Annotated in this window: 49 protein-coding genes and 1 riboswitch (1 of these 50 cut by a window edge); of the genes, 22 read left to right on the top strand and 27 right to left on the bottom strand. The window is 63.0% G+C overall.

Going from position 1 to position 56665, the window contains the following annotated elements; genetic code table 11:
* Positions 1–115, top strand: partial view of a metalloprotease secretion chaperone CpaB gene (gene cpaB / locus PRZ01_RS17755; protein WP_273598178.1) — the 3' end only. Its footprint begins 614 nt before the window's first position; only the last 115 of its 729 coding nucleotides appear in the window; the start codon falls outside the window, past its left edge; its stop codon occupies positions 113–115.
* Positions 116–285: 170 nt separating this feature from the next.
* Here the strand turns inward: cpaB and PRZ01_RS17750 are convergent, their stop codons facing one another.
* Together PRZ01_RS17750 and pyrF are read right to left on the bottom strand one after the other, a co-directional pair.
* Complete coding sequence (locus PRZ01_RS17750) at positions 286–3573, bottom strand: PAS domain S-box protein (protein WP_273598177.1); 3288 nt, start codon at positions 3571–3573, stop codon at positions 286–288.
* 266 nt (positions 3574–3839) lie between these two features.
* Positions 3840–4694 (bottom strand): orotidine-5'-phosphate decarboxylase, encoded by an 855-nt coding sequence (gene pyrF, locus PRZ01_RS17745; RefSeq protein WP_273598176.1) that lies wholly within the window; start codon positions 4692–4694, stop codon positions 3840–3842.
* Between the two features lie 74 nt (positions 4695–4768).
* On the opposite strand from pyrF, the gene PRZ01_RS17740 reads away from it, so the two are divergent.
* The 3 genes from PRZ01_RS17740 to PRZ01_RS17730 all read left to right on the top strand — a co-directional run bounded on the left by PRZ01_RS17740 (position 4769) and on the right by PRZ01_RS17730 (position 7905).
* On the top strand, positions 4769–5698 hold the full coding sequence (locus PRZ01_RS17740) for a GNAT family N-acetyltransferase (protein ID WP_273598175.1): 930 nt from the start codon (positions 4769–4771) through the stop codon (positions 5696–5698).
* Positions 5699–5770: 72 nt separating this feature from the next.
* The gene (locus PRZ01_RS17735) at positions 5771–6472 is read left to right on the top strand and encodes a response regulator transcription factor (protein ID WP_273598174.1); all 702 of its coding nucleotides are present in this window, start codon (positions 5771–5773) and stop codon (positions 6470–6472) included.
* 59 nt (positions 6473–6531) lie between these two features.
* Positions 6532–7905, top strand: coding sequence for an ATP-binding protein (locus tag PRZ01_RS17730; RefSeq protein WP_273598192.1), 1374 nt, complete (start codon positions 6532–6534; stop codon positions 7903–7905).
* Positions 7906–7907: 2 nt separating this feature from the next.
* Here the strand turns inward: PRZ01_RS17730 and purB are convergent, their stop codons facing one another.
* Positions 7908–9287 (bottom strand): adenylosuccinate lyase, encoded by a 1380-nt coding sequence (gene purB, locus PRZ01_RS17725; RefSeq protein WP_273598173.1) that lies wholly within the window; start codon positions 9285–9287, stop codon positions 7908–7910.
* Between the two features lie 222 nt (positions 9288–9509).
* Here purB and PRZ01_RS17720 point away from each other — a divergent pair, with 222 nt between their 5' ends.
* The gene (locus PRZ01_RS17720; RefSeq protein WP_273598172.1) at positions 9510–10139 is read left to right on the top strand and encodes a glutathione S-transferase family protein; all 630 of its coding nucleotides are present in this window, start codon (positions 9510–9512) and stop codon (positions 10137–10139) included.
* A gap of 88 nt (positions 10140–10227) precedes the next feature.
* On the opposite strand, the gene PRZ01_RS17715 is transcribed toward PRZ01_RS17720, so the two are convergent.
* Together PRZ01_RS17715 and PRZ01_RS17710 are read right to left on the bottom strand one after the other, a co-directional pair.
* A complete protein-coding gene (locus tag PRZ01_RS17715; protein WP_273598171.1) occupies positions 10228–10869 on the bottom strand; it encodes an ANTAR domain-containing protein in 642 nt (213 codons plus the stop codon).
* Between the two features lie 142 nt (positions 10870–11011).
* Positions 11012–12658 (bottom strand): FMN-binding glutamate synthase family protein, encoded by a 1647-nt coding sequence (locus tag PRZ01_RS17710; RefSeq protein ID WP_273598170.1) that lies wholly within the window; start codon positions 12656–12658, stop codon positions 11012–11014.
* Between the two features lie 163 nt (positions 12659–12821).
* On the opposite strand from PRZ01_RS17710, the gene sppA reads away from it, so the two are divergent.
* From sppA to PRZ01_RS17690, 4 genes are all read left to right on the top strand, one after another.
* The gene (sppA, locus tag PRZ01_RS17705; protein ID WP_273598169.1) at positions 12822–14678 is read left to right on the top strand and encodes a signal peptide peptidase SppA; all 1857 of its coding nucleotides are present in this window, start codon (positions 12822–12824) and stop codon (positions 14676–14678) included.
* Positions 14679–14696: 18 nt separating this feature from the next.
* Positions 14697–14772: riboswitch (SAM riboswitch) on the top strand.
* Positions 14773–14815: 43 nt separating this feature from the next.
* Positions 14816–15964, top strand: a complete 1149-nt coding sequence (gene metX / locus PRZ01_RS17700; protein ID WP_273598168.1) for a homoserine O-succinyltransferase MetX — start codon at positions 14816–14818, stop codon at positions 15962–15964.
* Positions 15961–16548, top strand: a complete 588-nt coding sequence (gene metW, locus PRZ01_RS17695; RefSeq protein ID WP_273598167.1) for a methionine biosynthesis protein MetW — start codon at positions 15961–15963, stop codon at positions 16546–16548. The genes metX and metW overlap by 4 nt, the downstream gene beginning before the upstream one ends.
* Positions 16549–16737: 189 nt before the next feature.
* A complete protein-coding gene (locus PRZ01_RS17690) occupies positions 16738–17553 on the top strand; it encodes a type 2 periplasmic-binding domain-containing protein (RefSeq protein WP_273598166.1) in 816 nt (271 codons plus the stop codon).
* A 36-nt stretch (positions 17554–17589) separates the two neighbouring features.
* Here the strand turns inward: PRZ01_RS17690 and PRZ01_RS17685 are convergent, their stop codons facing one another.
* The 3 genes from PRZ01_RS17685 to PRZ01_RS17675 all read right to left on the bottom strand — a co-directional run bounded on the left by PRZ01_RS17685 (position 17590) and on the right by PRZ01_RS17675 (position 21684).
* Positions 17590–19377, bottom strand: coding sequence for a hypothetical protein (locus tag PRZ01_RS17685; protein WP_273598165.1), 1788 nt, complete (start codon positions 19375–19377; stop codon positions 17590–17592).
* A gap of 81 nt (positions 19378–19458) precedes the next feature.
* On the bottom strand, positions 19459–20796 hold the full coding sequence (locus PRZ01_RS17680; protein WP_273598164.1) for a hypothetical protein: 1338 nt from the start codon (positions 20794–20796) through the stop codon (positions 19459–19461).
* A gap of 54 nt (positions 20797–20850) precedes the next feature.
* Positions 20851–21684, bottom strand: coding sequence for an enoyl-CoA hydratase-related protein (locus PRZ01_RS17675; RefSeq protein WP_273598163.1), 834 nt, complete (start codon positions 21682–21684; stop codon positions 20851–20853).
* 167 nt (positions 21685–21851) lie between these two features.
* On the opposite strand from PRZ01_RS17675, the gene PRZ01_RS17670 reads away from it, so the two are divergent.
* Entirely contained in the window at positions 21852–22715 is an 864-nt protein-coding gene (locus tag PRZ01_RS17670) for an alpha/beta hydrolase (protein WP_273598162.1), read from the top strand.
* A gap of 84 nt (positions 22716–22799) precedes the next feature.
* Positions 22800–24275 (top strand): M20 family metallopeptidase, encoded by a 1476-nt coding sequence (locus tag PRZ01_RS17665; protein ID WP_273598161.1) that lies wholly within the window; start codon positions 22800–22802, stop codon positions 24273–24275.
* Positions 24276–24344: 69 nt separating this feature from the next.
* On the opposite strand, the gene PRZ01_RS17660 is transcribed toward PRZ01_RS17665, so the two are convergent.
* Positions 24345–25409: an aminoglycoside phosphotransferase family protein gene (locus tag PRZ01_RS17660; protein ID WP_273598160.1), complete on the bottom strand. Its 1065-nt coding sequence runs from the start codon at positions 25407–25409 to the stop codon at positions 24345–24347.
* 181 nt (positions 25410–25590) lie between these two features.
* Here PRZ01_RS17660 and PRZ01_RS17655 point away from each other — a divergent pair, with 181 nt between their 5' ends.
* The 3 genes from PRZ01_RS17655 to rsmA are packed head-to-tail and all read left to right on the top strand — an operon-like array spanning position 25591 to position 30269.
* The gene (locus PRZ01_RS17655; protein ID WP_273598159.1) at positions 25591–28137 is read left to right on the top strand and encodes an LPS-assembly protein LptD; all 2547 of its coding nucleotides are present in this window, start codon (positions 25591–25593) and stop codon (positions 28135–28137) included.
* A gap of 1 nt (position 28138) precedes the next feature.
* On the top strand, positions 28139–29464 hold the full coding sequence (locus tag PRZ01_RS17650) for a peptidylprolyl isomerase (protein ID WP_273598158.1): 1326 nt from the start codon (positions 28139–28141) through the stop codon (positions 29462–29464).
* 28 nt (positions 29465–29492) lie between these two features.
* Complete coding sequence (gene rsmA, locus PRZ01_RS17645; RefSeq protein WP_273598157.1) at positions 29493–30269, top strand: 16S rRNA (adenine(1518)-N(6)/adenine(1519)-N(6))-dimethyltransferase RsmA; 777 nt, start codon at positions 29493–29495, stop codon at positions 30267–30269.
* Positions 30270–30592: 323 nt separating this feature from the next.
* Here rsmA and PRZ01_RS17640 read toward each other — a convergent pair whose 3' ends face one another.
* The 3 genes from PRZ01_RS17640 to PRZ01_RS17630 all read right to left on the bottom strand — a co-directional run bounded on the left by PRZ01_RS17640 (position 30593) and on the right by PRZ01_RS17630 (position 34121).
* Entirely contained in the window at positions 30593–30988 is a 396-nt protein-coding gene (locus PRZ01_RS17640; RefSeq protein ID WP_273598156.1) for a barstar family protein, read from the bottom strand.
* Between the two features lie 62 nt (positions 30989–31050).
* Positions 31051–31446, bottom strand: coding sequence for a guanyl-specific ribonuclease (locus PRZ01_RS17635; protein ID WP_409993872.1), 396 nt, complete (start codon positions 31444–31446; stop codon positions 31051–31053).
* 380 nt (positions 31447–31826) lie between these two features.
* On the bottom strand, positions 31827–34121 hold the full coding sequence (locus tag PRZ01_RS17630; protein ID WP_273598155.1) for an NADP-dependent malic enzyme: 2295 nt from the start codon (positions 34119–34121) through the stop codon (positions 31827–31829).
* Positions 34122–34396: 275 nt separating this feature from the next.
* On the opposite strand from PRZ01_RS17630, the gene PRZ01_RS17625 reads away from it, so the two are divergent.
* The 6 genes from PRZ01_RS17625 to PRZ01_RS17600 are packed head-to-tail and all read left to right on the top strand — an operon-like array spanning position 34397 to position 40186.
* Positions 34397–36463: a sensor histidine kinase gene (locus PRZ01_RS17625; RefSeq protein WP_273598154.1), complete on the top strand. Its 2067-nt coding sequence runs from the start codon at positions 34397–34399 to the stop codon at positions 36461–36463.
* A 55-nt stretch (positions 36464–36518) separates the two neighbouring features.
* Positions 36519–37136 (top strand): response regulator transcription factor, encoded by a 618-nt coding sequence (locus PRZ01_RS17620; RefSeq protein WP_273598190.1) that lies wholly within the window; start codon positions 36519–36521, stop codon positions 37134–37136.
* A 28-nt stretch (positions 37137–37164) separates the two neighbouring features.
* Positions 37165–38139 (top strand): thiamine-phosphate kinase, encoded by a 975-nt coding sequence (thiL, locus tag PRZ01_RS17615; RefSeq protein WP_273598153.1) that lies wholly within the window; start codon positions 37165–37167, stop codon positions 38137–38139.
* Positions 38136–38714, top strand: coding sequence for a phosphatidylglycerophosphatase A family protein (locus tag PRZ01_RS17610; RefSeq protein ID WP_273598152.1), 579 nt, complete (start codon positions 38136–38138; stop codon positions 38712–38714). Before thiL ends, PRZ01_RS17610 begins: the two co-directional genes overlap by 4 nt.
* Positions 38715–38747: 33 nt before the next feature.
* Positions 38748–39248, top strand: a complete 501-nt coding sequence (locus PRZ01_RS17605) for a CinA family protein (protein ID WP_273598151.1) — start codon at positions 38748–38750, stop codon at positions 39246–39248.
* A complete protein-coding gene (locus PRZ01_RS17600) occupies positions 39245–40186 on the top strand; it encodes a 2-hydroxyacid dehydrogenase (protein WP_273598150.1) in 942 nt (313 codons plus the stop codon). Before PRZ01_RS17605 ends, PRZ01_RS17600 begins: the two co-directional genes overlap by 4 nt.
* A gap of 50 nt (positions 40187–40236) precedes the next feature.
* Here the strand turns inward: PRZ01_RS17600 and holA are convergent, their stop codons facing one another.
* The 7 genes from holA to PRZ01_RS17565 all read right to left on the bottom strand — a co-directional run bounded on the left by holA (position 40237) and on the right by PRZ01_RS17565 (position 47069).
* Positions 40237–41307: a DNA polymerase III subunit delta gene (holA, locus tag PRZ01_RS17595; protein WP_273598149.1), complete on the bottom strand. Its 1071-nt coding sequence runs from the start codon at positions 41305–41307 to the stop codon at positions 40237–40239.
* A 17-nt stretch (positions 41308–41324) separates the two neighbouring features.
* Positions 41325–41843 carry an LPS-assembly lipoprotein LptE gene (locus PRZ01_RS17590; RefSeq protein ID WP_273598148.1) on the bottom strand — a complete coding sequence of 173 codons (519 nt, stop codon included), beginning with the start codon at positions 41841–41843 and terminating at the stop codon, positions 41325–41327.
* Positions 41844–41852: 9 nt separating this feature from the next.
* On the bottom strand, positions 41853–44489 hold the full coding sequence (gene leuS, locus PRZ01_RS17585; RefSeq protein WP_273598147.1) for a leucine--tRNA ligase: 2637 nt from the start codon (positions 44487–44489) through the stop codon (positions 41853–41855).
* Positions 44490–44577: 88 nt separating this feature from the next.
* Positions 44578–45048, bottom strand: coding sequence for an ExbD/TolR family protein (locus PRZ01_RS17580; RefSeq protein ID WP_273598146.1), 471 nt, complete (start codon positions 45046–45048; stop codon positions 44578–44580).
* 1 nt (position 45049) lies between these two features.
* On the bottom strand, positions 45050–45694 hold the full coding sequence (locus PRZ01_RS17575; protein ID WP_273598145.1) for a MotA/TolQ/ExbB proton channel family protein: 645 nt from the start codon (positions 45692–45694) through the stop codon (positions 45050–45052).
* A complete protein-coding gene (gene dapB / locus PRZ01_RS17570) occupies positions 45691–46503 on the bottom strand; it encodes a 4-hydroxy-tetrahydrodipicolinate reductase (RefSeq protein WP_273598144.1) in 813 nt (270 codons plus the stop codon). The genes PRZ01_RS17575 and dapB overlap by 4 nt, the downstream gene beginning before the upstream one ends.
* Positions 46500–47069, bottom strand: a complete 570-nt coding sequence (locus tag PRZ01_RS17565) for an outer membrane protein assembly factor BamE (RefSeq protein WP_273598143.1) — start codon at positions 47067–47069, stop codon at positions 46500–46502. Before PRZ01_RS17565 ends, dapB begins: the two co-directional genes overlap by 4 nt.
* Before the next feature lie 104 nt (positions 47070–47173).
* Here PRZ01_RS17565 and fur point away from each other — a divergent pair, with 104 nt between their 5' ends.
* The gene (gene fur, locus PRZ01_RS17560; RefSeq protein ID WP_273598142.1) at positions 47174–47602 is read left to right on the top strand and encodes a ferric iron uptake transcriptional regulator; all 429 of its coding nucleotides are present in this window, start codon (positions 47174–47176) and stop codon (positions 47600–47602) included.
* A gap of 27 nt (positions 47603–47629) precedes the next feature.
* Here the strand turns inward: fur and hprK are convergent, their stop codons facing one another.
* The 4 genes from hprK to PRZ01_RS17540 form a co-directional block, all read right to left on the bottom strand.
* Positions 47630–48589 (bottom strand): HPr(Ser) kinase/phosphatase, encoded by a 960-nt coding sequence (gene hprK, locus PRZ01_RS17555; RefSeq protein ID WP_273598141.1) that lies wholly within the window; start codon positions 48587–48589, stop codon positions 47630–47632.
* A 54-nt stretch (positions 48590–48643) separates the two neighbouring features.
* Positions 48644–49114 (bottom strand): PTS IIA-like nitrogen regulatory protein PtsN, encoded by a 471-nt coding sequence (gene ptsN / locus PRZ01_RS17550; protein WP_273598140.1) that lies wholly within the window; start codon positions 49112–49114, stop codon positions 48644–48646.
* 326 nt (positions 49115–49440) lie between these two features.
* A complete protein-coding gene (gene hpf / locus PRZ01_RS17545) occupies positions 49441–49782 on the bottom strand; it encodes a ribosome hibernation-promoting factor, HPF/YfiA family (RefSeq protein WP_273598139.1) in 342 nt (113 codons plus the stop codon).
* A gap of 274 nt (positions 49783–50056) precedes the next feature.
* Positions 50057–51685 carry an ArnT family glycosyltransferase gene (locus PRZ01_RS17540; protein ID WP_273598138.1) on the bottom strand — a complete coding sequence of 543 codons (1629 nt, stop codon included), beginning with the start codon at positions 51683–51685 and terminating at the stop codon, positions 50057–50059.
* Positions 51686–52307: 622 nt separating this feature from the next.
* On the opposite strand from PRZ01_RS17540, the gene PRZ01_RS17535 reads away from it, so the two are divergent.
* Positions 52308–53180 (top strand): ferritin family protein, encoded by an 873-nt coding sequence (locus PRZ01_RS17535; protein ID WP_273598137.1) that lies wholly within the window; start codon positions 52308–52310, stop codon positions 53178–53180.
* Positions 53181–53270: 90 nt separating this feature from the next.
* Here PRZ01_RS17535 and PRZ01_RS17530 read toward each other — a convergent pair whose 3' ends face one another.
* From PRZ01_RS17530 to PRZ01_RS17515, 4 genes are all read right to left on the bottom strand, one after another.
* Entirely contained in the window at positions 53271–54161 is an 891-nt protein-coding gene (locus tag PRZ01_RS17530; protein ID WP_273598136.1) for a hypothetical protein, read from the bottom strand.
* A gap of 48 nt (positions 54162–54209) precedes the next feature.
* A complete protein-coding gene (locus PRZ01_RS17525) occupies positions 54210–55133 on the bottom strand; it encodes an ABC transporter ATP-binding protein (RefSeq protein ID WP_273598135.1) in 924 nt (307 codons plus the stop codon).
* The gene (locus PRZ01_RS17520; RefSeq protein WP_273598134.1) at positions 55133–55483 is read right to left on the bottom strand and encodes a GntR family transcriptional regulator; all 351 of its coding nucleotides are present in this window, start codon (positions 55481–55483) and stop codon (positions 55133–55135) included. The genes PRZ01_RS17525 and PRZ01_RS17520 overlap by 1 nt, the downstream gene beginning before the upstream one ends.
* 623 nt (positions 55484–56106) lie before the next feature.
* Positions 56107–56472, bottom strand: a complete 366-nt coding sequence (locus PRZ01_RS17515; RefSeq protein ID WP_273598133.1) for a hypothetical protein — start codon at positions 56470–56472, stop codon at positions 56107–56109.
* Positions 56473–56665: the final 193 nt, after the last annotated feature.

The following is a 56665-nucleotide window of genomic DNA, read 5'->3' as shown; positions in this document are numbered from 1 at the left end:
CCTGCCGTTGGGGCGATTCAACATGGAGGCCAAAAATGGCTATGGCTGGATGCACAGTGAAGCCGATGGCTTTCAGTTGCCGGCAAACGGGCAAGATGTTTTGCACGATCACTGAACGCACGCGTTTGGCCCTGCTCTCCACCCGGGCGGCGTGCCTGCCCCGGTGCACACCAGCTGTTGTTCGGGTGGCTGCGCGACGGTGGGGTGCAGGCCTTGGGCGGGGTGCTGGCCTTCAAGTCCGCTGAGCCCGCTGCGTCGTCGCCCAACAATGGGCCCGCGCCGGCATCAGCGCGGCGCCGTGTCGCTGCCTCGCTGACCGATCAACCGTACCAGGGTGGCGCGCAGCTTGGGGGCGTCGATGGGCTTGGTGAGAAAGTCGTTCATGCCCGCCGACAAGGCTTCGTCGCGCTCGGACACCAGGGCGGCGGCGGTCAGGGCGATGATGGGCAATTCTTCTGCATTGAAGCGTTTGCGCACTTCCCGCGTGGCTTCGTGGCCGCCCATTACCGGCATTTGCACATCCATCAGCACTGCGTCAAACGGTTTGCCCATGCTGGCTGCGGCATGAATGGCTTCCACGGCCTGGCTGCCATTGCTGGCCTGTGAGACTTCCAAGCCCCATTGCTGCAACTGCGCCACGGCGATCATCATATTGACGGGGTGATCCTCCACCATCAGCACGCGCCGGCCCTGCAGGTCGCGGTTGTCGCCCGCCTCCCGGGGGCGGCTGCTGATCGGGGTGGCCGCCGCGGGCAAGGGCACTTCAGCCCAGAAGGTTGAGCCCTGGCCCTCCTGGCTTTCCAGCCCCACCTCGCCGCCCATCAAGGTCGCCAATTCGCGGCAGATGGACAGGCCCAGGCCGGTGCCGCCAAAGCGTCGGGTGGTGGATTCATCCGCCTGAGTGAAGGGCTGGAACAGGCGCTCGAACAAGGCCGGGGCGATGCCCGGGCCCGTGTCGGCAACTTCAAAGCGGACGTACTCGTTTTCCTTGGCCAGAACCCGCACCGAGACTGAGCCGGTGGGTGTGAACTTCAGCGCATTGCTCAGGTAGTTGCTGAGAATCTGCCGGATGCGGATCTGGTCGCCCACGACCCAGGGCGACACGGCCGCGTCGATCTGGATGTCAAAGCCCAGTCCACGCGCGTGGGCCAGCGTCAGGTAGGCCATGCGCATGGTCGACAGCATTTCACGCAGGGCGAAAGGGGCCGCTTCCAGCGTCAAGCGGCCGGCCTCGATCTTGGAGAGGTCGAGGATGTCCGAGATCAGCCCGGACAGACTTTCTGCACTGTCCAGCATTTGATCGAGGTATTCGCGCCGGGTGCCTGCCTCCAGGTCGGGTTTTTGCAGCATGCGCGCCAAGCCCAACAGGCCGTTCAATGGGGTGCGCAGTTCGTGGCTGGTATTGGCCAGGAAGGCGCTCTTGGCGCGGTTGGCCGCCTGCGCTTCGTCCTTGGCCTGGGCCAGGGCCGCTTCGACACGGCGTTTCTCCGTCACGTCTTCCATGATCCAGATCGTGCCGCCCTGACTCGGGTGGTGAGGGTCCACGGCCTTGGCCAGTAAGCGGCACAGGAAGGTGCTACCGTCGCGCCGCCGCATGGGCCGTTCAACCTCGACCTGCTCGCCCTGGACCAGGCGGGGGCCTAGCTCCTGGCCGATGGCGGCGTATTCGTCATCACTGGGCCAAACGATGCGGCCCGGCTGGCCCACCATGCCGCCCTTGGGCCAGCCAAACATGGTTTCCACCCAGCGATTGGCTTGGATGAAATGCTGATCGCGGGTGAGCGCGATGCCGATGGAGGCGTTTTCCAGGATGGCTTGATGCACCAGGCGTGAGCGCTCGGTTTCGGTGACGTCCCGGGCATTGATGACCAGAAACTGCTCGCCGTCCATCTCGAATGGCGCCGCTGACATCACCATCGAAATCGGTTGGCCCAAATTGTTGCGGAAGGTCACCGGCATGTCGTTGATCCGCCCCTGTTGGCGCACCGTCTCCACCACACGCGTGCGGTCGTTCAGGTCGTACCAGACGTTCAGTTCTTCCGCCGTGTGCCCCAAAACTTCTTCGATGGAGCGCCCAACCAGACGCTCGAAGGTTTTATTGACCATGGCGTATCGGCCAGTGTTTAACTCGGTCAACGTGATCACGTCGGGGCTGGTGGCGACGAGGTGCGACAGCAAGGCCTCGGAGCGTCGCAAGGCATCCTGGGCGCGGGATTGTTCGGTCTGGTCGATGAAAAAGCTCAGCGTGGCCGGACCATTCTCTGCCTCCACCCGTACGCTGGTGGCGTTGACCAACCGGCGCCGGCGGGAGAGCGTGCGCAGCCGATATTCCGTCATGGGCAGGATGGCGCCCACCGTCATCGATTCCATTTTTGTAGCGCTTTGGCGGGCTCGCTCATCGTCGCCTGGTTCGTAGTGCGAGAACAGGTCTTGCCCCACCATGCTGCTGCGCTGGGTGTAGCCGAACATCGCCATGGCGGCCGGGTTGGCATCGATCACCCGGCCCCAGCGGTGCAGCACCAGCGGTGAAGGCGAGCGGCGGAACAACTCCCGGTAGCGCGTCTCGGTGGCGTGAATCGCCTGTTCAGCCTGCACCTCATGGGTGACATCCCGGCCTACACCCCAGTACCCCCGAAAATTGCCGTGGGCATCAAAGCGGGGCTCGCCACTGATGGAGACGTAGCGCATATTGCCGTCCACACCTCGGCGGCGCATGACCAGGCCGTGGAAGGGGCGGTGCGTTTCCAGATCGGCCCGGTGGGCATCGGTGTCCTCGTCGGAGGCACTTTGTTCGCTCATGTCCCAGGGCGTTTTGCCCAAACGGGCCTGCAGGTCCAGGCCCGAGCGGCCGGGTTTGTCCTCGGCCACGTGGGTGAAGCGGAATTCGCGGTCCATTTCCCAGTACCAGTCGGCCGCCATGCTCAGCAGGCCGCGGAAACGGGCATTACGCTCATTGGCCTCGCGCGCGCCGCGCTCAACCACGCGCAGCAGTCCGACGCCGGTGAGCAAGCCCGTTAGCAGATTAACCAGGTGGGCAACTGCCCGAATGCCAACATCCTGGTTGCCCATGGGGCTGGTGGCCCACCCCTGCACCTCCGCCCAACTCATGCCCAGCAAGGCCAACGCGGCCATGCCGGTCAGCAACAAGCCCGCGCGCAGCCCCAACATGCCGGTGGTCAAGGCTGGCACCAGGCAGAGAATGGCCAGCGTGATGGAGTGCGTGCCCAAGCTGCGGGACACCGCAACGCTGATGGCCAGCGTCAACACGCCGATCATCAGCCACACCAGAGCCGGCTGCCCGAGGTGGCGTGGCAAGCGCCGGTAGGCCCCGGCGCAGCAAATCGCCAGGAACGCTGCCAGCGACGGCGGCAACCAGCCCCCCAGGGGCTCTTGTGGCGCGCGGATCAACACCAGAATGATGGCACCCACGCCAAGAAGCAGCGCGCCCATGCCCAGAATCAGTTTGACGGATCGCCAGCGAACACCTTGCTCCAGCCGCGACTGTTGGTCGGCGAGTGTCAGTTCCTGCCCGACCAGGCTGCTCAAATCGTCCTGCGTATCTGCTTTGCTCACTCCGCCCTCATCTCATCGCATGAATCGCTCGGTATTGAGCGGCTGTTGTGCAGTCAGGTCATCAAACGAGCCGCACCATGCGTGCACAAAGGGCGCAGGCTGACGAACCTGGGAGGCTGAAGTTTGTATGAGCCGGGCGATGGCGACCATCCGTACAGCGCCTGAAATCCGGTGTAATTCGGATTCAGGCTTGCGATACCGATGGAATTGCGCATTAGTTCTCGCTCCTCGGTCGCCCTTCATCGCCGCACGGCGACTCACCCGGATCAGGCTGCGCGTGCCCGGTTCAGCAGGGCACGGGTGTCCATGGCCACACGGCGGGCGGCAGCAGCAAAGTCGTCCCCGGCGCTGGCATAAAGCACCGCGCGGGACGAACTGACCATGATCGGCCCGCCTTGCCCACTGTTGGCTTCGGGGGCCGCCCGTCGCCAACCGGCTTTCACCGTGGCTTCGGCGTCACCGCCTTGCGCGCCCACGCCTGGAATCAACAGCGGCAGCGTTGGCGCCAACTCGCGCACCCGGGCGATTTCAGCGGGGAAGGTGGCCCCCACCACCAAGCCCAATTGGCCATTTTTGTTCCAGTCGGTTTGCGCCAGGCGCGCCAGATGCTCATAGAGCCGGGGCGTGCCGGGTACATCGGCCAGGCGCTGGTTCTGCCAATCGCTGCCGCCGGGGTTGGAGGTGCGGCACAGCAGAATGGCGCCCTTGTCCGGGTAGCGCAGATAGGGCTCGATGGAGTCAAAGCCCATGAAGGGCGAAAGCGTTACAGCGTCGGCCTGGTAGCGCTCGAAGGCTTCTTTGGCGTATTGCTCGGCGGTGCTGCCGATGTCGCCCCGTTTGGCGTCGAGAATCACCGGGACGTGCGGCGCCACGCGTTTGATGTGCGCCATCAACTGCTCCAACTGGCTTTCTGCGCGGTGGGCGGCGAAGTAGGCAATTTGCGGCTTGAAGGCGATGGCCAAGTCTTTGGTCGCGTCCACAATGGCGGCGCAAAAATCAAAAATGCGCCCGGCATCGCCCCGCCATGCCCCCGGGAATCTGGCCGGTTCCGGGTCCAGGCCGATGCAAAGCAGGGAGTCGTTGAGGGTTTCTGAGGCTTGCAGCTGCTGGATGAAATTCATGGGCGATGATGGCCATAGAGGCGGGCATGGAGGTGCCATATTGTCCGGGTTTTCTTCAAAGGGAGGTACCAAGCATGTTGGTATTGAAGACTGAACGACTGCGTCTGCGTTGGTTTGTACCGGAGGACGCGCCCCATGTGCTGGCGCAACTGACCGAACCGTCGTGGATCGTGAATATTCGTGACTCTGGCGTGCGGGATCTGCCCGCCGCCCGAGCTTGGATGGAAGAAAAGCTGTTTGCCGGCTACTGGTCGAGCGGCCTGGGCTTGTGGGCCGTTGAGCGGGCCAGCGACGGTGTTTTGCTGGGCATGTGCGGCCTGTTGCAGCGCGACTACCTCCCCGCACCGGACATCGGCTACGCTTTTTTACCCCGCTATTGGGGGCAAGGCTACGCCCGTGAAGCCGCAGCGGCCTGCATGGCCTACGCGCAAAACGTTTTGGGCCAGACGCGGTTGTATGCCACCACGGCGGTGGACAACACGCCCTCTCAAAATGTGCTGTTGAGCATTGGGTTTTTGTACCAAGAAGACCTGCTGCTGGACGGCCATGACGGCGTCACGCGCATGTTCTCCTGGGGCGGTAGAAGTACCGAACGCAGTGATGAGAGCCAGATCAAGGACATGTTGCAGCGCTTTTATCGCGCCTTCGACAACCGCGATGGCCGGGTGCCCAATGTGACGGCGCTGCCGTTTTGGATGCTGGGGCGGGCAGTCATTCATTTTGGGGATGAGCGCGGTGACTTGGCGGGCTTGGATCTGCCCACCTTCATGCGGCAGCGGGCCGAATTGCTAGGTCCACAAGGGGCTTGGCGCGAGTACGAGGAAAGTGTCAGTACCAAGCGGCTGGAGTTGCAGGGCCGGGTGGCGCATGTGTGGCTGCGCTGCCGCAAGTCCTGGCTCGATCAGGGCCATGTTCAGCACCGCGAAGGGGTCAAGTCCATCCAGTTGGTCAAGCAGGGTTCACACTGGAAGATTGCCGCCCTGGCCTGGGAAGATCGGCTTTGAAACAGCGGCCGAACCCGCCCCCCATCTGGGCTGAGAATGGCAGGGTTCGAGTTGAATGAGGAGGCTGAGGCCATGACGACGCAACCCACGGTCCGCATCTTGCTGGTTGAAGATGATGAGCGCCTGGCGCAATTGGTGGTGGAGGCTTTGCGCAAGGCCGGCTACGACGTGACGCATTGCATCAACGGACAGATGGGCGAGAGCCTGATGCTTGCCGAATTCTTTGACGTGATCTTGCTGGACGGGCATTTGCCTGGCAAAGACGGTTTTGACGTGTTGCGCGACACGCGCTCGCATGTCAGAGGACGCATCGTGATGCTGACCGCGCGCGACGATGACATCGATCAGGTACTGGGCCTGGAAGGTGGGGCCGATGACTACATCACCAAGCCGGTGGCTCCGCGCGTTTTGCTGGCACGCATCAAGGCGCTGCTGCGCCGCGATGGTTCGCACGCGCTGTCGGGGGACACCGACGAGATGGTGTTCGGGCCGCTGGTCATCAAGCGCGCCTCGCGCGATGTGCGCGTGAATGGCGAACCTGTGGAGCTGACAACGGCTGAATACGACCTGCTGATCTTCCTGGCCGAGCGGGCGGGCAGCACGGTGTCTCGTGACGACATCATGCAAGGGCTGCGGGGCATTGAATTCGACGGGCTGGACCGTGCCATCGACGCGCGCGTCTCGCGCTTGCGCAAGAAAATTGGCGACCAGCCGCAAGCCGCCGAACGGATCAAGACCGTGCGGGGACAGGGTTATCTGTTCGCGCCCGATTGATGGGGTGCAAGGGCTGGGGCCGCCAACAGCTGCCGATGAAGGAGGACGCATCCGTGCAGATGCAAGGTAAGACGCAAGGCCCCAAGCCCGCACCGTGGCGCAAAGCGGACTCCCCCATGACGCGGGTGGCCTTGGGCCTGGGGCTGGCCGCGCTGGCGCTGGTCTGGCTGATCCAGGGCCTGATGGGCTTGGCCGTGAACGGGGTGACCGACAACTATGTGCGGCGCTTCATGCGCGGCACGGTCGATATCTTGGTGAGTGAGTTGGCGCCTTTGTCGGTGGCTGAGCGGCAGGTCCGCATCCAGCAGCTGGACGAGAAGTTTTCCTACCCCGTCAGGCTGGTGTCCGGGGCTGAGTTGAGCGTTGCAGACCGGCGTGCTTTGGCGCGTGGCGAGTTGGTGGTGTTGGGCTTCAACCGCCGCATCTATGCCGCTCTGCCGCCCGCCGGCCCGGTGAAAGACGGTGCACCGATCTTGCGCCTGGGACCGCTGAATGACGAGGACGGGCAGCCCAATGTCATCAACCTGCCCCGTGAGGTGTGGATGCAATTATTGGCGGGCTTGAGCTTGGCCTTGGCGGTGTTTGCCCTGGCCGCGTGGATTTTGCGGCCGGTGTGGCGCGATATTCGCCGCTTGCAGATGGCGGCGGATGCCATGACGGAAGGCCGCTTCGAGCTCGCCATTGCCGAGCCGGAAAGTCGCTTGTTCGCGCCCATCGCTGCGGGCGCCCGTGCCACGCTGGAGCGCTTGGCCGCCGCGCTGGCGACCCAGCGTGAATTGACCGGCGCGGTCTCGCATGAATTGCGTACCCCGCTGGCGCGTTTGCGCTTCGCCATCGACGCTTTGGTGGAAGAAGACGATATGGCCCGGCGCGAATTGGCGGTGCAAGCCTGCGAGCGGGATCTGGATGAGCTCGATACCCTGATCGACGCCAGTCTCACCATTGCCCGGCTGGACATGGGGGCCTTGCAACTGCACTGTGAGCCGGGTGACCTGCAGGCGCTGCTGGCCCAGGAGGCCGCCAGTCTGGCACCGCTGTTGGAGGGCAAGCAGCTCAGCACCGATTTACGCCTGACGCGTCCGGTTCGCTTCGACGCGCGCCTGCTGCCTTACGCGTTGCGCAACGCCTTGCGCAATGCGGCCCGCCATGCGCAGCATCACATTGCGCTCTCGGCCTGGGTGGAGGGGGATCAGGTCAAACTTGTCGTTGAGGACGATGGCGAAGGCGTCCCCGAGGCGATGCGCGAGGCGGTGTTCGTGCCGTTCAAACGCCTGGACCGCGACAAGGAGCGCGGCAGCCGTGGCTTCGGCCTGGGCCTGGCCATCGTGCGCCGCGTCACCGAGGCCCATGGCGGACGGGCCCGCATGGGCGCCTCCTCGCAATGGGGGGGCGCTCGGTTGGAGATGAGCTGGCCCCTGGCGCCCGTGGATTGAGCTTAGATGCGCTGGGCCAGTTCAGCTGCCTTGCCGGTGTAGCTGCCGGGGGTCATGGCCAGCAGGCGGGTTTTTTCTGTTTCGGGAATTTCAAGCCCGGCGATGAAGGCGTGAATCGACTCGGCGGTGATGCGCTTGCCGCGGGTCAGTTCTTTCAGGCGCTCATAGGGGTTGGGCAGCGCGTAGCGGCGCATCACCGTCTGAATCGGCTCGGCCAGCACTTCCCAGGCGGCGTCAAGGTCTTCCGCCAAGCGGGCTTCATTGATTTCGAGCTTGTCCAGGCCCTTCAGCAAGGACTCATAGCCCAGCACTGCGTAGCCCAGTGCCACGCCCATATTGCGCAGCACGGTGGAGTCGGTGAGGTCGCGCTGCCAGCGGCTGATGGGCAGCTTTTGGCTCAAATGCGTCAACAAGGCGTTGGCCAGGCCGAAATTGCCTTCGGCGTTTTCGAAGTCGATCGGATTGACCTTGTGCGGCATCGTCGAGCTGCCGATTTCGCCGGCCTTGGTCCGCTGCTTGAAAAAGCCCAGCGAGACATAACCCCACACATCCCGTGACCAGTCGATCAGGATGGTGTTGGCGCGAGTCACGGCGTCGAACAGCTCGGCCATGTAGTCATGCGGCTCGATCTGGATGGTGTAGGGGTTGAAGCTCAGGCCCAGCTGGTTTTCGATGACACGCTGGCTGAACGCCTCCCAGTCAAACTCGGGCCAGGCGGACAGGTGGGCGTTGTAGTTGCCCACGGCCCCGTTCATTTTGGCCAGCAGCTTGACATCGGCAATGCGGGCGCGGGCAGTGCGCAGGCGCGCCACCACGTTGGCGATTTCCTTGCCCACGGTGGTGGGGCTGGCCGTTTGGCCATGGGTGCGGCTGAGCATGGGTACCTGGGCCAGCGTGTGTGCCATGTCGGTCAACTTGGCGGTGATGCGATCGATCGTGGGCAGCAGCACATCGGCGCGGGCGGCCTTCAACATCAGGCCGTGGCTGGTGTTGTTGATGTCTTCGCTGGTGCAGGCAAAGTGGACAAACTCGCCGGCCGCCTTCAACTCGGCACTCGCGTCAAAGCGCGCCTTCAACCAATACTCGACCGCCTTGACGTCGTGGTTGGTGGTTTTTTCGATCTCCTTGATGGCCAGTGCATCGGCTTCCGAGAAGCGTGCCACCAGGCCGCGCAGCAAACCGCGCGAAGCCTCGGTCAGCGGCTTGAACTCGGCGAACCCGGCGTCCGACAGGGCGATGAACCATTCCACCTCCACTTGGACACGACGGTGCATCAGCCCGTACTCCGACAGCAAAGGGCGCAGCGGGGCCACACGGGCGGCGTAGCGGCCGTCCAGGGGCGAGAGAGCGCTGATCGAGAAAGAGGCGGCGGCATTGTTCATGGCAGAGAGCGGCGGGAGCCGCTGGACAGTGGTGCGGGCAGGGAAAACCCGTCGATTTTAGCCGGTACGGGCCCGCTGGCGTCTTATCTTGCAGTTGCTGCAATTCGTGGGGCCCGTTCACAGTTGTTGTTGCCTGCCCTACAAACGGGCCCGTGTACAGATCAAAGTGCAACATGTGCCTCGCTAGAATGGCTTCAACAGGGACGATGTCAATAAAGCAATATGAAATTAATGGGTTCACTCACCAGCCCTTTCGTGCGCAAGGTGCGCATCGTGATGGCGGAGAAAAAGCTCGACTACCAGTTTCTGCTGGAAGACGTCTGGGCCAGTGATGCGATCCTCAAGATCAATCCGCTGGGCAAGGTGCCTTGCTTGGTGATGGAAGGGCAAGACACCATCGCCGGCGCGGTGTTTGATTCACGCGTTATCGTCGAGTACGTGGACACTCTGTCCCCGGTGGGCAAGCTGATTCCTGAACGTGGCCGCGAGCGCACCGAGGTGCGCACCTGGGAAGCGCTGGCCGACGGTGTGCTGGACGCTGGCGTGCTGGTTCGCCTGGAGCAAACTTGGCCCGAGCGCACGCAAGCCCAACGCAGCCAGGCCTGGGTCGACCGCCAACTGGGCAAGGTGATGGCCGGCCTGACGGCAATGAATCACGGCTTGGGCGAGAAGGTCTGGTGCTCCGGCAATCACTTTTCCCTGGCTGATATTGCGGTGGGTTGTGCGCTGGGCTGGCTGGACTTCCGCTTTCCGGATATCGACTGGCGCTCCGAGAATCCGCATCTGGCTCGGCATTTTGAGAAGCTGAGCACACGGCAAAGTTTTGTCGACACGGTGCCCCGTCTGGCCTGAAGACTGCGGCGAACGGCGAACGGCGGGCGGCGGGCGGCGTGTGTCCGCGCCAACTGGCCCTTGATGTCACTGAGGCTTTTGCCCTTCTTTATGCCATTCGCAGGCCGTGAAGTTTGCGGTAAACGCCGTGCACCGCGTGCTCGATCAGCTCAACCGCGCATTGCCACAGATGGGCAATTTCGGTGATGAGCAAACCCCGGGCTAGCAGGCTGAGCAAATGGCCTTCCCCGGCGTTCAGCGTGGGTGAGATGTCCGCCGCCTGCAGCGCGTCCGCTTGCGGCGCGGTGGCGTCGGCCCAAGGGCTGCGGTTCAGTCCAAAGGCTGTGAGGCACTCGCGGGCGATGCGGGGTGACATGCCGGCGCGTCCGTCCATCAGTGCCTGCAGGCAAGGCGTTAGATCGCGTTGGCCGGTCAAGCCTTCCACGCAATAGGCGCTGGCCCCCGCTTGCAGGGTGTTGAACAGCAGCAAATCGTCGGCGGAAGGGGTCAGGAGCAGGAGCTGAGGGCGTTTGGCCCAGCCTTGCATCTGCTGGGCCAGATGACAGACATGGCCGTCGATCAGGCGCAGATCGCAGGCCACCACATCGGGATCGAGTTCAGGAATTTGCGCCTCCGCAGTACGCAACTGCTCACTGGTGCCGCACAAATGCCAACCGGTCTTTTCAGACAGATGATCCTGGGCTTTGCGCAGAGACGGTTGACAGCGGCGGAGCAGAAATAGGGAGGGCATGCGACAAGGCCATGAAGACGCGTTTGATTCTGCAGCAAGTGCTAACTGTGACAATCCCTTGACCGGGTGGCCCGCTCCCCTTGAATGCGGGTCTTGCGCCCCGCTCAGCGCGCCAAACTGATTGAGATCGGCAACACGTTTTTTACGCCGCTTCTGGCTGTGGTGCAAAGCTGTGGGCCGACGCCATCGGCCAGTAGAGTTTGAATACATTGCCGGGCAACTCGCCGTTCAGCAGAGCGCCGGCTTGGGTGAAGGGCAGCAAATTGGACAGCAGGCGCACCTCATGCTTGCTGATACGGTGCACGATGTGCGCTGCGCCGATTTCACCCGGGTGCTGAAGTCCGGCGGCCTGTACCAACTCTTGCAAGGCGTGTAAGGTGTTTTGATGGAAGCTGTGCACGCGCTCTGCCTTGTCCGGTACGACCAGCGCTTGCTGGCGCAGCGGGTTTTGCGTGGTGACGCCGGTCGGGCAGTGCCCCGTGTGGCAACTCTGCGCCTGGATGCAGCCCAGCGCAAACATGAAACCGCGAGCCGAGTTGCACCAATCCGCGCCCAGCGCCATCATGCGTGCGATGTCGAAGGCGCTGATCACTTTGCCGGCGCAGCCCAGCTTGATGCGGTCGCGTAGATTCAGTCCAACCAGGGTGTTATGCACCAGTAACAGGCCCTCTTGCAGTGGTGCCCCCACGTGGTCGGTGAACTCCAGCGGTGCGGCGCCTGTGCCGCCCTCGGCACCGTCGATCACAATGAAATCCGGGGTGATGCCGGTTTCCAGCATCGCTTTGCAGACGGCAAACCATTCCCAGGGATGGCCGATGCAGAGCTTGAAGCCCGTGGGTTTGTCGCCAGACAGTTCACGCAGGCGTTGAATGAAATGCAGCATCTCGATGGGGGTCGAGAAAGCGCTGTGCGCTGCGGGCGAAATGCAGGCTTGGCCCACCGGAACTCCGCGGGCTTGTGCAATTTCTGCCGTCACCTTGGGGCCGGGCAACACGCCGCCGTGGCCTGGCTTTGCGCCTTGGCTGAGCTTGAGTTCGATCAGCTTGACCTGCGGGTCGCGGGCGTTGGCCTGAAAGCGTTCGGGGTTGAAGCTGCCGTCTTCATTGCGGCAGCCGAAATAGCCGGAGCCAATCTCCCAGATCAGGTCTCCGCCGTTTTTGCGGTGGTGCACGCTGATCGAGCCTTCTCCGGTGTCATGCGCAAAGCCGCCGAGCTTGGCACCCGCGTTGAGCGCAAGAATGGCGTTTGCGCTCAGGGCGCCGAAGCTCATGGCCGAGATGTTGAACACACTCGCTTCATAGGGCTGCGCGCGTGCCGCGCCAATGGTGATGCGGAAGTCGTGTGAGTTGAGCCGGGTGGGCGCCAGCGAATGGTTGATCCACTCATAACCCTCTGCACCGACGTCAAGCTGTGTGCCGAAGGGGCGGTTGTCGGGGTCGCCCTTGGCGCGTTGGTAGACGATGGAGCGTTGCTGGCGGGAGAACGGCGCCGCCTCGTTGTCGCTTTCCAGAAAGTACTGGCGAATCTCGGGCCGGATGAACTCCAGCATGAACCGCAAATGGCCGATCACCGGGTAGTTGCGCAAAATGGCCCGCTTGGTTTGCTGCACATCCAACCAGCCCAGCAGGCTGAGCCCGCCAAAGGCCAGCAAGGCCAGCAATTCACCGCTGAACAGCTTGCGGTTTACAAGCCATGCGAGCGCGCTGAACAGTGTGGCAACAAGACACAGCAACCAAGTGCTGTAGCGGATGGGGAAGCGGTTGTCCAGACGGGTCAGCCATTGGGGCATGTGTGCACTCCAAGTATTTTGGTCGTTATGGTATGCGCAGTGGTGCGGACTCCGGGTGACCGCAGCTTGGTGCAAACCCCCTGCCATGTCTTTTGGTAGGGGTGGGCGCTTCCTGCACAATCAGCACTCATCGAGCAATCAAATGACGAGGCGGAGACTGTTTATGGGCGTCAAAAGCATCTTTTCAGGCCTTTGGTGGGCGCTTCGCAAGCTGTGGTGGGCGCTGGACGCCGGCCGCCGCGTCATTTTGAACCTGCTGCTATTGCTCATCTTGATGGGCTTGGTGGCCGGCATGGTGAGCCGGGGTCCCAAGCCTTTGCAGGATAAAACCGCCCTGGTGCTGAATTTGCAAGGTCCGCTGGTGGAGCAATTCTCTGGTTCGCCGCGTGACACCGCGGTGGCGCAATTGCGCGGCACCCGGCAGAAGCAGACCCGTTTGCGGGATGTGCTAGCGGTGCTGGACACCGCCGCCAAAGATCCAAAAATCAGCATCCTGGTGCTGGACCTGGATGAATTCGACGGTGGCGGTATGGTCGGCCTGGGTGAAGTCGCAGAGGCCGTGGACCGCTTCAAGGCCAGCGGCAAGTCGGTGCTGGCCTATGGGGACAGCTACAACCAGCGGGGTTACTTCTTGGCCGCTCGGGCCAATGAGATCTACCTGCACCCCATGGGCATGGTGATGATCGAGGGCTTTGGCCGCTATCGCACGTATTACAAAGATGCGCTGGACCGCCTGGGTGTCAGCGCCAATGTGCTGCGCGTGGGGGCCTTCAAGAATGCGGCCGAGCCCTACTTCGCCAACGCGCCGTCACCCGCTGCACTGGAGGCTGAGAGTTATCTCTACGGCGACCTCTGGGCGCGCTATACCGCCACGGTGGAGGCGGCCCGCAAATTGCCCAAGGGCGCCATCGCGCAGGGCATCGAGCATCTGCCGGATGCGCTTGCCGCCGTGAAGGGCGACACCGCCAAGCTGGCGCTGCAGGGCAAGTTGATTGACGGCATCAAAACCCGCGATGAAGTGCGTGAATTGTTGATGGCGCGTGGCGTCAAAGACGACAAGGGCAAGAGCTATCGCCGTATCACTTATGACGAATACCTGGCCTATGTGAAGCCCGCCGCGCCGCATGGCCCGGCCGTGGGTGTGGTGGTTGCTGAAGGCGAGATCATCGATGGCGACGCGGCAGCCGGGCGAATCGGCGGGGACTCAACGGCGCGGCAGATTCGCCAGGCGCGGGAAGACGATCAGATCAAGGCCATTGTCTTGCGCGTTAATTCACCCGGCGGCAGTGCCTTTGCTTCAGAGATCGTGCGCCGCGAGTTGGAGCTCACCCGCAAGGCGGGCAAGCCGGTGGTGATCTCTATGGGCGATGTGGCGGCGTCGGGCGGCTACTGGATCTCCATGGCCTCTGACGCGGTGATTGCCGCACCCAGCACCATCACGGGCTCGATCGGCGTGTTTGGCATGTTGCCCACGGCGGACAAGTTGCTGGACAAACTGTCCATTCACACCGGCGGCTACACCAGCACCTGGTTGGCGGGTGGCTTCGACCCGCGCCGGCCGTTGGACCCCCGCATGGCCACCAGCGTACAACTGGGCATCAACCACATCTACGACGAGTTCACCAGCAAGGCCGCGGCTGCGCGCAAGAAAACCGTGGCTGAAATTGATGCCGTGGCGCAAGGCCGCGTCTGGACCGGTGCGCAAGCCAAAGAGCGGGGCCTGATTGACCGTCTGGGCAGCTATGACGATGCCATTCAGTCCGCTGCGAAGTTGGCCAAACTCGACGGCAAGCCGCGCGTGAGCTATGTCGAACGCGAGATGGGCCGCCTGGAGCGCCTGCTCGCCAGCCTGGACGACGTGATGGCGCCCTCGCTGGCAGCCGCAGTACATGCCGAGTTGGGCTTCACGCCGCCCAAGGCCCTTCGGCAAGTGCAGAGCGACCTGGCTTTTGCGGCCGAACTCAGCGAAGGCCGCAAGCCCTTCTCCGCGGTGGTGCATTGTCTGTGCCTCGCCCCCTGATTTTGGCGGCGATATAATTTGCCTCACAGCGCTGATTTGTTCCGAATTGCGGGCGCTTTAGAAAAACAGCTAAAGAGGGACTCCGAGACCGGCGTCCGCTTTTGCGGAGCCGGTTTTTTGTTTCTGGAGGTTTCACAGTGACGCTTGGACAGATCGGAGTCGTCCGCCCGCAGCGCATGCGTTTCACCACGCCATTGCCCTTGCGCAGCGGCGCGCAGTTGGCGCAGTACGAGTTGGTGTTTGAAACCTACGGGCAGCTCAACGCGCGGCGAGACAACGCCGTGCTGGTGTGCCACGCGCTCAACGCCAGCCACCATCTGGCGGGCACATATGAGGGTGAAGACAAGAGCGAGGGGTGGTGGGACAACCTGATCGGCCCCGGCAAGCCTTTGGACACCGACAAGTTTTTCGTCATTGGCATTAACAACTTGGGTTCGTGCTTTGGCTCGACGGGGCCGATGCATGTGAACCCTGAGACGGGGCGCATTTACGGTGCCGACTTCCCGGTGGTCACCGTGCAGGACTGGGTCGATGCGCAGGCCCGCGTGGTCGAGGCCTTGGGCATCACCCAGCTGGCGGCGGTGCTGGGTGGCTCGCTGGGCGGCATGCAGGCGCTGGATTGGTCTCTGCGTTATCCCGACCGGCTGCGGCATTGCATTGCCATTGCCACGGCGCCGAGCTTGTCCGCGCAGAACATTGCTTTTAATGAGGTGGCACGTCGTGCCATCATCACCGACCCTGACTTCCACGGCGGGCACTTCTATGCCCAGGGCGTGGTGCCTAAGCGCGGCCTGCGGGTGGCGCGCATGATTGGCCACATCACCTATTTGAGCGATGACGTGATGGAGCAGAAGTTCGGCCGCCAGATGCGTGCCGCCGAGCTGGGTTACAGCACGCAAGACATTGAGTTTCAGATCGAAAGCTATCTGCGTCATCAGGGCGACAAGTTCAGCAATTACTTCGATGCCAACACCTATTTGCTGATCACGCGGGCGCTCGACTATTTTGATCCAGCGCGCGAGCACGGCGGTGATTTGAGCCGCACCTTTGCCAGCGCCACCTGCAAGTTTCTCTTGACCAGTTTTTCGACCGATTGGCGCTTCTCGCCCGCGCGCTCGCGGGAGATCGTCAAGGCCTTGCTCGACAACAAGCTGGACGTGTCGTATGCCGAAATCGATGCCCCGCATGGTCACGATGCTTTTTTGCTCGACGACCCGCGCTACCACGGCCTGCTGCGCGCTTACTTTGAGCGCATTGCCCAAGCATTCGAGGAGGCTGCGCCATGAGCAGCAGTGACAGCGTTTTGCGGCAAGTGGCCGCCTTGGTGCCCGAGGGCTCGCGCGTGCTCGACCTGGGTTGTGGCACAGGTGCCTTGCTGGACTATCTTCAAAAGCACCGCGGTTGTACCGGCTACGGCGTTGAGCTGGATGATGCCAATCTGCTGGCCTGTGCGCGCCGCGGGGTGAATGTGATCCAGCTCAATCTGGAGGACGGGCTGAGCATCTTTGAAGACCAGAGCTTTGACGTGGTCCTGCAGTTGGAGACCCTGCAGCATTTGCGCAATACCGAGCAGATGTTGCGCGAGACGGCGCGGGTTGGTCGCATCGGCATTGTCAGTTTCCCCAACTTTGCCCACTGGCCCAACCGCCTGCAGGTGATGCTGGGCCGCATGCCGGTGACGCGGGTGCTGCCTTACGAGTGGTACGACACGCCCAATATCCGCGTCGGCACCTACGCCGACTTCGAGGTCTTGGCGCGCAAGAATCGCCTGCGCGTGCTGGACAGCTTTGGCATCCAGAACGGCCGTGCAGTTCGGTATGCCCCCAACCTGCTCGCAAGCATGGCGGTTTTTAAATTTGACCGTGGGTGAGTGACGGAGTATTTGAACTGGCCTGGCGAGGCAATGCCATCCGCCTAAAACGGGGTAGACCTGCTACGCTGTCGGCGGGCAAGCAGAGCGGCAGTGGCAATGAATGTTTCGCGGTCAACAGCGTCAGCGCATGGCGGGCAAAGCGGGCACAAGCAGGCCAGGCTTTTCAGCTGGAGTCTGGGTCTTTGTATGGCCGCGGTTTTGTGCGGCGGCGCGTCAGCATGGGGGGAGTGCAGCCGCACGATCCGTGTACCCGTGGCGCCCACGGGCTTCAATGTGCTGGTGCAGCACGACAAGGTGGAGGGAGTCTATCCCGAGCTGTTGCGGCGTTTGGGCAGCGCGCAGCATTGTGAGTTCGTGTTCCCCATTGTTCCGCGAGCCCGATTGGCGATGATGTTTTTCGAGACTCAGGAAGCCGATCTGTTTGTGCCGGCTTCACGCAATGCGGAGCGCGACGCCAAAGCCGAATTTGTGCCCATGCTCAAACTCACGCCAGCGTTGATCATGCTGGGCCAACGGCCCGACTTGGTGAGCGATGTACCCGCCCTGCTGGCCAAGAAGACCTGGCGCGGCGCCATGGTGCGCAGTTACAGCTGGGGGGATGAATACGAGGCCTTGCTGCGGCAACTGCAAAGCGAAAAGCGTGTGGACTTTGTGAGCGATTTACGCACCGTCGGGCAGATGCTGCGCACGGGGCGGGTTGATTTCACCATCCTGCCACCCACCCTGCTGTATTCGGCACTGTCGCTGGGGGCGGATGGCAGCCTGGAGAACGGCAACTCGGCGCCGCCTTGGGGATTCGCGCGGGAGTTCCAGTTCATGCCTTTGCAGGGCTTGCCTCGCTCGGTGGTCGGGGCTTACTTGTCGCGGCAAACCTTGAGCCCTGCCGACCAGCAATTCCTGCGTGAGGCCCTCACCCGAGCCGCGCAGGATGGCAGCTTGCTGCACAACCTGCAGCGTTACTACCCGCCAGAGGTGCTGAGGCAGGACGTGCAGATCAATTAGGGGGTCAAAAGGGCAAGGGGCCAGGGTTTGGCGGGCCTACTCTTTGCGGATGGTTTGGCCCGCGTCTTCGTCGCTTTCGTCGTTCTTGAATTCACCTTCCCAGCGGTCGCCGTTGGCCCAGTAGTAAATGCCTTTGCCATGCTTGAGGCCATTCAGCCAGGCGCCAACATAGTGTTCGCCTGACTTCCAAAAATAGCTGCCCTGGCCTTGCGATTTGCCTTGTTCGAAATCGCCTTCATAACGGTCACCGTTGGCGTACAACAAGCTGCCTTTGCCCTGGGGCTGGCCGTTTGCCATACCGCCCTCGTAGCGGTTGCCGTTGGCATAACGCAATACGCCCCGACCCTGGGGATGATCGTTCACCCAGTCGCCCTCGAAGGTCTGGCTATTGGCCCAGCGAAAGGTGCCGCGTCCGTTCGGCAGGCTGTGCAGGACCTGGCCCTTGTAGACATCGCCGTTGGAGAAGTTCATTTGACCCTCGCCTTCGGGCACGCCATCAATCACCTGGCCCTCCCATTGGTTGCCGTTGGCGAAGCGCATCAGTCCCTGGCCGGTCGCGTGGTCTTGCACCCAATCACCCACATAGCGCTGGCCGTTGGCCCAGATGAACTCACCGCGCCCTTGGCGCACGCTGTGGAGCAGCGGGCCGATATATACGTCGCCATTGGCCCATTCGACCCGGCCGGTGCCGCTGACGACCTGGCCGGGTTCGCGCACGAAGCGGCCCAGATAGCGGGTGTCGCCGGTGCGGATGTCCATATCGGTGCTGGGCAGGGTGGGTGCTGCTGTAGCGGGTGTTGTGGAGGCTTCTGGTGCGCCTGCCGGCGTTTGCGGAGCCGCTGGCACGGCGCCTGTGGCGGTGGAGGATGGGACTTCCACCGCTGCGGCGGCTGCGGCAGTGACTGTTTTGAGCAGGGCGTTGGCGGGGGGTGCTGAGGCCGTACCAGCGGGTGGGCGGGCAGACGGGCGGGCCACCGAGGCGGCGGGCATCGGCGCCGTGCTGACCCAGGGCGTGCCGCGCTCGCGGGCCAGGGCTTGTGCATTGTTCGCGGCCAACTCCTGTGCGCTGCCCTTGCACTGGCTGGCGGCCTGGTGCCACAGGGTTTCAGCGATTTGCGATTGCTGTTGGCGGTCCGCCAGCGTCAGCCCTGCGGCGGTATTGCGAAATTTTTGGGTGGTGTCACGGGCGCGGTCAAACAAGGGGGCGCAGTGTTCGGCGTTGTGGGCATCGACCTCGGCTTGTTCCCGGCGTTGCTGGGCCAGCTGCTGTTGGCTACCGGTGCATTGTTCGGCCGCCAATTCCCACATGGTTTCGGCCTTGGCGTACAGCGAGGCGGCTTCGGGCCAGCGCCGATCGCCAAAGGCTTGGCGGGCGAGGTCTTGCAGGGCTGCGGCATCGCGGTGGGAGGTCTCACATTGTGAGCCGGCAGACAGGCGCTCTGCCACGGCGGCGCGTTGTATTTGGAGGTCGGCCAAATTGCGCTGCGCGCGCTCAAGGGCCCGTCCTTCGCACCCCGCTACGCCTTGGGTCCAGAGTTGAATCGCGTCGTCCAGTAACTGTGCCTGGTGCTCTAGGTCTTTGTTGAGCGAGCGCGCCAAGGCGGCGCGGAGATCGGCCGACATGGCCTTGGCGGTCAGCAAGGTGCAACTCAACGGGGGGGCCGCGGAGGCTGCTGCGTCGGGCGTTGCTGATGAGCTGGACGTTGCCGATGCGGCCGTGGCTGCAGGCGTTGGGGGCGCCGCAACAGGCTGGGCCTGAGCGGGCAGGGCCAGTCCCAGCAACGGAACAACAAGCCAGAGCGCGGTGCGGAGTCGGGGCTTCAAGATGGGGGCAATCCTCGTGGGGCAAACGTCCGATTCAAGCGGAGGTGACGGGTGCAATGCTGGCGCGCGAAGGGCGGTCGCTCATGGCCGCTTTCCTGATTCCAGAGGAATGTCCAGCATCGCGTTCACCAGGCCGCGTGCAAAGCGGCTGCTGCCCGGGTCACTGGCGCTTTCATAGGAGAAAGCCTGTGGCGCGCTGGCCAGGGGCATGGTCTCAATGTCTTGTGCAAGATCGTCGGGCCGCACGCCCCTCAAAATGGCCTGCACTTCAGCGCCCAGGCCTTTGGCTTCGGCGATCTTGTTGATGGCGCTGAGGCGCTCGACGTCAAAGACCAGGCCGTTGCTGACCAGATTCCGCTCGATCAACTTCTGGTGCAGGGTGAATCCAGCAAGGGGGTCGGCACCCAGTTGGATGGCGTGCTCAAACGCCCATTGGTCCGCTCGGTCAAACACCGTCGCACCCACCCGCGCCACGCCGAACAGGCTGGAGCGATTGGCGGCCACCGCTTGCAGCGAGTTCATCAGTTGCTGCTTGCTCAGTTGTTGGGCGGCGTCGCTGAGGCCGTCGCGAATTTTTTGTGCGGCCAGGTTTTTCCCCTGCTCGATCAACTGTTGCTTGAGCAGTTCGCTGGCCACCGAGCTGGCGGCGCTCTTGGCTGCGTTGACCGCGGCTTCGGCCGCCAGCGCGGCACCCCGCAGGCCCGTGGCGAGGGTTGCCAGGTTGTACAGCGTGCCCACGATCTGGGTGCCGTAGTGGTAGGCCTTCATACGCAGGCCGCCTTCTTCCGACAGGCCTTGGGTCCAGAGCACGGCCCACAATGCCTCGTCCTGGGTTGGCGCGGCTTGAATGATCTCCAATGGGTGCAGGCTCAGCAGCCAGTGGTAGTCCTGCACCTCGGGCGTGTTGGGCGGGGCCAGGCGGGTGTAGCCGCGGCATACCTCAAACGGCGTGATGGTGAGGGTGCGGCCATTGACCAGGCTGATGCCGAAGGGCTTACCTTGGTCACGGGCTTCCGCTAGATTGGCAAGCAGTTTTTCACTGTTGTCGTCCCTTTGCCCGCGGATGGCGCTGAGCTTGTCGCCCGGCACCATCGGCGCGCCAGCCGCCACGGCCACCACCGTCAGGCGTTCATCCACGCCGAGGCCGCGTACCCAGGCCACGCGATCGTTCTCGGCCCAGCCGTAAGCAGTGGCAACGGCAAAGGGCAGTTCCCATTGTTTGTCGCACCCCGGGTCGTGCAGGGCGGCAGTGCGGGCGATGGCGGGGCGCAGGCTTTGCTCACCGGCCCCGTAGGTGCGAATGTTGGCCAGCAAGGCCTCATCCACTTTGCGGCCGTCGTCCACCGTGTACTTCGGGCCGGCACAGGCGGTCAGCAGCAAGGTGAGGGTCAGCGTTAGCAGCGGCTTCATGCGGGGCATCGGGTGAAACTGAAGAGGCAGTGTAGGGCGCCTGGATGACGCCTTGCTGAATCGTCAGCCTACTCGTTCAATGGGGGCTAGCGGTTTGAATTCACCGGGCTTTTTGAGCTGCCAGGCCATGATGGCGCGTGCCATTTCTTCGGTGTCGAAGATGGCGCTTTGCAGCAGGCACATCTGGGCCAGCGAATCGGCCACGCCGTGGTCGCGGGCATGGTTCAGGGCCATTTTGCTGCCGGTGATGGCCAGCGGTGATTTGCCGGCAATCTGGCGGGCCACCGTCATCACGTGCGCCAGCAGGGCCTCGGCATCGGGCAGAACCGCATTCACCAAGCCGGCGGCGAGTGCGCGCTCGGCGCTCAAACGTTCGCCTGTGTAGGCCATTTCTCGGGCCAGCCCGGCGGGGATGATCTGCTGCAGACGCTGCAGTACGCCGAGATCAGCCGTCATGCCGATCTGGATTTCTTGCACGCAGAAGAACGCTTCGGCCGTGGCATAACGCATATCACAAGCGGCAGCCAGATCGAGCGCACCGCCGATGCATCCACCCTGCACCGCGCACAGGACCGGAAACCGCGCTTCATCCAGCGCCGTGAAGCAATCCATCAACTGACGCAGCGTGGCTTGAAAATTCAGGCGAGCGCGGGCATTGCTGGTGTCCAGTTTGGCGTCTTGCGAGGCGAATGTGTCCAGGGCCATGCCGGCGCTGAAGTGCTTGCCGGTGGATGAGATCACCAGCACGCGGGCGTCGCCACTGTCGTGCAGGCCGCGAACCGCGTCCCGCAGGGCAGGGAAAAAAGCGGGCGACATGGTGTTCAACTGCTCCGGGCGTGTTAGCTGCAAATGGGCAATGGCTTGATCGTCAACGGTCAGTTTGAAAAAATCATTCATGGGGTGAACTTTCTGTTTCTCATGCGGATGAATGGCGATGTACCGCCTCAGCAGCAAGCCTACCCGGCATTGCCCGGCGCAGCCTTCACGTGTGTGACATTTCTGCACAGGCAGGATGCGGGCAAGCCCTCGGGTCTGCAGGTGCTGCGGCTGCCTACACTCGGCGCATGCGTACTCTCAGAACTGATGACGGCCTGCCACTCCATTGGCGGCAATGGAGCAAGCCCGGCTTGGAGCCTGCGCGTGGCACGGTTTTGATCGTCCATGGTTTGGGCGAGCATATTGGGCGTTATGAGGCCGTGGCGGCCCGGCTCAATCAGTGGGGGTGGCATGTGGTGGGCTTTGACCAGCGCGGCCATGGGGCCTCGGGCGGGCCGCGGGGTGACATTCCCGGTGACGCGCGCTATATGCAAGACCTGGCGTTGGTGATTGATGAACTGCGCGCCGACCCGGTTCTGGGCGCGGGGGCGCAGATTCTGCTGGGGCACAGCATGGGCGGCCTGGTGGCCTCCCGCTTTGTCGCGGGTGGGCTGGCGGCCAGCAGCGCGGGAGATTTGCCGGCATGGTTTCGCCCGGTGGATGGACTGGTCCTGAGCAGCCCGGCGCTGGATCCCGGCATGAGTTGGTTTCAGCGCTTGCAGTTGATGCTGGGCGTTACGTTGGCGCCGCACTTGGCCGTGGGCAATGGTTTGAAGACCGCGTGGATTTCACGCGATGCTGCCGTTGTTCGCGCCTATGAGGAAGACCCGCTGGTACATGACCGCATCACGCCCAGCTTGGCGCGCATGATCGTCGACGCCGGTGAGTTGGTCCGACAGCATGCCGAAACCTGGGTGGTGCCGACCTTGTTGTTGTGGGCCGGTAGCGACCAATGCGTTGCCCCCTCCGGCAGTGCTGAATTTGCGGCCAACGCCTCGCCAGCGGTGGTGCGGCACCATTGTTTTGACGGGCTTTTCCACGAAATCTTCAACGAGCCGGAACGGGAGTTGGTCTTTGCTGACTTGCAGGCTTGGTTGGCCGAGAAGTTTTAAACTCAGGGTTCCCGAACGTCGCTGGCCCGCATGAACCCCGTGCGGGCCACACACTGCCAAGCCCGCCATCAGCGAGGAACCCTCATGAATGCACGCCTGCCTCACCCCGCTCTGCCCACCGAACAAACGACGGCGCTGGGCGAATTTGCCGCCCGGGTCTGGGATGAAGAAATTGTCCCCGCACTGACCCAGTACATCGCGATCCCGGCCAAGAGTCCGATGTTTGACGCTGATTGGGCGGCCAATGGGTATATCGAAAAAGTCCTGCGTGACGCTGCGACTTGGGTCGAGAGCAAAAAGGTGCCGGGGCTGAAGCTGGAAGTGGTGCGCCTCGAAGGCCGCACGCCGGTGATCTTTTTCGAGGTGCCCGCAACCAAAGCCGAGTGCAACGACACCATCCTGCTCTACGGCCATCTGGACAAGCAGCCCGAGTTCAGCGGCTGGCGTAACGATCTCGGCCCCTGGACACCTAAATACGAAGACGGCAAGCTGTACGGCCGCGGTGGCGCCGACGACGGTTACGCCGTTTACGCCTCGCTCACCGCAATCATGGCGCTGGACAAACAGGGCATTCCGCGCCCGCGCTGCGTGGGTTTGATCGAGACCTGCGAAGAAAGCGGCTCCTACGACCTGCCGGCTTACATCGACGCATTGAAGGAGCGCCTGGGCCAAGTGTCTCTGGTGGTCTGCCTGGATTCCGGCGCCGGCGATTACGAGCAGTTGTGGCTAACGACCAGCCTGCGCGGCATGGTGAGTGGCGTCTTGAAGGTTGAGGTGCTGACCGAAGGCATTCACTCCGGCGATGGGTCGGGCGTGGTGCCATCGAGCTTTCGCATCCTGCGCCAGGTTTTGGACCGCCTGGAGGACTCCAAGACGGGGCGCCTGCTGCCCGAGAGCTTCCATTGCGACATCCCGGCCAACCGCGTCGAGCAGGCGCGGGCCACGGCGGCCATCTTGAAGGACGAGGTGTACAAGCGCCTGCCCTGGGCCTGCGGAGCCGATGGTGGCCCGGTGCTGCCGATGTCGGATCAACCGGTCGATGTGCTGCTGAACCGCACTTGGCGGCCCACGCTGTCGGTGACGGGGGTGGATGGCTTCCCGGAGATGAAGAGTGCGGGCAATGTGCTGCGCCCCTTCACGGCCTTCAAACTGTCGCTGCGTCTGCCGCCCTTGATCGATGGCAACGAGGCCGCGCTGCGCTTGAAGGCTTTGCTGGAAGACAACGCCCCTTACAACGCCAAAGTGACGTTTGTGCCAGACGGCCGCGCAGGCGCATACGGCGCCACTGGCTGGAACACGCCGGACCTGACGCCCTGGCTCAGCACCGCCTTGAACGAGGCCAGTCAGGCCCATTTTGGCGCGCCAGTGGGCTATATCGGCCAGGGGGGCACGATCCCCTTGATGAGCATGCTGCAAAAAGGCTTTCCGGCCGCGCAGATGGTGGTGTGCGGCGTGTTGGGCCCCAAGAGTAATGCCCACGGCCCGAATGAGTTCTTGCATGTGCCCTACGGCAAGCGGCTCACAGCGGCGGTGGCGCAGATCATGGCGGCGCACCCCTGAGTTGGTGCCGCTGGCGGGCTGTTGCGGCCCGCCTTGCCGGCTACTTGGCTACTTGGCTGCTGAACTTTCTTAACGCAGTGTGAACCCGGTTTCCACCATCGTGCCCTGCAAGTCTTGCAGCAGGTGGGTCAAGGGAGACAACTGCACATAGCGGGTGCTGACCTTGATGGCGTAGGCGAAGTAACGCGGCAGGTCCTCGGCATAGCGGGGCTTGCCGTCGCGGATTTTGAGGCGGCAGAACAGACCCAGAATCTTCAGGTGGCGTTGCAGGCCAGTCCATTCCAGCTGTTGCCAGAAGGTGCCGAAGTCTTCATTCACCGGAACGCCCAATTTGCGCGCCTGCTCCCAGTAGCGGATGGCCCAGTCCAACTCCTGCTCTTCTTCCCAGGAGATGAAGGTGTCGCGCAGCAGCGAGGCTAGGTCGTAGCTGACGGGGCCTTTCACCGCATCCTGAAAATCGAGCACGCCGGGATTGCCGCCAGCCGCTTCGCTGCACACCATGAGATTGCGGGGCATGAAGTCGCGGTGCATGGGGACGAAGGGCTGCGCGGCGATGTTGTCCACCAGCACTTGGCAGCTGTGGTCCCACCACTTGCATTGCAACTCGCTCCATTGCTGGCCGAACTCGCGCTCGACACACCATTCCTTGAAGAGGTGGAGCTCGCGGCGCACAAAGCTTTCGTCAAAAACGGGCAGACGCTCGGCATCGCCCTTGCTTTGCCATTTCAGCAGAGCCTGGGTGGCGTCGCGCATCAGCCGGTTGGCTTCGGCGTGATTGCTGGTGGCCTGGGTCGCCAGCAAGGCTTGCAAATAGGGTTGATCGCCCAGGTCGCTCAGCAGCAGGAAGCCGAGTTGCGCGTCCACTGCCTCGATGGTGGGTACGTGCAGGCCGCACTGCCGCATTTGCTCGGCCACTTGCAGGAAGGGCTGCGGGTTGTTGGTTTCCGGCGGCGCATCCATCACGATGAAGCTGTCGCCCTCCAGGGTTGACACGCGCAGATAGCGCCGGCTGCTGGCATCGGCACTGGCTTCTCGCACCGTGGCGGCGTCCAGTTTGAAGGGGCCAATCAAAGGCGCAAGCCAGGTCTGGAAGTCTTGGGCGCGTTGCGGGGTCGGCCAGGTGATGGGGTTCATGCGGAGTGGGCGTGGTGAAGTCGTCAGGTGGGCGCGGCGTGATGCATGCGGCGTGCAGCGGGTCTCATGGATAATGGATTTTACAAACCGCGAGCCCCGTGCTCGGCGTTGGGCTGCAGGGCATTGCTGCTGTTCGCGCTGCGCTGCCTGCAACACATTTCAAGAAGACGCCTGCCCCGCTGTGCCGCGCCCCATCATTGCTTACTTTTCTGCTCGTTCAACGGGCTCGGCTGGCACCGCCTTGCTGGGTAGCTTGGGCGTGATGCTTGCGCTGGGCGTGGCGGGCCTGTTCGCGCCCGCCGCGGTGTTGGCGCAAATGGTGAAGGTAGATGCCGAAGTGGGTGCAGTTGGGGGCGCCGAAGCAGGGGCCGAGGCGGGCGCCAAAGCCGAGCCGGTTCGGCCACCCGCATCGCCGCGTGCGCATTTGCGCTTGCGGGCTTCCAAGAAAATCAACCGCCCCGGTGCCGCAGACCGGCAGGCCTTGGTGATCAGCGCTGACAAGCTACAAACCCAGGTGGCGCAGGAGTCGCGTGCTGAAGGTCATGTGGAATTGCGCTACGGTGAGTTGCTCTTGCGCTCGCAAAAGCTGAGCTATGAGCAGGTGAACGATCTGGCGCGTGCCACTGGTGACGTTGAGGTCAGCCGAGGGGGTACGTTATTCCGCGGGCCGGCGCTGAGTTTGTATGTCAGCCGGTTTGAGGGTGAATTTCTCAATCCCACGTATTTTTTCTCGCTGACCGGCGGGAGTGGCAAGGCCGACAGCGTCAGCTTCAGCGACGCCAAGCACATGAGTGCGGTGAATGGCAGCTACAGCAGTTGCCCGGTGACCGAGGAGAAGCCTCAGCAGGACTGGCAGATCACGGCCGACAAGCTGGTCATGGATCTGGATGCCAACGAGGGCGTGGCTTCGGGGGCGGTGCTGCGCTTTTACGGCGTGCCCATCTTGGGCGCGCCCACAATGAGCTTTCCGTTGGGGCTGCAACGCAAGTCGGGCTGGTTGCCGCCCAACATCAGCTTCGACAGCCGCAGCGGCCTTGAGTTCGGCCTGCCCTATTACTGGAATATCGCGCCGCAGCGTGATGCCACTTTGACGCCCTTCATCATGACGCAGCGGGGCGTCGGGCTTGACTCTGAATTCCGCTACCTGGAGCCGGAGCATCGCGGGCAAGTCAATTGGTCAATTTTGCCCAATGACCGCGCCACCAAGAGCAGCCGTTGGGCGCTGGATCTGTTGCAAGACGGCGAAGCGCCCCTGGATTCGCGCTATCGCGTGCGTGCTGAACGGGTGTCGGACGACGAGTACTGGAAAGACCTGCCCAAGCGCATGCAAAGCCAGACGCAGCGCCTCTTGCTGACCGATCTGCAACTGAACCGTAACCGTGAAGGCCTCTGGGGTGAAACGAATGTTTACGCCCGTGTGCAGCGTTGGCAGGTTTTGCAGGGCACGGACACCCTGGCCAGTTTTGATGCGCCTTATCAACGCTCGCCCCAGTTGGGCGTGCGCTTCAACACGGCCGCTGACGACGCGGTGCTGGACGGTTTCGTGCCCTGGGTGCGCCGCACGCGTCTCGAAGGCGCGCTGGAGATGGAGTACAACCGCTTCGATCTGCCCAGCAACGCACAGCTGAGCCCGGCGCAGTTGAAGAACCAGGCTGCGGGCTTGCTCTACACCGGCCAGCGGGCCCATGTGCTCGCGCATCTCAGCGCGCCCATGGGCGGCGCGGCGTGGTGGCTGATCCCGCGCGTGGCGCTCAATGCGGTGCAGTATTCGCTGGATCAGCCCATGACGGATGGCCGCAGCGCCGCACACCGCACGATCCCTACCTTCAGCTTGGACCATGGCTGGGTTTTCGAGCGTGACAGCAGTTTGTTCGGCCGCCGCACCCTGCAAACGCTGGAGCCGCGGCTGCTGTATGTCAACACGCCCTACCGCGACCAGAGCGGCATGCCCAACTTTGATTCGGCCCCCAAGGACTTCAACTTTGACTCGATCTACACCGAGAACCAGTTCTCAGGCGTGGACCGGGTGAATGACGCCAATCAACTGACTTTCGGCTTGTCGAGCCGCTGGATCGACGCCGGCCAGGGCGAAGAAGTCTTGCGCCTGGGGGCCGTGCAGCGCTATCTCTTCAACCCGCAGCGCCTCACGTCGGATGGCTCCACGGTGGACCAACGCCTGTCGGACCTGCTGTTGCTGGCCAGCGCGCATGTGATGGACCAATGGTGGGCCGACGGCTCGGTGCAGATCAATCCGGACGCCGGGCGTTCGGTGCGTACCGTCATGCGTGCGCGTTACTCCCCGGGGCCTTTTCGCACCATCAGCACCGCCTATCGGCTTGCGCGCGGCCAGAGCGAGCAGCTGGAGTTGGCCTGGCAATGGCCCTTGTACGGCCATGACGACCGCATCGCCCGCAAAAACGCAGGTGGCGGAGCCTGTTCCGGGGCCTGGTACAGCGCAGGCCGCGTGCAGTACAGCCTGAGTGACCGGCGGCTGACTGATTCGGTGATGGGCGTTGAGTACGACGCCGGTTGCTGGATCTTGCGCATCGGCGCTGAGCGGCAATCCACCGGTTTGAGGGAAGCGAATACACGTTTGATGCTGCAAATGGAGTTTGTGGGCTTGTCCCAGTTGGGCTCCAATGCACTCAATGTCTTGAGGGACAATATCCCCGGTTACCGATCGCTGAGCGGCAATCGCTCGGCAAGCCCAGAAGCCTCTTATGACTGACATGTCCCATCGTTCTCTGTCCCTGACCTTCGCGGGCGCCCTGTTGGCGGTTGGCTGGCTCGCCAGTCTGCCGGCGCAGGCCCAGCACAAGGCTGCCGACCTGCTTCCGGGGGACTACATTGCTGCCGTGGTCAACCAGGACGTGGTGGCCGCCAGCGAGGTGGTGCAGCGCACCGAGCGCTTGCGCCAGGAGGCCCGGCAGAAGGGCGAGTCCATGCCGGACATGCAGCTGCTGCACAAGCAGGCCATCGAGGCCTTGATCGAAGACCGCGTGCTTGTCACCTATGCGCGCGAAAGCGGCACCAAGGTGGACGAGCCCGAGCTGGACCGCGTGGTGGCCAACGTGGCCGCGCAGAACAAGCTGACCATGGATCAGCTCAAAGAGCGCCTCAAGCAAGAGGGCATGGACTACCGCACTTTCCGCGAGACCATGCGCGATCAGCTGATGTCTGAGCGCGTGCGCGAGCGCGAAGTGCAGGGGCGCATCCGTATCACCGATGGCGACATCGACAAATACCTGGACGAAAAGCGCGAGAAGCTGAGCCAGGCCGATCAGATGAATTTGGCGCAGATTCTGGTCAGCGTGCCTGACGGTGCCTCCGACACCGTGGTGGCGGAGCGCCGTGCACGCGCCCAAGCCGCGCTGAGCCGTGTGCAGGCGGGTGAAGACTTTGCCAAAGTGGCCCGTGAGGTTTCCGAAGACGCCAACAAAGACAAGGGCGGCGAAATTGGCATGCGTGCGGCCAGCCGGCTCCCGGATGTGTTTGTGGAGGCGGTTAAAGGACTCACCAGCGGGCAGCTCGCCCCTGAATTGCTGCACTCCGGTGCGGGCTTTCATGTGCTGAAGGTGGTTGAGCGCAAGGGCGGCTCCCTGACCACGGTGGTGCAAACCCATTCCCGCCACGTGCTCCTTCGCCCCTCAGCCCAGCTGACGGCCGAAGTGGCGGCGCGGCGCCTGAGTGAATTCAAGCGGGCGATCGAAGCGGGCTCCACCACCTTCGAGAAGGTGGCGCGTGAAAACTCCGAAGACGGCAGCGCCCAGGAGGGGGGCGACCTGGGCTGGATGTCGCCAGGCGCATTCGTGCCTGAATTCGAGCAGGCGATGGATGCTTTGCCACTGGGCGGCATCTCCGGCCCGGTGCCGTCGCGCTTTGGCATGCACCTGATCCAGGTGCTGGAGCGCCGCAACGCCGAGATTGAAACCAAACAGTTGCGTGAACAGGCGCGCGCCGCCTTGCGCGAGAAGAAATACGACGAGGCCTACCAGGAGTGGGTCAAGGACCTGCGGGCACGTGCATTCATCGAAATGCGCGAGTGGCAGGACTGAAGCCGCAGCACCTGAAAAGATTCCCGACGTGGCTCAACATATTGCACGCAAGCGGTTCGGTCAGCATTTTCTGACTGACGTTCACATCATCGAGTCCATCTGCGATGCCATTGACCCGCAAGCGGGCGAGGCGCTGGTGGAGATCGGCCCTGGCCTGGGTGCCATGACCCTGCCGCTGCAAAAACGCATGCCGGCCTTCAGCGTGATCGAGCTGGATCGCGACTTGGCGGCCCGCCTGCGCAAGCGAGAGGGCCTGGACGTGATCGAAAGCGATGTGCTCAAGGTCGACTTTGCGGCCTTGGCCGCTGCCAAGGGCCAGAAGCTGCGCGTGGTGGGTAACCTGCCGTACAACATCTCCACGCCCATCCTGTTCCATCTGCTGGGGTTTGTGGACCATGTGGTCGACCAACACTTCATGCTGCAAAAAGAAGTGGTGGACCGCATGGCGGCCTCGCCCGGTTGCAAGGACTACGGGCGTCTGACCGTGATGCTGCAGTGGCGCTATGCCATCGAGTCGGTATTTGACGTGCCGCCCGAAGCGTTTGATCCGCCGCCTCGGGTGATGTCAGCCATCGTGCGCATGCAGCCCTACGCCAAGCCGCCGGTGCTAGATGCCAAGCTGCTGGGCGAGATGGTGGCCGCGGCCTTCTCGCAACGCCGCAAGCTCTTGCGGCATAGCCTGGGTGTGTGGCTGACGGCGCGTGGCTTCGCGGGGCACTTCGATCTGCAGCGTCGTGCTGAAGAGGTGCCGGTAGCCGAGTATGTGGCTTTGGCCCAAGCCCTGGGCGCGGCACCGCAGGCCTGAGGGCGCGCAATGTTTCGTGTCCGCGCAGAGTCGTCTTGCCCTAGAGCCCTCAAGCCCTCAAGCCCTCAGGCCCTATGAGCCGGGCATGAAAAAAGGAACCCCTCGGGGTTCCTTTTGCAGGGGCCAATCACAGCGCTCGAGAACGCGGGTTGGGCGTCAGGCGGCGTTCAACCACATGGCGGTGTCAAACGCGCTGCTCATCATCGGCATATTCATTCCGAAGTTGGCATTGGCTGCCGCTTTGGAATTTTTTGCTGCGGGCTTGGCCGGCACCGCTGCGGCTTCTTCGGTAGCCCGCTCCCAAGATCCTTCTTGAGAGCGGGCTACTGAAAAGAATAGAAGCACCTGAACTGGACTTTTCTATCGCCCCAGTAATCAGCGGCTTCGCGGAAAACATCCAGCAACTGCTCGCGTGCTTCGCGGTCGAACTTGACGCTGTCAGGCAGCTGCTCTAGCACGACCACAAAGCCGGGTTGGGCACCGGACTTGTGGACCAGATCGGTCATGCAATCGTGAAGCGCGTCCAGATTCTTGCCAAAATGGGCCGGGAAGAGAAATGCCTGAGCAATCGCTTCCAGCACATCCTGCTTGGACTGTGCCTCGGTCAAATTGGCATATAGAAAATGCTGGCCGGCTTCCTGCGCTGCCTGCATCAAGTCCTCTACGCGGTAGGCCCGTATGGCCTGCACGATATTGGGACGGACGGTCTGCAAAAGCATGGTCACAATCCTCCTATATAGTCACTGAACTTTATGGTCTTCGATGCTGACTGCGTTGTGTTTCACCGTTCGATGCGGCTGAAACTGGCGTAGTGATCATCGGAGTAATAACAAACATCAGGTTGAGTCGGGGCAGACCCACCGCACACCATGCGCTTTGCGCCGCGGTTGCGGGCGCGGGGCGTGGCCACGGTGTACTCGTGGTAATAACCTCGGGTTTTGCGCGGCAAAATGCGTTCGCGGTTTCCGAACACCACGCCATCTTGTTCATGCGGAAATGGCCCGCCGGCAAGAATGAGTCGATAGGTGTTTTGGGCTTCGCGAGGCAACGCCGCCAAGCCGACCGTTGCCGGTGCGGCTGCTGTTTCTGTGCTCTCTTTGGCCTGAACTTGGACGCCCACCGCAGCCATTGCCACACAAACTGCGAGCAAAACTGACGGGCGCCAAGAGGACCACATGGGTGGCCGAGAGAGCAAAGACACGGGTTTACCCTGTTCCTGAAAGCGATATGGTATCGAAAGCGCCGCAAAACCTCAAGCGGCATCCGAGGCCTGCTGCCTTGAAAACATCAATGTAAGTGAGTGCATACAATCTTAAAAATCACCACCAAATGGTGATTGTTTGATGTGTATGACTATTTTGTGAGCCCTCACAAACTTTTGTAAAAACCGTGTTTGCAGGCGGGTTGTGCACTGGCTTGGTGCCAATGGGTGAGGCAGGGTGGGCGGTCCGCCGGTCTGGGGCGACGGCCTCTTGCATGCTTCCAAAATGCAGCCGGCCGCCCGTGAATGCGGGCGGCCGGCTATGGGGCGATGGCTCAGTGATGAGCCCTTAACGTTTAACGCTGCGCGTTGGCGTCGGCCACCGTCAGGGCGGTCATGTTGACAATGCGGCGCACCGTGGCCGATGGCGTCAGCACGTGTACCGGTTTGGCGGCGCCCAGCAGCACGGGGCCGATGGCGATGCCGCCGCCAGCGGCTGTCTTCAGCAGGTTGTAGGAGATGTTGGCGGCGTCGATGTTGGGCAGCACCAGCAGATTGGCTTCGCCAGCGAGCGAGCTGCCGGGCATCAAGCTCTTGCGATAGTCTGCGTCCAAGGCGGTGTCGCCATGCATCTCGCCGTCAACTTCCAGCCAAGGGGCTTGATCTTGCAGCAAAGCCAGGGCTTCGCGCATCTTCACGGCGGAGGGCTGGTTGCTGGAGCCGAAGTTGCTGTGCGAGAGCAAGGCAGCCTTGGGGCGCACGCCAAAGCGCTTGAGTTCTTCGGCGGCCATGATCGTGATTTCAGCCAACTGCTCAGCGGTCGGGTCGTAGTTGACGTGGGTGTCCACCAGAAACACTTGACGGCCCGGCAGGATCAGCCCATTCATGCAGGCGAAGTTCTTCACCCCGGCGCGCTTGCCGATGACCTGGTCGATGTACTGCAAATGCATGGCCGTGTTGCTCCATGTGCCGCAGAGCATCCCGTCGACCTCGCCCTTGTGCAGCATCATCGCGCCGATCAGGGTGAGGCGGCGGCGCATCTCGATCTTGGCCGTCTGCGCTGTGACGCCCTTGCGCTGGGTCATGGCGTGGTAGGTCTGCCAGTAGTCGCGATAGCGATGGTCTTGCTCGACGTTGACGATGTCGTAGTCGCGCCCTTCTTGCAGGCGCAGGCCGAAGCGTTCGCAGCGCTCGGCAATGACCTTGGGGCGGCCCACCAGCGTGGGGCGAGCCAGCTTTTCGTCCACCACGATCTGCACCGCGCGCAGCACCCGCTCTTCTTCACCCTCGGCGTAGGCCACGCGCTTGTTGTTTGCGCTCTTGGCCACGTTGAAGATGGGCTTCATGGTGGTGCCGGAGGCGTACACAAAGCTCTGCAACTTCTCGATGTAGGCCGCCATGTCGACAATCGGGCGCAGGGCCACGCCGCCGTCGGCAGCGGCCTTGGCCACGGCCGGCGCGATCTTCATCATCAAGCGCGGGTCAAAGGGCTTGGGAATCAGGTACTCCGGCCCGAAGCTCAGGTTGGCGCCGGCATAGGCTGCAGCCACCACTTCGCTCTGCTCGGCCTGGGCCAGTTCCGCAATGGCGTGAACGGCGGCAATCTCCATCTCGTCGGTGATGGTGGTGGCGCCACAGTCCAACGCACCCCGGAAGATGTAGGGGAAGCACAGGACGTTGTTGACCTGGTTGGGGTAGTCGGTGCGGCCCGTCGCCATCACCGCGTCATTGCGCACCTTTTGGACTTCTTCAGGCAGGATCTCCGGCGTCGGATTGGCTAGCGCGAAGATCATGGGCTGCGCCGCCATCTTGGCCACCATCGCCGGCTTGAGCACGCCGCCAGCGGACAGGCCCAAGAAGATGTCTGCGCCTTCAATGACTTCACTCAGGCTGCGCTGCTCGGTCTTTTGCGCGAACTGGGCCTTATCGGGGTCCATCAACTCGGTACGGCCTTCATAAACCACGCCAGCCAGGTCGGTCACCCAGATGTTCTCGCGCGGCAAACCGAGTTTGACCAGCAGGCCCAGGCAAGCCAGCGCCGCAGCACCCGCGCCGGAGGTGACCAGCTTGACCTTCTTGATGTCTTTGCCCAGCACTTTGATGCCGTTCAGGAAGGCTGCGCCCACCACGATGGCCGTGCCGTGCTGGTCGTCGTGGAAGACGGGGATCTTCATGCGCTCGCGCAGCTTGCGCTCAACGTAGAAGCAGTCGGGCGCCTTGATGTCTTCGAGGTTGATGCCGCCGAAGGTGGGCTCCAGCGCGGCGATCACGTCAACCAGCTTGTCGAGGTCGCGCTCCTGGATTTCCAGGTCGAATACATCGATGCCGGCGAACTTCTTGAACAGCACACCCTTGCCTTCCATCACCGGCTTGGATGCCAACGGGCCGATGTCACCCAGGCCCAGCACCGCTGTGCCGTTGGTGACCACCGCCACCAGATTGCCGCGTGAGGTGTAGCGGAAGGCGTTGGCCGGATCGGCCACGATTTCTTCGCACGCAAAGGCCACGCCCGGCGAATAAGCCAGCGCAAGATCACGTTGATTGATCAGCTGCTTGGTGGCAGCAATTGCGATCTTGCCAGGCGTCGGAAACTCGTGATATTCCAGGGCGGCCTGGCGCAGCTGCGCAATCTTTTCTTCGGATTTGGACATGGCTTGTTCTCGGGGGCAAGGCAACAGAGAGTCGATGATTGTAGGAGGCGGCGAACGTTGCCGCTTTCAGTACCGCGCCCTGCTCAATGGAGGCTGGCAGGGCGCACAGTGTGCGGGTTTGCCAGTTCAAATGGCGTACGCGGTATTGCGCATCAGGGCGCAAGCCGGGCACAGGATACTTGTACATTCCTTTCGGCCCCCTTTATTCCTCATTCCTGCGTTCCGGCGGCTTGCCTGCCGCGAGTCAGCAACTTGTTGGTCTTTTGCCTGCCCTTATGTCCGCGTCCTCGGCTTTGTCGCCTCAGCTCTCACGCCCGTCCAGCTGGCGCCGTGCCCTGCTGTGGGGGGCTTTGACGGTACTGCTGCTGGTTGCGCAGACCCTGTTGGTGGCGCTGACCTTGCGGTATGAGGCTGCCCGGGGGCAGGAGAAGGTCGATCAAATCGCGCTGGAGGTTGCTGCCCGCATCAAGCAAGTGACCGACGGCGATCTGCAGGCCCTGCAAGGTTTGCTGTGGGACGACACCCAAGGCGGCGGGCAATGGAGGCAAGAGTCGGCCCAGTTGCTGCGCCGCACGCGCCCGATCCTGCGCTTGGAGGTTCGCGACGCGCAGCGCCAAATCATTCGATCCGCCGATTCGCCTTTTGTGTCGCCCGTGTATTTGCAGGCCTCCCGCCAGGAGATGGAGATTGAAACCCAGCTGGCCTGCGCGGCCGCATCACGCCAGGGCTCGCAGCAATTTTCCCGCAGCTACTTCATCGTGTTCGCAGGAGGTGAAGGGCTGGAGGTGGTGGACCTGTGTGTGCCGCAGCTGCGCTCGGGCCAGGCCTCGGGCTTTATGGTGGCCACGTTGGCGTTGCGTTACGTGCTGGAAGAGGCCATCACGCAAGACCTGGCACGCGAGGCTGAATTCAGCTTTGTTGAAAGTGATGGCACGCGCCTCGCCCGTGCTGGCCTGACCCGCGGCGCCGGTTACTACCTGGCCGAGCGCCTGGTGGATCTTGGTGGCTTGACGCTGCCGCTGAAGGTGGACAGCGCGTCGGGCCAGCCCCAGCTGATTCCCAATGTCACGACCGCGCTGGTTTTGGGGCTTTCACTGGCGCTGTTTGTCGTAGTGATTTTGCTGGCCCGGGACGGCCGGCGCCGCGCCTTTGCCGAGCACGCGTTGGCCGAAGCGCTGGCCTTTCGCCATGCCATGGAAAACTCGTTGGTCACCGGCCTGCGCGCCCGGGACATGGCGGGCACCATCACCTATGTCAACCCGGCGTTCTGCGCGATGGTGGGCTTTGAGCCCGAGGCCTTGCTGGGCCAATCCGCCCCGCCGTACTGGCCGCCGGAATTTGCGCCGGCCTACCAGCGCCGCCACGTGGGCCGCAGCGCACGCTGGCGTGCCGGCGAAGATGCGCGTCAGGGCCACGAGACCGTGTTCATGCGGCGCAATGGCGAACGGTTCCCGGTGCTGATCTTCGAAGCCCCGCTGCTGGACGCGCAAGGCCACCAGACCGGTTGGATGAGCGCCGTGCTCGATGTCAGCGACCAACGCCGGGTCGAGGAATTGTCGCGCCAGCAGCAAGACCGTCTGCAGGCCACCGCCCGCCTGGCCACGGTGGGCGAAATGGCGTCCCTCATGAGCCATGAGTTGAACCAGCCGCTGGCCGCCATCGCCAGCTATTCGGCAGCATCGCTCAATCTGCTGACCCTGGAAGCGGACGATCCACAGACCCCCGATCTCGTGCGCCAGGCCCTCAGCCGCATTGCCGAGCAGGCCGAGCGCGCGGGCCGCGTCATCAAGAGCGTGCACGACTTCGTGCGGCGCCGCGACCAAGCCCGTGAATCCATCGGCGTGGACCTGCTGTTCGACGCCGTTCTGCCCCTGGTGCGCCTGCAGGCCCGCAAGAGCGGTACGCGCATCGAGATCGATCTGCCCCAGCCGCCGCCTCGCGTACGGTGCGACCGGACCATGGTGGAGCAGGTGTTGCTGAACCTGACCCGCAACGGCATCCAGGCCATGGAAGGGGACGCCCCCCTGGCGGAGCGCGTGTTGACCCTGCGTGCGCACCCGCTTGACGCCAACTGGGTTGCGTTGGCCGTGCTGGACTGCGGCCCGGGCATTTCAGACGACGTGGCCCGCCAGCTCTACACCCCGTTCTTCACCACCCGCCAAGAAGGCATGGGCCTGGGCCTGAGCCTGTGCCGTACCGTTGTCGAGCAACATGGCGGCGCCATGGACTTCATCCCACGCGGCGGGCAGGCGCGCGGCACCGAATTTCGATTCACGCTCCCGGCGGCACCCCAGGCAGGCACATCGCCCGCCAGGGCACCCGTGAGCGAGCAGGAGCGTTGATTTGAACACCCCCCCTTTCCATGCCTCCCTTAGCGGTGGCAGCCGTAAATTGCCGATGGTCTATGTGGTCGATGATGAGGCCGTGATCCGCGAATCGCTGTCTTGGCTGCTGCGCTCGCGCCGCCTGCTCTCCGAAGGATTCGCCAGCGCCGAAGCCTTCGAAGCCATGCTGGACGCCCGCCCCGATCAAGCCCGCGACTGGCCTGACGCACCGTCATGCCTGCTGCTCGACGTGCGCATGCCCGGCATGAGCGGCCTGGCCTTGTTCGAACGCCTGAACGCTCGCGGCCTCGGCACAGCCTTGCCCGTGATCTTTCTGACCGGCCACGGCGACGTGCCCACGGCGGTATCCGCCGTCAAGCGCGGCGCGTTCGATTTTGTGGAAAAGCCTTTCTCCGACAACAGCCTGGTCGATCGCATCGAAGAAGCCCTGGCCCTCAGCGAACAAGCCATTGCAGCCCGCCAGCAAACCGGCCGCTTGGCCCTGCGCCTCGCCGAGTTGACCGACCGCGAACGCGAAGTCATGGCCCTCGTCATCCAAGCCCTGCCCAACAAACTCATTGCCGATCAACTCCACATCAGCGTCCGCACCGTCGAAGTCCACCGCGCCCGTGTGTTCGAAAAAATGAACGTGAAATCAGCGGTGGAGTTGTCGAATTTGCTGAAGGAGTAGGGGGCTTCAGCCTGAGACAATCCCTTTCATGGGTGAATTCGATCTGATCAAACGCTATTTTGTCCGCGACCCCGCGTTGGGGGTGAGCTCGGATGCTGTGGCCTTGGGCATTGGCGACGATTGTGCGGTGCTGAACCCGACGCCGGGGATGCAGTGGTTGGTGTCTTGCGATATGTTGGTGGAGGGCCGGCATTTTCTGTCCACCGTGGCACCGGAGCGTTTGGCGCACAAGGCACTGGCGGTCAATCTCAGTGATTTGGCCGCTTGCGGGGCCACGCCGCGTGCCTTCACGCTGGCGCTGGCTTTGCCGCGTGCTGATGCCGTGTGGTTGGCGGGTTTTGCCAAGGGCTTGTTCGCCCTGGCAGATGCGCATGGCATTGCGCTGGTGGGGGGCGACACCACGCAAGGCCCTTTGAATATCTGCGTGACGGTGATGGGTGAAGTGCCGCGCGGCCAGGCCTTGTTGCGCAGCGGCGCACGGGTCGGCGACGATATTTATGTGTCCGGCACCGTGGGTGATGCCCGGCTGGCGCTGGAGGTATTTCGCGGTACGGCCGTGCTGGCGGGTGAGGCGTTCGAGCAGGCTCGCCGGGCGATGGAGTGCCCGCAGCCTCGCGTAGGCCTGGGGCAGGCTTTGAGGGGCTTGGCGACCAGCGCTATTGATGTGTCCGACGGCCTGATCGGCGATCTGGGGCACATCTTGCAGCGCTCCAGCGTGGGCGCTTGCCTGGCGGTTGACGCCCTGCCGCGCAGCGCCGTGCTGGCGAGCCAGAGCCTGGCCCTGCAGCGCGAATGCGGCTTGGCGGGCGGTGATGATTACGAGTTGATATTCACCGCGCCGGTGGTCGCCCGCGAGGCCGTGCGCCAGGCAAGCTTGAATTGCGCCACCCCGATCACACGCATCGGCCACATCGAGGCAGAGCCGGGGCTGCGGCTGGCGGACGCGCAGGGCCAGGCCCTCGTGGCTGAATTCAGCAGCTTTGATCACTTCAAGACATCATGAGCGAACCTCAAGACTCCACGGATTCTGACGCTGGCGAGCGCGTTGGCGGCATGGCGCCGCGCCGGGCCACGGCTCGCTTCATGTTGGCGCACCCGGCGCGCTGGATTGCTTTGGGCTTTGGCAGCGGCTTGTCGCCCAAAGCACCGGGCACGGTGGGCACCTTGTGGGCGTGGGTTGCCTTTCTGGTGCTCAACCCGTTGATGACAGACACGCGCTGGGCGGCCTTGTTGATCGGCGGCACCCTGGTGGGGTGGTGGGCTTGTACCGCCACGGCCCGGGCGATGGCCACGCCGGACCCTGGCGCCATCGTGTGGGACGAAATCCTCGCTTTTTGGCTGGTGCTGTGGCTGATCATGCCGACGGGTTTGTTGGGGCAGGCGGTGGCGTTTGGCCTGTTTCGTTATTTCGACGCAGCCAAGCCGGGGCCGGTGGGCTGGGCGGATCGCCTGTTCAAAGGCGAGCGTGGGCAAGCGGTCAGTTGGGCTCAGGGGTTTGGTATCTTGTTTGACGATTTTGTGGCCGCTGGATGTACGCTGCTGGTCATCGCTTTGTGGCGACACGCCCAACTGGCTTGAGCGTTATTAAGCGTAGGCAAGGAGGCCCATGTCATGCAGTTCCCTGAAGAGCAGGAGTTGATTGATCGCATCGCTGTTGCCCTGATTCGGCGGCGTGAGCGCATGGGCACGGCGGAGTCCTGTACCGGCGGCCTGATCGCTGCAGCCTGTACCAGTCTGCCGGGCTCCAGCCAATGGTTTGAGCGAGGTGTGGTGAGCTACAGCAATGAGGCCAAGACCGAACTGTTGGGTGTGCCGGCCGCGCTCATCGGCTTGCACGGTGCGGTCAGCGGTGAAGTGGCCCTGCACATGGCTCGCGGTCTGCTGGCCCACGCACCGATTGACTGGGCGCTGGCCGTCACCGGTATTGCTGGCCCCACCGGTGGCAGTGCGGAGAAGCCGGTCGGCACGGTCTGGCTGGCCTTGGCGCATGCAGGGTGGCCACCCAAGGTGTGGTGCACCTTGTTTCCCGGGGACCGTGCGGCAGTACGCGCAGCCACGCTGCGTGCCGGCTTGATGGCGCTGTGTGATGCGCTGGAAGATCAGGACCGATGAGCCTGCTGTTGCTGGGCTCGTGGTCGGCGTTGGAGCGCGACCAGTGGCTGTCGCTGTTGCAGCCGGCCTTGCCTGGTGAATGCTGGATATTGGATGTGCCGCTCAATGCTGCCGACGCGGCTGAGGTGGAGGCCGCCATCGTGGCCAATCCGGCGCCCGGCAGCCTTGGCAACCTGCCGCGCCTGCGTTTGATCCAATCCGTTTGGGCGGGGGTGGACAAGTTGTTGGCCGACCCCGGCCTGCCTGCCGATGTGCCGGTGGCCCGCATGGTTGACCCGGCGATGAATGAGGCTATGGTGCACACCGCCTTGTGGGCCGTGCTGTCGCTGCACCGCCGATTTTTTGAGTTAGCGGCCCAACAGGCGCAGGCGATTTGGCGGCAACCCGAGCAACTGCGAGCCGCCGATTGGCAGGTACTGGTGCTGGGCCTGGGTGAGTTGGGGGGGCGCGTGGCGCGGTCACTTGCCGCTCAGGGTTATGCCGTGAGCGCCTGGAGCACGCGGCCCGCTGTGGTGGAGGGTGTGCAATGCTTCCACACAGACGCGAGCCTGGTGCAGGCGTTGGCGCGGGCGGATACGGTGGTCAACCTGTTGCCGCTCACCGTCGCAACGCAGGGGTTTTTCGACGCTGCCCGCTTGGCGCAGATGAAGCACGGCGCCAGTCTGGTGAACCTGGCGCGTGGTGCGCATGTGGTGGAGGCCGATCTTTTGCAGGCATTGGAGGCCGGCCATCTTCGGCATGCGGTGTTGGATGTGTTTGCGCAAGAGCCGCTGCCACCGCAGCATCCGTTTTGGCAGCACCCGCAGATCACCGTGCTGCCGCATTGCGCCGCACAAACCGATCCTCGCAGCGCCTTGGCCGTGGTGGTGGGCAATTTGCGGGCGCTGCGTGAGGGGCGCCCCTTGCAGCATCTGGTGCAGCGGCAGCGCGGGTATTGAGCAGGCGGGCGCCGACAAACTTTGTCGACCCGTTCGCGGTGGCGCCGAGCTTAGGCGCGCAAGGCGAGCTGGGGTGCCCGGGGGGCTGTGGCCTCCACCAGCATCAGGGCCAGGCGGCGTAGGCCGGCCCAGGGGTCACTGGGCCATTCGGGGTGACGCAGGCCTTTCACGAGGCCATCGCAAGTTTGCGCGGCAGCGACCAAACGGGTTAGATCAGCGCTACGCAGCCCTGGGACGATGCGCTCAAACAAACGCTCCTTGGGGCCCCAGACGCGGGCATCGCGCAGGGCCATGGGCAGCGGCTTGCCGCCGTCTACCGCATCGCGCACGCGTTTGAGGGCGCGAATGTCTTCCGCCAAGCTCCAGTGCACCAGCACGGCTGCCTCGCCCTCGGCCTCCAGGCCGTCCAGCATGCGCAGCACGCGGCCCAGCTGGCCTCCCAGCACGGCCTCGCTGAGCTTGAAGACGTCGTAGCGCGCCACGTTCAGCACGGCCGCTTCGATCAGCTCGAAACTCAATTCACCCGGTGGATGGAGCAAGGCCAGCTTTTGCAACTCCTGGTGGGCAGCGAGCAGATTGCCTTCCACCCGGTCGGCAAAGAAGGTCAGGGTGCGCTGGCCTTCTTCGCCCTCGGCCACGCGCTGCCCTTGTGCCAACAGGCGCTGGGCGATCCATTGCGGCAGGCCGCGGCGCTCGACCGGTTCAACGCGCACGGTGACACCCGCTCCGTCCAGCGCCAGGAACCAGGCGCTGTTCAGTTGCGTGCGGTCGAGCTTGGGGAGCGTGACGAGGGTCACCACGTCGTCGGGCAGCCGCTCGCAATAACGCTGCAAGGCCTCGGAGCCCTCCTTGCCGGGCTTGCCGGAAGGAATGCGGATGTCGATCAACTGACGCTCGGCAAACAAGCTCATGGACTGGGCCGCGCCCAGCACCGGGCCCCAGTCGAAATAGGCGCCTGACACCGTAAAGACTTTGCGTTCGCCATACCCTTGCGCACGGGCAGCTGCGCGAATCGCATCCGCCGCCTCTTGCGCCAGCAAGGGCTCGTCCCCAAAAACGGTGTAGATGGGGCGCAGCGCTTTCGAGAGCTGTGCGGTTAGGGCGTCGGAGCGAATCTGCATGGTGGGGCGGCGGCGGATCAGCCAGGCAAGCGCACGGCCGCCAAGCGGCGCAGCAGTTGGTTGACCACGTCGGAGTTCATGGAGCGGTAGAGCTGCGCTTCTTCCTGCTCCTTGGCCAGGGCCATGGTTTCGGTGTAATTGAGATCGCGCGACATGCGCAACTCGGTGCGGGGCAGCAGCAGATCGCCCGAGGTGGTGCGCAGCAGATAGTCGAGCTTGACACGCAACTGCCATTCACGCACCTGGCCGGCGCTGGTGGAGACCACCGAGACCTTGTCGCGGGTGTCGAGTAAGGCTTCCAGCACCAGTTCGGCCTTGTTGGCGTCTTCCACCACCTGCACCGGCGTGCGCGCCAGTTGGCGGCGCAATTCACTGGCCAGGGGGGAGTTGGGTGCAAAGCCAGTCAGCGCCAGGCTGTGAAACAGCAACTCGGGTTCACGCCGGGGCTGAAAGCCGCAAGCCGCCAGCAGGCCCGCTGCGGCCGCACCCAGCCACAAGCTGCGGCGTAAAGGCTTGATCAGGCGCTGCGGCATCATCAGCCCCGTTCAGGCCACCACGTTGACAAGGCGGCCCGGCACCACAATCACCTTCTTGGGCGCGCGGCCTTCGCAGAACTTGATGCAGTCTTCGTTCGCCAGCGCGGCAGCCTCGATGGCGGCCTTGTCGGCACTTGCCGGCACCTTGATGGCGCCGCGCAGCTTGCCGTTGACTTGCAGCATCAGCTCGATCTCGTCCTGCACCAGCGCGGCTTCGTCCACGGTAGGCCAAGGCGCGTCCAGCAGGTCGCCCAGTTGCGCGGCAAAACCGAGGTCTTGCCACAGCTGATGGGTGATATGCGGGCAGGCGGGGTACAGCAGGCGCAGCAGCACCGAGAAGCCTTCACGCAGCGCCGCGTCCTGGCCTTGCGCCTTGAAGCCTTCCAGCGCGTTGAGCAGCTTCATGCCGCCCGACACCACCGTGTTGTACTGCATGCGTTCGTAGTCATAACTGACTTGCTTGAGCACCAGATGCACTTCGCGGCGCAGGGCCTTGCCGTCGCCGCTGAGGGCCGCAAAATCCTGCCCGGCCGCCTTCAGCGTGGCTTCGTGCTTGGCGGCAAAGGCCCACACACGTTTCAGGAAGCGGTGCGCGCCTTCCACGCCGGCGTCGTTCCACTCCAGCGTTTGCTCCGGCGGGGCGGCGAACATGACGAACAGGCGTGCCGTGTCGGCGCCGTATTCGTTGATCAGCTCCTGCGGGTCCACGCCGTTGTTCTTGGACTTGGACATGGTGCCCACGCCTTCGTAGTCCACGTGCGAGCCGTCGCTCTTGAGCTTGGCGCCGATGATCTTGCCGCCCGCGTCGAATTGGTTCTCGACCTCATGCGGCCAGAAGTACTCGATGCCGCCCTTGTCGGTGCGGCGGCTGTAGATGTGGTTCAGCACCATGCCCTGGGTGAGCAGCTTGGTGAAGGGCTCGTCCACCTTGACGAGGCCCAGGTCGCGCATCACCTTGGTCCAGAAGCGGGCGTAGAGCAGGTGCAGGATGGCGTGTTCGATACCGCCGATGTACTGATCCATGGGCATCCAGTACTGGCTGCCCTCGGCCACCATCTGCTCGGGATTCTTGGCGTCGCAGTAACGCATGAAATACCAGGACGAGTCCACGAAGGTGTCCATGGTGTCGGTTTCGCGCTGGGCCGGTTTGCCGCATTTGGGGCAGCCCACGTTCAGGAAGCCGGCGTGTTTCTTCAGCGGGTTGCCGCTGCCGTCGGGGATGCATTCTTCCGGCAGCACCACGGGCAGATCTTGGGCTGGCACGGGCACGGCGCCGCAGTCATCGCAGTTGATGATGGGGATCGGCGTGCCCCAGTAGCGCTGGCGGCTGATGCCCCAGTCGCGCAGGCGCCAGGTGGTCTTCTTCTCGCCCAGGCTCTTGGCGGCGAACAGCTCGGCCACCTTGCTAACGGCTTCTTTGTGCGTCAGGCCATTGAGCTCGCCGGAGTTGACACAGACGGCGCGTTGCTTGTCTCCGTACCAGTCGGCCCAGGCGTCGAGGCTGAAGGTTTCGCCTTCGACCTGCACCACTTGCTGGATGGCGATGCCGTACTTCTTGGCGAAGGCGAAATCGCGTTCGTCATGCGCAGGCACGCCCATCACGGCGCCGTCGCCATAGCTCATCAGCACATAGTTGCCGACCCAGACTTCGACTTGGGCGCCGGTCAGCGGATGGGTCACGAACAGGCCGGTGGGCAGGCCCTTCTTCTCTTGCGTGGCCAGTTCGGCTTCCGTCGAACCTCCGCGTTTGCATTCTTCGATGAAGGCCGCCAACGCGGGGCTGCCGGCAGCCGCATGGGCCGCCAGCGGATGCTCGGGCGCCACAGCGCAGAAGGTCACGCCCATGACCGTGTCGGCCCGGGTGGTGAACACATAGAGCTTGCCGTCTTGAATCAACGCACCGTCGGCGCCCTTGATCTCATGCGGGAAGGCGAAGCGCACGCCCTGGCTCTTGCCGATCCAGTTTTCCTGCATCAGGCGCACGCGCTCGGGCCAGCCGGACAGATAGCGCTTGTCCTCGGGGTCGGCCACGGCGGCCAGCAACTCGTCGGCGTAACGGGTGATGTTCAGGTAGTAGCCGGGAATCTCGCGCTTCTCGACCAGGGCGCCGGAGCGCCAGCCGCGGCCGTCCACCACCTGCTCATTGGCCAGCACGGTTTGGTCAACCGGGTCCCAGTTGACCACCTGGGTGCGGCGCTCGGCAATGCCGGCTTCGAGCATTTTCAGGAACAGCCACTGGTTCCACTTGTAGTACTCAGGGGTGCAGGTGGCAATCTCGCGCGACCAGTCGATGGCCAGGCCCATGGCCTGCATCTGGCGCTTCATGTAGGCAATGTTGTCGTAGGTCCACTGGGCCGGCGGCACCTTGTTCTTGATGGCCGCGTTTTCAGCCGGCAGGCCGAAGGCGTCCCAGCCCATGGGCATCAGTACGTTGTAGCCCTTCATGCGCAGTTGGCGCGTGAGCATGTCGTTGATCGTGTAGTTGCGCACATGGCCCATGTGCAGCTTGCCGCTGGGGTAGGGCAGCATGGAGCAGGCGTAGAACTTTGGCTTGTTCTGGTCTTCGACCACGCGATAGGCATCGCGCTCGTTCCAGTACTGGCGCGCAGCGGCTTCGATCTCGGTGGGGGCGTACTTTTCGTTCATGGAATGGGTGCGGGCTCAGGATTCAGCGTAGGCGCCGCTGAAGTTAGACGTTTGTGGCCGATTGTAAAAGTGGAGGCGCCCAGAGCGCTCAGGGTTTGGGGGCCGGGCTGACTGATGGGTTGCCGGTGTTGGCCGCATTGGCACCGTCGGCGGCATCGGCGACAAAGGCAATCCGACTCAGCCCTGCCATCTGGCACCAACCGATCAGTTCCGCCACCTGGCCATAGGGCGCGGCCTTGTCGGCCCGCAGCTGAACCTCTTGCTCGGGGTTGGCGCGGCCGAGGTCGTTCAGCCGCTTTTGAAAGGCCGAGCGATCGAATTTTTGCGCATCGATGTAGAGCGCGCCATCGGCTTGCAGGGTCACCTTGATGAATTGCGCGGCGTCAGACGGATTGGCGGCCTCGCTCTTAGGCAGGTCCAGGCGCAGGGACGAGGTCATCAGCGGTGCGGCGATCATGAAGATCACCAGCAGCACCAGCATGACGTCGATCAGTGGCGTCATGTTGATCTCGCCCATGGGCTTGGGGCCCTCGGTGCGTTCCAGTCGGCCGAATGCCATGTCAGTGGCTGTCCAGCATTTCGCGCAGGTCGTGCGCGAAGCCTTCAAGCTCCGCTTCACAGGCACCGACCCGCTTGCCGAAGACGTTATAGGCCAGCACCGCGGGGATCGCCACGGCCAGGCCGGCGGCGGTCATGATGAGGGCTTCGCCCACCGGGCCGGCGAGCTTTTCGATGGTGATGTTGCCACCGGCCGAAATGTTCACCAGCGCGTGGTAGATGCCCCAGACGGTACCGAACAGGCCCACAAAGGGCGCAATGCTGCCGATGGTGGCCAGCAACACCTGCCCGAATTGAAGGCGTTGCAGCACGGCGTGCAGGGCGTCGCGCAGACGCCGGGTGAGGCGGGATTCATGCCGCCCCGAGGCCTCCAGGGTGTTGGGGGCGGTGGCAGCGGTGGCGGCTTCCAGCAGCGGTAGCAGCAGGCGCTCGGGGTCGAAGTTCTCCAGCGCACTGCGGCCCTGGCTCAGATCGGCGGCGGCCCAGAAGGCAGGCACGGCGCGGGCCAGGCCGCGCCGTGCGCGCTGCAGCAGCCAGCCCTTCCACAAAATCACCACCCAGGCGCTGACGGACATCAGCAGCAGGAGCAGCGCGACACTGCGCGAAACGGCGTCGCCAACGGCCCAAAGTTCCGCGAAGCCGGTCATCGGCTCAGGCCCAGCACATCATTCATGTCGTACAGGCCCGGCGCGTGGCTGGCCAAGAAGCGTGCGGCGCGCAAGCTGCCTTGGGCGTAGGTGACGCGGCTGCTGGACTTGTGGCTGATCTCGATGCGCTCGCCGATGCCGGCAAACAGCACGGTGTGGTCGCCCACCACGTCGCCGCCCCGGATGGTGGCAAAGCCGATGGTGGAGGGGTCGCGCTCACCGGTCACGCCCTCGCGGCCGTAAACGGCGCATTCCTTGAGGTCGCGGCCCAAGGCCTGCGCCACCACTTCGCCCATCTGCAGCGCGGTGCCGCTGGGCGCGTCGACTTTGTGGCGGTGGTGCGCCTCAATGATTTCGATGTCGTAGCCTTCGTTCAGCGAACGGGCTGCCATGTCCAGCAAGCGCAGCACCACGTTCACGCCCACGCTCATATTGGGCGCCATCATGATGCCGATGTGCTGGGCGAAGGCGCCAATCTGCGCCTTCTGTGCGGCGTCGAAGCCGGTGGTGCCGATCACCGCTTTGACACCCAGCTCGCGGCACACCGCCAAGTGGGCCAGCGTGCCTTCGGGCCGGGTGAAGTCGATCAACACGTCAGCGCCGGCCAGGCCCTGGCGCAGGTCGGCGGTGATGGCGATGCCGCTGGTTTTACCCAGAAAGGCAGCGGGGTCTTGGCCCAGCGCCGGGCTGCCGGGCTGGTCGAGCGCGCCGCTCAGCTGGCAGTCGGGGGCGTTCACCACCGCTTCGATGAGCATGCGGCCCATGCGGCCTGAACTGCCGGCGATGGCGATTTTGAGATTCGCGCTCACTGCTTGGACTCCAGAGGGGGGTAGCTGCGTTGTGCGCCCATGGCTTCGGCCACGGCGGGGGCTTCACGCTTGGGCGGGAGGGGCAGGGCTTGGCGCTCGGCCTCGCTCAGTTCGAGCTTGGGCAGATTGCCAGTTTTGCCCTTGGTGTTGATGGCGGCGACAAAGTCGTTTTCAGTCGGGAGATCGTCAGGAACTTCCAGCGATTTGAGCCGATCGCCGTCAAACCACGCCACCACCTGGCGTTTTTGTGGCTCTGCACCCTGACGACGGATGGTGAATACATAGTCCCACCGGTTGTCGTGGAACACGTCGGTCAACAGCGGTGAGCCCAGCAAATCACGCACTTGCGCTTTGGGCATGCCGGGCTTGACGCGGGCCACCAATTCCTTGGTCAGCACATTGCCTTGCACGACTTCCAGCCGGTAGGGGCGCACCAAGCCCAACACCTTGTCGCCGCTGACTGATGGAATGTAGGCGCAGGCTGACAGCAGGCTCGCCGACACGCTGGCCAGGGTCACCAGGCTCAGACGGGCTGCAGATTGAGAATTGCGAAAGTTGGAGCGCATGAGGGGCTTGTAAGTGGCTGGGCTTCGGAAAAGCGCCAAGCTGGCTATGATCGGACCATTCTAGCGGTTGGTCCATGGTGGACCGCGTCGCCTCGAATCCTCCCATGAACCGTACCGAAGAGATCAAAAACAGCGGCCTCAAGGCGACCCTGCCCCGCATCAAGATTCTGGAGATTTTCCAGAAAACGGCGCAGCGTCACATGACGGCTGAAGATGTGTACAAGGCCCTGTTGACGGAAGATGCCGACATTGGCTTGGCCACGGTCTATCGGGTGCTGACCCAGTTTGAGCAGGCGGGCCTGCTGTCGCGCAACCATTTTGAATCGGGCAAGTCGGTGTTCGAGCTCAATGAGGGCGCCCACCACGACCACTTGGTTTGCCTGACTTGTGGGCGGGTTGAAGAGTTTTTTGATCCCGAGATTGAGGCCCGCCAGCACGCCATTGCGCTGCAACGTGGTTTTGAGTTGCAGGAGCACTCGCTGGCGCTGTATGCCTCTTGCGTCAAAAAGGATTGCGAGCACCGTGGCAAGTAAAACTGCCGCGTGATTTGGCGCGGCGCGTCAGTTGTCGTGCTGGCCGGACTCGATGGCGCGTTGGTGCCGCTCAACGAATTCACGGTAAGTGTCGATGCCGCGCAATTGCAGCACCGTGTTGCGCACGGCGGCTTCCACCAGCACGGCCAAGTTGCGGCCGGCGTCCACGGCGATGATCACTTTGCGCACCGGCATGCCCAGCACCTCTTCGTAAAGAGGCTCGTAGGGCAGGCGCTCAAAGTCGCGCTCCATGGTTTCTTTGCGCACCAGGTGCACGATCAGCTTGAGCCGCATCTTGCGGCGTACGGCGGTTTCACCAAAGATGGCCTTGATGTCCAGTAGGCCGATACCGCGTACTTCCAGCAGGTTCAGTAGCAACTCGGGGCAGCGCCCCTCGATGGAGGTTTGCGCGATGCGGAACAGGTCCACCGCGTCATCGGCCACCAAGCCGTGGCCGCGTGAAATCAACTCCAGCCCCAATTCGCTCTTGCCCAGGCCGGACTCACCGGTGAGCAACACACCCAGCCCCAGAATGTCCATGAACACGCCGTGGCGGGTGGTGCGGTTGGCAAACAGGTGGGCCAGGTAGGCGCGCACCACGTCGATCACATGGCCGGCCGGTTCCGAGGTGACGAAGAGTGGAATTTCAGCACGGTCGCACATGGCCACCAGGCGGTCAGGCGGAATTTGATCGTCGGCCACGATGATGACCGGCGGTTCCAGCGTGACGATGCGGGAGATGCGAGCGTCCAGCACTTCGCCAGCGGCCTGGCTGAGGTAGCCCACCTCGCGGCGTCCGACGATCTGGACCCGGTACGGGTGGATGTAGTTCAGGTAGCCCACCAGGTCGGCGGATGACTGGGCATCGCGCACGGCGGCTTCGTCAAAGCGGCGTTCGGGGTGGGCGTGTCCGGCGATCCACTCCCATCTCATGGCCTCCCGGTGTTCTTCAAAAAGCCGGTCGGCGCTGATGGAGGTGGGTTTCACGGGTGGCGAATCGCAGTTGCGCTGAAGGTTGGAGTAGGTCGCCGGACGCAGGGTTCAGGCGACGGACTTGAGCGGTTCCCACTCGGCGATCAGTCGATGCACTTCGCTCGACTGAGACTCGGTCTTGAGCCGCTCGCGCAGGTCACGGTCGGACAGCATTTCGGCAATTTCCGAAAGAATTTCCAGGTGCCGCTGCGTGGCCGCTTCGGGCACCAGCAGAAAAATCAACAGGCTCACCGACTCATCGTCCGGCGCGTCGAAACCAATGGGTTGCTGAACACGGAGCACCGCAGCCAGGGGATTCTTCAAGCCCTTGATCCGGCCGTGTGGAATGGCAACCCCATGACCCAGACCCGTCGAGCCCAGGCGTTCGCGGGCGAACAGGTTGTCTGCCACGATGGCGCGGGAGATGGCGTGATTGTTTTCAAACAGCAGCCCAGCCTGTTCGAAGATCCGCTTTTTGCTGGACGCGTCCACATGCACCAACACATTGCTGGCAGGAAGGATGGCGGCGAGACGGTTCATGATGTCAAAGCGCTGAGTACGGCGGGTAAGCCTTGGCCAATGCGCTCGTTCGGTGTTTAAGAGGGTGATTATAGAAACGCCGGGTGCGCCGTTGACGTCCTGCTTGAATCAGCGGCGCATAAATGCACAAGATGTTGCAGTGCAGCACAGCCAGTATTGCACAGCTTGCTGACGCGGGCGAGCCTGTTGCAACAACGCCCACCTGATCCGTGGTGTTGACAGCAGCGCCGTGCAATTTCGAAGTTGGGTCACTTTGGGTCAACAAAAAGGCGACCCCGTTGGGTCGCCTTGGTGTCAATGGCAGGTCGGGCCTACCTTGGCGAGGGTCAAGGGGCTGGGGTTTCCAGGCGCTTGGCCGACGCGTGATGATGGTCTTGCAAGCGATCCTTGTGCCGGCAGACTTGCCGATCCAGCTTGTCCATCAATTGATCAATGGCCGCATACAAGTCCTCGCTGGATTGCTCCACAAAAATGTCACGTCCCTTGACATGCAAGGTGACTTCCGCCTTTTGGCGGCGCTCTTTTTCCTTCTGCTTCTCCACGGTGAGCAAGACGTTGATGTCAACGACTTGGTCAAAGTGGCGGGTCACTCGATCCAATTTTGTAAGCACATACTCACGCAACGAGGGCGTAACTTCGAGATGGTGGCCACTGATTGTCAGGTTCATAAAGCCTCCTTTCACAAGGGAGAACTGGAGAAATGAAATACGAGTTTCAAAGAGCGAAGTGAAGCTATGGCTGGTTCTCTAACGCGGACCTTGGTCGGGTTGTGGTTGAACCAGTTTGCACCTCTTGGCGCTTTGTGACAAGTGTTTTGCAATGACCGGCAGGCAATGGTCCGACTGGCTCATCGCGGGCGTGAAATCCTGCCTTGTAAGGCAGGGTGTGCAGCGCCATTCGTGGAGGCTGGAGTTTGCCCGTTATGTTGACAGATGGCCCGACTCACGGTTGGCCGTTGCACTGGTCCCTGGCCACCCACAAAAACGCGTTCAACCGTGGGCTTGAGGCCGCAACAGGCAGCCCTTGCCGTTCTGGAATCAAGACTTCTTCCGCCGAGTTGTCCACTACGATCCAGGTGCGGGGTGCGGCGCAGCGCCGCTGGGCCCAGGCTTGAGGTGACAGCAAAATCTGCTCTGCCTTGGCGTGATTGAATTCCGCCGCTTCAACGATCTCGCGCCGCCAACTGTCGTACTTCTGCGGCTCGAAGGGGTTGTTCATCACGATTGGCACCGGCTCCGTACGGCGCAGCAACAGCGGCACATCAAAGGCAAACTGGTTTTCAAACACCAGCGCGTCACCGGGCTGCCACTGCACTTGAATGCCCTCCACGAGGCTGACATTGCTCTTGGTGTCCACCATGCGTATGCCAATCAGCATGCCGATTGTCAGGACCACGCCGCCCAGCGTCAGGAGTCCTGGCAGGCGCTGCAGCCAGCCGCGGGCGTTCAACTGCCAAGCCGCCAATTGTGGTGCGATCAGCAGGGCCAGTGCCGGCCCTACAGGCAAGATGTAGCCCAGCAGCTTGGACGAAGGCAAGGTGAAGAACAAGGTGATGGCCAGGAGCCAGACCAGCGCAAGCTGCCCCAGGGCGTTGCGGCGTGTGCGGCGTTGCGGCATCAGCCACAGCCAGACCGGGGCCCAGGGCAGCGTCATGATGATCAGCACGCCCGGGTAGAACCAGGCGGGCATCACATTGTTGAAGCCGTCGCTGGCATAACGATTGAAATGGTGGACAACGAAGAAGTAGTGGAAAAAGTCCGGGTTGTGTTGCTCCATCAGCAAGAACCAGGGGAGGCCAACGAGTGCAAAGAGCACCCAACCCCGCCACCATAGCAATTGCAGCACGCTACGCCATCCTTGGGCCCAGAACAACCACACACCCAACACCAGCAGCGGTAGCACCACCCCGATCAAGCCTTTGGCCAGCACCCCCAGCGCCATGGCCGCAAAACCGAGGCTGCGCAGGCGCGTGCTGGGCTTCATCGCGTGGCTGGCCAATGAGCAGATGGCGATGCTGATGCAACTGGCCACCAACATGTCCAGATTGGCAAATTGCGAGCCCAGGTGCCACAGGGGTTGGGCGACCATAAAGATCAGGGCCCAGGCTGCCGCGCTGGGGCCGAGTTCACCGGGCTTGTCGCCCAGGTGGCGGCGAATCAGCTGCGTCAGGCTGGCCATGGCGGCCAGCGCCGCCAACCATGGCACCACCCGTGCGCCAATGGCGTTTTCGCCCGACAGGCCAAAGCTCAGCCCGGCCAACCAATAGAACAGGGGGGGCTTGTGGAAATAAGGCAGCCCGTTGATGTGCGGCGTTAGCCAGTCGCCGCTGTGCCACATCATGGCAGCCACGCCGACGTAGCGGCCTTCGTCTGGAAGTGCCACGGGCCGGTAAGGCAAGGTCACCAACAAGGCCAGGGCTGCCAACGCCAAGCTCCACCAGGGGTGGTGCAACAGCCGCTGCATCAAGGGCAGGGGCGAAGGCGAAGGCAATGACGACGGCGTTGTCGCACCGGACGGTTGGCGCCCTTCGGACTGGGGCAAATGCGCAGCAGCAGGTTTGGGGGAGCTCATGAGTTCCGGAAGGTGTGTGTTCGCCCGCCGCAAATGCAAAAGGGCTTCCGCGCTGCGCGGAAGCCCTGAGTATAAAAGTAGTCGCAAGATGCCTCGAAGCCAACGAGGGAGGGAGGGAGGAGGAGGAAAACGGCTTGGAGATTTCACCCTCAAATTTGAGGGGACCTTGCGACCTGAACTGGTTTTGATGCTAACGGAAAATCTCGTCGTGTTGCAAATTTTTGGTGATTTTCAAACGCTTTACAAGTGGCTTTAATGTGACGCTCAAATGAGTCGTTATTTAAATCACATTAATCAATTTGTGCAAATTATTTGGCAGGTGAAAATTGATTTATCCCCGATGCCTAGGGACTATCCTCTGTTTGGGCGTATTTTTCGTGCCATGTGCAGGTGGGGGGCTGGCTGGTAAATAACCCACCTGAATGGTTGCTGTAAGTCCATTGAAAGAGATGTGAATTCAGCACCTTCCCGCTGTCTTCTCCTGCATCGGTATGACGCCACTCCGGCGTCGGGATAGGCGCTGACTATGCGCATCTTTTTTGCGTTCTTCATCCACTGCAATGGGATCACGCAAGTTGTCACAGTCGCGGAATAAAATAGGCGTAGCAACCTAGGATGGATGATGCTCTACCCAGAACTCTTCAAGCAACTCGAGGCCGTGCGCTGGAACATGGACACGGACATTCCGTGGGACAAGTTTGATGCCAGCCTGCTGAGCGATGACCAGGCGCGCACCATCAAGATGAACGCCATCACCGAATGGGCGGCACTGCCGGCCACCGAGATGTTCTTGCGTGACAACCGCGACGACAGCGACTTTTCGGCCTTCATGAGCGTTTGGTTCTTTGAGGAGCAGAAGCATTCATTGGTGCTGATGGAATACCTGCGTCGCTTCCGCCCCGACCTCGTGCCGACCGAAGAAGAGTTGCACGAAGTTCGCTTTGACTTTGACCCCGCGCCTGCGCTTGAAACGCTGATGCTCCACTTCTGCGGCGAGATTCGTCTGAACCACTGGTACCGCCGCGCCGCCGAATGGCACAGCGAGCCCGTTATCAAGGCCATTTACGAAACGCTGGCCCGCGACGAAGCCCGCCATGGCGGCGCCTACCTGCGCTACATGAAGCGTGCCATGAGCAAGTTTGGCGACGAGGCACGGGCTGCATTTGCCAAGGTGGGTGTGCTGATGGCCAGCGCGCGCCGCACGGCGCAAGCTCTGCACCCGACCAATTTGCACGTGAACGTCAGCCTGTTCCCGCGTGACACCATCCAGAGTCGGTTGCCTGACCCGCAGTGGCTGGAGCACTGGCTGGACAAGCAGATCCAGTTCGATAGCGTGTGGGAGAACAAGGTGGTCGACCGCATTCTGCACAATATGAGCCTGCTCATGGAGCGCAGCTTCGCCAGCGTGCAAGAGCTCAACCGTTTCCGCAAGGAGATGACTCAAAGCCTGAGCGCTGCGGCGACGGCTGCAGTGGCCAAGCCTCACAGCCTTTGAGGGGCTGATCGCCGCGCGCAGTCGCTCCGCACCCGTCAAAGAAGAAAGCCCGCCGAAGCGGGCTTTCTTGCTTTGCAAGGAGCACGGAGTTCAGTGGCTGCGGCTGCGCTTCAACACCAGCAGACCGAAGCATGCTGCTGCCAGCACCAGCCCGCCGATGAATTGTGCGCAGGCCAGGTGCTGGATTTCCAACCAAGCGTCTTGAGCCAGCCAGGTCAAGATGTGCGGGATGCCGTCGTCGGCCTGCGCCATGGCCTCGTGCAGCCGCTGCGCCAGCTCTTCGGGGTTGATCAGCAACGCGTTTTTTGCGCCCTCTTGTTGGGCATCCAGGAGTTGCCAGACGATGGGATTGTTGTAACCCTGGCTCAGCAACAGGCCCAGCATGCCCACCCCGATGGCCAGCGCAGGCATGCCCCAGCGCTTGAGCCAAGCCGAGGCAGCCATCAAGGCCAGCATCACCGGGGCAATCCACAGGCTCATCATGAGCAGCCCCAGCCCGGTTCTCAGCAGAATTAGCAGCCCGATAGTGAGCGCACTGCTCCACGGCACGGCGCTCACCAGCGTGGCGCCGCCTTGTTTAAAGAGCACTGCGGCTGCCATCAGGGGCGCTGCCGCGGCGCCTACCAGCAAGGCGACTAGGGGCAGCAGCAATGCATGGGCCAACAGCGTTGCGCCGATGCTTTCGCTGTGGCTTGCGGGGAGTGAGAGCCAGAATTCGATCGAACGGTCTTGCTGATCGCGCCGGGCCAAGCCGGGCAGTTGGAACAAGGCTACAAATTCGACGATCGCGAACACCCCCAGGCAGGTGACGCCCATGATGAGCAGGGCAATGCCCAGAGGGAATTCGGTCGGCAGGCCCTGCACCTGCCCAACAGGCAACAGCGCGACGAACAGGCTCAGCGGCAGCAGCAGCGTGATCAGCCAGCCGCGTTTGTGCTGCAGCCATTCACGCAGCAAAAGGGTTTGAAAGCGAGTGCTCATGGTGAGGAGTCTCCAGCGGGTGGGGGGAATGACGCGGGCGTCTGGCGCTCAGGCCCGTTTGGCGTGCAACGCCGGATTGCGGGTGAGCGCCATGAACAAATCCACCAAACTTGGCCGGATGCGTTCACCCAAGGCGGCAATTTCCGCCGGTGGCGCGCCGTCGAAGATCGCCGCGCTGCGCCCGCCTTGCTGGCGGTAGCGCAGCAGCGGGTGGGCGTTGGCGATGGCCTCAGCGGTGGCCGGGTCATGGCTGAGCGCCACAAAGCGCTTGTCCATGTCCTCCAGGCTGATGTTGAGCACCAAGCGGCCCTCGTCCAGCATCATCACGTCGGAGAGCAGGCTTTCCACCTCTTCCACCTGGTGGGTGGAGATCAGCACGCTGCGCTCGCCGTCGCACCATTCTTCAATCAACATCTCGTAGAACGACTTGCGCGAAATCACATCCAGGCCCAGCGTAGGCTCGTCGAGGATCATCAATCGGGCGTCAATGGCCGCGACCAGCGCAAGGTGCACCTGCGTCACCATGCCTTTGGAGAGATTTTTGACCTTGTCGCTTTCGCTGACGCTGGTCCGTTTGAGCAGCTCCCGGGCGCGCGCCGCTGAGAAGCGGGGTTGCAGCCCGCCCATCAGGGTCATCAACTCGCTAACTTTCGCCCAACGCGGCAACACCGCCACATCGGGGATGTAGCACAACTGCTCAAGTAATGCATTACGTTGATGGCGAGGCGAAAGCCCCAGCACGCTCAGCGACCCATCAGCGGGCAGCAGACCAACCAGCGCCTTCATCAGCGACGTCTTGCCCGCGCCGTTGTGGCCCAGCAGGCCGACTACGCGTCCCTTGGGAATGCTGAAGCTGGCCCGCTCCAGCGCCGTCTTGCTGCCGTAGCGCAAAGTGAGGTCGTGCGCGGTGATCAGCGCGTCGCCCGGCTGGCTGTTGGCGGGGTTGCTCAGGCCCTGTGCATGCGTCGTCATCATGAGTTCTCCCAGTTCAGATCTTTGGGCCCGAGGCCCAGCCGCTTCAACTTGGCACGCAGCGCCGGCCAGTCTTTTTGAAGAAATCGCTCGCGTTCGCTGGCCAGCAATTGCCGCCGGGCGCCAGGGACAACATACATGCCAATCCCGCGCCGGCTTTCGATCAGGTGCTGATCAGCCAGGGCCTGCAAGGCGCGCGTGACGGTCAAAGGGTTGATCACGAACTGGCTGGCCAGTGCGCGTACAGAGGGCAGTGCCTCGCCCTCAGGCGGCGCGCCGTCCAGCAGTTGCGCGGCCAGCCGGTCGGCCAATTGCTGGTAAATAGGGGCGGAGTCGTTCCAGGTGTGCATGGCAGACCGGGCCGCTGTTGGCGGACCCTTGTGTGTTGCTGATGTAGCACACCATAACAAGCTACCGCAGTGGCGACCAAGCGGCGGGCGACGGGTTGCAGTTTCCCGCTGCTGAAATGCGCCCGATGTAGATGTGCCGGTTTGTGCTGAGTTTGGAACTATTTGCGCTTAACTTGGAACTCACCGAGGCGAGGGGGGCTGGTGGGCCGTACAGGCGGCGCCGAGAGTGTCGGTTGTCGGTTCTAGGCTGGCTGCGGCCATTCGCTTTTGGTGGGCCGACGACCGCAGTGGACGAGACCGACCGATGGGCGCTTCATTGGTCGGACGACAGCTTCACCTTCCGAAGCTGATGGTCAATGAAATTGGGGTTCTGGCGCAGCAGCGCGCGAGATGCTGTTTGGTTCAACGACAGCTTTCCCAAGCTGCGAATTGGTAGTCGGCGGCGCGAGTATGAACGGCGAACGAGGCTGCGGTGGTCAGCTCCGTGCCCGGAGCTGTCGTCGGCCCTGCCGAAACGAATTGCCGGAAAGCTGTCGCTCAACGTTCGACGTAAGGGGCTGGCCGCAGGCCAGTCCCCTTGACGGAGGGGTTAGGCGTCACAGCGCATTGGGAGCTACGCGGGCTCATTGAAGCATTGCCTGAATGGCGTTGTGCGCTTCGCGCAGGCCAACTTGATGCTTGGAGCGATACAGACGAATGGCAGAGACCATGTTGCCTGACTGAGCCAACTGGAGAATGCTCTCGTCTCGAATTTCTTCCTCCGGCAACCGCTCTTCGGGCGTGAGGCAACGAAAAGTCTTGACCCATCCTTCGTCTTCCATGACGAACTCGCAAAGGCAGTCGTCGTGGAAATCCGGCACATGGCAAACATACGAGATGGATGCGGGCTGCTCAATCAGGCTACGCGTGGCCTCTGCTCGAGCGATGCGGAGGGCCTCCTCGCGTGTGAGGTACTCAGGGCGGAACTCATCGAGTTGATCTTGGGTCATGGGTATTGACGCCTAACGTGTTGTAGGGAGACAGCGGCGTCCGTTTATCAGGTCCGCCAGTCTCCCTAATAAGGCACCCCCAAACGGCCCGCAGGCCGCGCCAAGCCTCAGTTCGTGTTGCATATATGTGTTTTCATACAGTAATATCAAAACTGGCAAAGGCAGCACGGGCAGTTTGCCATTCCTGGTGGGG

The sequence above is a fragment of the Roseateles koreensis genome (assembly GCF_028595305.1).
GTDB lineage: Bacteria > Pseudomonadota > Gammaproteobacteria > Burkholderiales > Burkholderiaceae_C > Paucibacter_A > Paucibacter_A koreensis.
The sequence above is the reverse complement of the archived record's forward strand: the minus strand, read 5'-3'. Positions and strand labels throughout refer to the sequence as shown.

Bases quoted from the DNA above. Each gene is read 5' to 3' on its own strand.
- PRZ01_RS17600 (WP_273598150.1), top strand. From the start codon at position 39,245: ATGAGCCTGCTGTTGCTGGGCTCGTGGTCGGCGTTGGAGCGCGACCAG.
- PRZ01_RS17580 (WP_273598146.1), bottom strand. From the start codon at position 45,048: ATGGCATTCGGCCGACTGGAACGCACCGAGGGCCCCAAGCCCATGGGC.
- PRZ01_RS17620 (WP_273598190.1), top strand. From the start codon at position 36,519: ATGGTCTATGTGGTCGATGATGAGGCCGTGATCCGCGAATCGCTGTCT.
- PRZ01_RS17525 (WP_273598135.1), bottom strand. From the start codon at position 55,133: ATGACGACGCATGCACAGGGCCTGAGCAACCCCGCCAACAGCCAGCCG.
- PRZ01_RS17535 (WP_273598137.1), top strand. From the start codon at position 52,308: ATGCTCTACCCAGAACTCTTCAAGCAACTCGAGGCCGTGCGCTGGAAC.
- PRZ01_RS17740 (WP_273598175.1), top strand. From the start codon at position 4,769: ATGTTGGTATTGAAGACTGAACGACTGCGTCTGCGTTGGTTTGTACCG.
- PRZ01_RS17665 (WP_273598161.1), top strand. From the start codon at position 22,800: ATGAATGCACGCCTGCCTCACCCCGCTCTGCCCACCGAACAAACGACG.
- PRZ01_RS17530 (WP_273598136.1), bottom strand. From the start codon at position 54,161: ATGAGCACTCGCTTTCAAACCCTTTTGCTGCGTGAATGGCTGCAGCAC.
- ptsN (WP_273598140.1), bottom strand. From the start codon at position 49,114: ATGAACCGTCTCGCCGCCATCCTTCCTGCCAGCAATGTGTTGGTGCAT.
- PRZ01_RS17630 (WP_273598155.1), bottom strand. From the start codon at position 34,121: ATGTCCAAATCCGAAGAAAAGATTGCGCAGCTGCGCCAGGCCGCCCTG.
- PRZ01_RS17540 (WP_273598138.1), bottom strand. From the start codon at position 51,685: ATGAGCTCCCCCAAACCTGCTGCTGCGCATTTGCCCCAGTCCGAAGGG.
- PRZ01_RS17605 (WP_273598151.1), top strand. From the start codon at position 38,748: ATGCAGTTCCCTGAAGAGCAGGAGTTGATTGATCGCATCGCTGTTGCC.
- PRZ01_RS17565 (WP_273598143.1), bottom strand. From the start codon at position 47,069: ATGCGCTCCAACTTTCGCAATTCTCAATCTGCAGCCCGTCTGAGCCTG.
- PRZ01_RS17575 (WP_273598145.1), bottom strand. From the start codon at position 45,694: ATGACCGGCTTCGCGGAACTTTGGGCCGTTGGCGACGCCGTTTCGCGC.
- PRZ01_RS17650 (WP_273598158.1), top strand. From the start codon at position 28,139: ATGTCCCATCGTTCTCTGTCCCTGACCTTCGCGGGCGCCCTGTTGGCG.
- PRZ01_RS17690 (WP_273598166.1), top strand. From the start codon at position 16,738: ATGGCCGCGGTTTTGTGCGGCGGCGCGTCAGCATGGGGGGAGTGCAGC.
- PRZ01_RS17625 (WP_273598154.1), top strand. From the start codon at position 34,397: ATGTCCGCGTCCTCGGCTTTGTCGCCTCAGCTCTCACGCCCGTCCAGC.
- PRZ01_RS17660 (WP_273598160.1), bottom strand. From the start codon at position 25,409: ATGAACCCCATCACCTGGCCGACCCCGCAACGCGCCCAAGACTTCCAG.
- sppA (WP_273598169.1), top strand. From the start codon at position 12,822: ATGGGCGTCAAAAGCATCTTTTCAGGCCTTTGGTGGGCGCTTCGCAAG.
- PRZ01_RS17735 (WP_273598174.1), top strand. From the start codon at position 5,771: ATGACGACGCAACCCACGGTCCGCATCTTGCTGGTTGAAGATGATGAG.
- PRZ01_RS17610 (WP_273598152.1), top strand. From the start codon at position 38,136: ATGAGCGAACCTCAAGACTCCACGGATTCTGACGCTGGCGAGCGCGTT.
- metW (WP_273598167.1), top strand. From the start codon at position 15,961: ATGAGCAGCAGTGACAGCGTTTTGCGGCAAGTGGCCGCCTTGGTGCCC.
- purB (WP_273598173.1), bottom strand. From the start codon at position 9,287: ATGAACAATGCCGCCGCCTCTTTCTCGATCAGCGCTCTCTCGCCCCTG.
- PRZ01_RS17635 (WP_409993872.1), bottom strand. From the start codon at position 31,446: ATGTGGTCCTCTTGGCGCCCGTCAGTTTTGCTCGCAGTTTGTGTGGCA.
- PRZ01_RS17590 (WP_273598148.1), bottom strand. From the start codon at position 41,843: ATGATGCCGCAGCGCCTGATCAAGCCTTTACGCCGCAGCTTGTGGCTG.
- PRZ01_RS17720 (WP_273598172.1), top strand. From the start codon at position 9,510: ATGAAATTAATGGGTTCACTCACCAGCCCTTTCGTGCGCAAGGTGCGC.
- leuS (WP_273598147.1), bottom strand. From the start codon at position 44,489: ATGAACGAAAAGTACGCCCCCACCGAGATCGAAGCCGCTGCGCGCCAG.
- PRZ01_RS17680 (WP_273598164.1), bottom strand. From the start codon at position 20,796: ATGCCCCGCATGAAGCCGCTGCTAACGCTGACCCTCACCTTGCTGCTG.
- PRZ01_RS17520 (WP_273598134.1), bottom strand. From the start codon at position 55,483: ATGCACACCTGGAACGACTCCGCCCCTATTTACCAGCAATTGGCCGAC.
- PRZ01_RS17710 (WP_273598170.1), bottom strand. From the start codon at position 12,658: ATGCCCCAATGGCTGACCCGTCTGGACAACCGCTTCCCCATCCGCTAC.
- PRZ01_RS17715 (WP_273598171.1), bottom strand. From the start codon at position 10,869: ATGCCCTCCCTATTTCTGCTCCGCCGCTGTCAACCGTCTCTGCGCAAA.
- hpf (WP_273598139.1), bottom strand. From the start codon at position 49,782: ATGAACCTGACAATCAGTGGCCACCATCTCGAAGTTACGCCCTCGTTG.
- fur (WP_273598142.1), top strand. From the start codon at position 47,174: ATGAACCGTACCGAAGAGATCAAAAACAGCGGCCTCAAGGCGACCCTG.
- PRZ01_RS17675 (WP_273598163.1), bottom strand. From the start codon at position 21,684: ATGAATGATTTTTTCAAACTGACCGTTGACGATCAAGCCATTGCCCAT.
- PRZ01_RS17730 (WP_273598192.1), top strand. From the start codon at position 6,532: ATGCAAGGTAAGACGCAAGGCCCCAAGCCCGCACCGTGGCGCAAAGCG.
- PRZ01_RS17515 (WP_273598133.1), bottom strand. From the start codon at position 56,472: ATGACCCAAGATCAACTCGATGAGTTCCGCCCTGAGTACCTCACACGC.
- pyrF (WP_273598176.1), bottom strand. From the start codon at position 4,694: ATGAATTTCATCCAGCAGCTGCAAGCCTCAGAAACCCTCAACGACTCC.
- PRZ01_RS17670 (WP_273598162.1), top strand. From the start codon at position 21,852: ATGCGTACTCTCAGAACTGATGACGGCCTGCCACTCCATTGGCGGCAA.
- PRZ01_RS17640 (WP_273598156.1), bottom strand. From the start codon at position 30,988: ATGCTTTTGCAGACCGTCCGTCCCAATATCGTGCAGGCCATACGGGCC.
- thiL (WP_273598153.1), top strand. From the start codon at position 37,165: ATGGGTGAATTCGATCTGATCAAACGCTATTTTGTCCGCGACCCCGCG.
- holA (WP_273598149.1), bottom strand. From the start codon at position 41,307: ATGCAGATTCGCTCCGACGCCCTAACCGCACAGCTCTCGAAAGCGCTG.